General features: G+C 71.5%; 49 protein-coding genes, 1 tRNA gene and 2 pseudogenes (2 of these 52 cut by a window edge). 29 read left to right on the forward strand and 23 right to left on the reverse strand.

Annotated elements, in window-relative coordinates; all coding sequences use genetic code 11:
- From ACIOMQ_RS16025 to ACIOMQ_RS16045, 5 genes are all read right to left on the reverse strand, one after another.
- A protein-coding gene (locus ACIOMQ_RS16025; RefSeq protein WP_402189225.1) for an NPCBM/NEW2 domain-containing protein crosses the window boundary here: on the reverse strand, nt 1–2,266 show its 5' portion. The gene continues 782 nt to the left of window position 1, outside the view; only the first 2,266 of its 3,048 coding nucleotides appear in the window; it begins with the start codon at nt 2,264–2,266; its stop codon lies beyond the left edge, outside the window.
- 138 nt (nt 2,267–2,404) lie between these two features.
- A complete protein-coding gene (gene mshC / locus ACIOMQ_RS16030; RefSeq protein WP_401267435.1) occupies nt 2,405–3,634 on the reverse strand; it encodes a cysteine--1-D-myo-inosityl 2-amino-2-deoxy-alpha-D-glucopyranoside ligase in 1,230 nt (409 codons plus the stop codon).
- Between the two features lie 151 nt (nt 3,635–3,785).
- Nucleotides 3,786–4,640 (reverse strand): SCO1664 family protein, encoded by an 855-nt coding sequence (locus tag ACIOMQ_RS16035; protein ID WP_401267437.1) that lies wholly within the window; start codon nt 4,638–4,640, stop codon nt 3,786–3,788.
- Nucleotides 4,604–5,194, reverse strand: coding sequence for a DUF3090 domain-containing protein (locus ACIOMQ_RS16040; RefSeq protein ID WP_072484378.1), 591 nt, complete (start codon nt 5,192–5,194; stop codon nt 4,604–4,606). Before ACIOMQ_RS16040 ends, ACIOMQ_RS16035 begins: the two co-directional genes overlap by 37 nt.
- A 108-nt stretch (nt 5,195–5,302) precedes the next feature.
- Entirely contained in the window at nt 5,303–6,025 is a 723-nt protein-coding gene (locus ACIOMQ_RS16045; protein ID WP_362211553.1) for a histidine phosphatase family protein, read from the reverse strand.
- A gap of 119 nt (nt 6,026–6,144) precedes the next feature.
- Here ACIOMQ_RS16045 and corA point away from each other — a divergent pair, with 119 nt between their 5' ends.
- Nucleotides 6,145–7,140, forward strand: coding sequence for a magnesium/cobalt transporter CorA (gene corA, locus ACIOMQ_RS16050; RefSeq protein ID WP_362211550.1), 996 nt, complete (start codon nt 6,145–6,147; stop codon nt 7,138–7,140).
- Between the two features lie 32 nt (nt 7,141–7,172).
- Here the strand turns inward: corA and ACIOMQ_RS16055 are convergent.
- A pseudogene (locus ACIOMQ_RS16055) lies at nt 7,173–7,325 on the reverse strand (ferritin-like domain-containing protein); the annotation flags it as partial.
- Between the two features lie 197 nt (nt 7,326–7,522).
- The gene (locus tag ACIOMQ_RS16060) at nt 7,523–8,572 is read right to left on the reverse strand and encodes an LLM class F420-dependent oxidoreductase (protein ID WP_362211547.1); all 1,050 of its coding nucleotides are present in this window, start codon (nt 8,570–8,572) and stop codon (nt 7,523–7,525) included.
- 140 nt (nt 8,573–8,712) lie between these two features.
- On the opposite strand from ACIOMQ_RS16060, the gene ACIOMQ_RS16065 reads away from it, so the two are divergent.
- Together ACIOMQ_RS16065 and ACIOMQ_RS16070 are read left to right on the forward strand one after the other, a co-directional pair.
- Nucleotides 8,713–9,696 carry an aldo/keto reductase gene (locus ACIOMQ_RS16065; protein WP_362211544.1) on the forward strand — a complete coding sequence of 328 codons (984 nt, stop codon included), beginning with the start codon at nt 8,713–8,715 and terminating at the stop codon, nt 9,694–9,696.
- Nucleotides 9,693–12,122 (forward strand): helix-hairpin-helix domain-containing protein, encoded by a 2,430-nt coding sequence (locus ACIOMQ_RS16070; protein ID WP_402189227.1) that lies wholly within the window; start codon nt 9,693–9,695, stop codon nt 12,120–12,122. The genes ACIOMQ_RS16065 and ACIOMQ_RS16070 overlap by 4 nt, the downstream gene beginning before the upstream one ends.
- A 63-nt stretch (nt 12,123–12,185) precedes the next feature.
- Here ACIOMQ_RS16070 and ACIOMQ_RS16075 read toward each other — a convergent pair whose 3' ends face one another.
- Nucleotides 12,186–12,845, reverse strand: a complete 660-nt coding sequence (locus tag ACIOMQ_RS16075) for a hypothetical protein (protein WP_401267445.1) — start codon at nt 12,843–12,845, stop codon at nt 12,186–12,188.
- Between the two features lie 47 nt (nt 12,846–12,892).
- Here ACIOMQ_RS16075 and ACIOMQ_RS16080 point away from each other — a divergent pair, with 47 nt between their 5' ends.
- Nucleotides 12,893–13,081: a DUF5703 family protein gene (locus tag ACIOMQ_RS16080; RefSeq protein WP_030918345.1), complete on the forward strand. Its 189-nt coding sequence runs from the start codon at nt 12,893–12,895 to the stop codon at nt 13,079–13,081.
- 67 nt (nt 13,082–13,148) lie between these two features.
- Here the strand turns inward: ACIOMQ_RS16080 and ACIOMQ_RS16085 are convergent, their stop codons facing one another.
- From ACIOMQ_RS16085 to ACIOMQ_RS16095, 3 genes are all read right to left on the reverse strand, one after another.
- Nucleotides 13,149–13,898, reverse strand: coding sequence for a chaplin (locus ACIOMQ_RS16085; RefSeq protein WP_402127705.1), 750 nt, complete (start codon nt 13,896–13,898; stop codon nt 13,149–13,151).
- A gap of 137 nt (nt 13,899–14,035) precedes the next feature.
- Nucleotides 14,036–14,269, reverse strand: a complete 234-nt coding sequence (chpH, locus tag ACIOMQ_RS16090; protein ID WP_362206243.1) for a chaplin ChpH — start codon at nt 14,267–14,269, stop codon at nt 14,036–14,038.
- Between the two features lie 186 nt (nt 14,270–14,455).
- Nucleotides 14,456–15,781: a M20/M25/M40 family metallo-hydrolase gene (locus ACIOMQ_RS16095; protein ID WP_389800912.1), complete on the reverse strand. Its 1,326-nt coding sequence runs from the start codon at nt 15,779–15,781 to the stop codon at nt 14,456–14,458.
- 181 nt (nt 15,782–15,962) lie between these two features.
- Here ACIOMQ_RS16095 and ACIOMQ_RS16100 point away from each other — a divergent pair.
- From ACIOMQ_RS16100 to ACIOMQ_RS16120, 5 genes are all read left to right on the forward strand, one after another.
- A tRNA-Leu gene (locus ACIOMQ_RS16100) sits at nt 15,963–16,047 on the forward strand.
- 153 nt (nt 16,048–16,200) lie between these two features.
- The gene (locus ACIOMQ_RS16105) at nt 16,201–19,098 is read left to right on the forward strand and encodes a glycoside hydrolase family 2 TIM barrel-domain containing protein (RefSeq protein WP_402189230.1); all 2,898 of its coding nucleotides are present in this window, start codon (nt 16,201–16,203) and stop codon (nt 19,096–19,098) included.
- 92 nt (nt 19,099–19,190) lie between these two features.
- Nucleotides 19,191–20,258, forward strand: coding sequence for a hypothetical protein (locus tag ACIOMQ_RS16110; protein WP_362206246.1), 1,068 nt, complete (start codon nt 19,191–19,193; stop codon nt 20,256–20,258).
- Nucleotides 20,255–21,505: a hypothetical protein gene (locus ACIOMQ_RS16115; RefSeq protein WP_402189232.1), complete on the forward strand. Its 1,251-nt coding sequence runs from the start codon at nt 20,255–20,257 to the stop codon at nt 21,503–21,505. Before ACIOMQ_RS16110 ends, ACIOMQ_RS16115 begins: the two co-directional genes overlap by 4 nt.
- A gap of 113 nt (nt 21,506–21,618) precedes the next feature.
- Entirely contained in the window at nt 21,619–22,554 is a 936-nt protein-coding gene (locus ACIOMQ_RS16120) for a pseudouridine synthase (RefSeq protein WP_362206248.1), read from the forward strand.
- 13 nt (nt 22,555–22,567) lie between these two features.
- Here ACIOMQ_RS16120 and ACIOMQ_RS16125 read toward each other — a convergent pair whose 3' ends face one another.
- Together ACIOMQ_RS16125 and ACIOMQ_RS16130 are read right to left on the reverse strand one after the other, a co-directional pair.
- Nucleotides 22,568–23,197, reverse strand: coding sequence for an MBL fold metallo-hydrolase (locus tag ACIOMQ_RS16125; RefSeq protein WP_401938807.1), 630 nt, complete (start codon nt 23,195–23,197; stop codon nt 22,568–22,570).
- Nucleotides 23,197–24,282, reverse strand: a complete 1,086-nt coding sequence (locus ACIOMQ_RS16130) for an S-(hydroxymethyl)mycothiol dehydrogenase (protein ID WP_362206250.1) — start codon at nt 24,280–24,282, stop codon at nt 23,197–23,199. The genes ACIOMQ_RS16125 and ACIOMQ_RS16130 overlap by 1 nt, the downstream gene beginning before the upstream one ends.
- A gap of 247 nt (nt 24,283–24,529) precedes the next feature.
- Between ACIOMQ_RS16130 and phsA the strand changes: the two genes are divergently transcribed.
- Nucleotides 24,530–26,458: an O-aminophenol oxidase PhsA gene (phsA, locus tag ACIOMQ_RS16135; RefSeq protein WP_401267460.1), complete on the forward strand. Its 1,929-nt coding sequence runs from the start codon at nt 24,530–24,532 to the stop codon at nt 26,456–26,458.
- A 90-nt stretch (nt 26,459–26,548) separates the two neighbouring features.
- Here the strand turns inward: phsA and ACIOMQ_RS16140 are convergent, their stop codons facing one another.
- Together ACIOMQ_RS16140 and ACIOMQ_RS16145 are read right to left on the reverse strand one after the other, a co-directional pair.
- Complete coding sequence (locus ACIOMQ_RS16140) at nt 26,549–28,186, reverse strand: amidohydrolase (RefSeq protein ID WP_402189235.1); 1,638 nt, start codon at nt 28,184–28,186, stop codon at nt 26,549–26,551.
- A gap of 35 nt (nt 28,187–28,221) precedes the next feature.
- Nucleotides 28,222–29,745: an APC family permease gene (locus ACIOMQ_RS16145; protein WP_401267464.1), complete on the reverse strand. Its 1,524-nt coding sequence runs from the start codon at nt 29,743–29,745 to the stop codon at nt 28,222–28,224.
- 99 nt (nt 29,746–29,844) lie between these two features.
- Here ACIOMQ_RS16145 and ACIOMQ_RS16150 point away from each other — a divergent pair, with 99 nt between their 5' ends.
- On the forward strand, nt 29,845–30,567 hold the full coding sequence (locus tag ACIOMQ_RS16150; RefSeq protein ID WP_401987195.1) for a TetR/AcrR family transcriptional regulator: 723 nt from the start codon (nt 29,845–29,847) through the stop codon (nt 30,565–30,567).
- 53 nt (nt 30,568–30,620) lie between these two features.
- On the opposite strand, the gene ACIOMQ_RS16155 is transcribed toward ACIOMQ_RS16150, so the two are convergent.
- A complete protein-coding gene (locus tag ACIOMQ_RS16155; protein WP_362206254.1) occupies nt 30,621–31,322 on the reverse strand; it encodes an FCD domain-containing protein in 702 nt (233 codons plus the stop codon).
- A gap of 144 nt (nt 31,323–31,466) precedes the next feature.
- Here ACIOMQ_RS16155 and ACIOMQ_RS16160 point away from each other — a divergent pair, with 144 nt between their 5' ends.
- The 3 genes from ACIOMQ_RS16160 (at nt 31,467) to ACIOMQ_RS16170 (ending at nt 34,100) form a co-directional block, all read left to right on the forward strand.
- On the forward strand, nt 31,467–31,976 hold the full coding sequence (locus ACIOMQ_RS16160; RefSeq protein WP_362206255.1) for a gluconokinase: 510 nt from the start codon (nt 31,467–31,469) through the stop codon (nt 31,974–31,976).
- An 11-nt stretch (nt 31,977–31,987) separates the two neighbouring features.
- A complete protein-coding gene (locus ACIOMQ_RS16165; protein WP_362206256.1) occupies nt 31,988–33,385 on the forward strand; it encodes a gluconate:H+ symporter in 1,398 nt (465 codons plus the stop codon).
- A gap of 265 nt (nt 33,386–33,650) precedes the next feature.
- Nucleotides 33,651–34,100, forward strand: a complete 450-nt coding sequence (locus tag ACIOMQ_RS16170; protein ID WP_362206257.1) for an ASCH domain-containing protein — start codon at nt 33,651–33,653, stop codon at nt 34,098–34,100.
- Nucleotides 34,101–34,228: 128 nt separating this feature from the next.
- On the opposite strand, the gene ACIOMQ_RS16175 is transcribed toward ACIOMQ_RS16170, so the two are convergent.
- On the reverse strand, nt 34,229–35,497 hold the full coding sequence (locus ACIOMQ_RS16175; protein ID WP_402189237.1) for a carboxylesterase family protein: 1,269 nt from the start codon (nt 35,495–35,497) through the stop codon (nt 34,229–34,231).
- Nucleotides 35,494–36,843, reverse strand: a complete 1,350-nt coding sequence (locus ACIOMQ_RS16180) for an MFS transporter (RefSeq protein ID WP_389800940.1) — start codon at nt 36,841–36,843, stop codon at nt 35,494–35,496. Before ACIOMQ_RS16180 ends, ACIOMQ_RS16175 begins: the two co-directional genes overlap by 4 nt.
- A 269-nt stretch (nt 36,844–37,112) precedes the next feature.
- On the opposite strand from ACIOMQ_RS16180, the gene ACIOMQ_RS16185 reads away from it, so the two are divergent.
- The 8 genes from ACIOMQ_RS16185 (at nt 37,113) to ACIOMQ_RS16220 (ending at nt 44,152) form a co-directional block, all read left to right on the forward strand.
- Nucleotides 37,113–38,588: a 2-hydroxymuconic semialdehyde dehydrogenase gene (locus ACIOMQ_RS16185; protein WP_401267473.1), complete on the forward strand. Its 1,476-nt coding sequence runs from the start codon at nt 37,113–37,115 to the stop codon at nt 38,586–38,588.
- A complete protein-coding gene (locus ACIOMQ_RS16190) occupies nt 38,585–39,400 on the forward strand; it encodes a fumarylacetoacetate hydrolase family protein (protein ID WP_362206261.1) in 816 nt (271 codons plus the stop codon). Before ACIOMQ_RS16185 ends, ACIOMQ_RS16190 begins: the two co-directional genes overlap by 4 nt.
- 89 nt (nt 39,401–39,489) lie before the next feature.
- A complete protein-coding gene (locus tag ACIOMQ_RS16195; protein WP_401939014.1) occupies nt 39,490–40,377 on the forward strand; it encodes an acetaldehyde dehydrogenase (acetylating) in 888 nt (295 codons plus the stop codon).
- The gene (gene dmpG, locus ACIOMQ_RS16200) at nt 40,374–41,405 is read left to right on the forward strand and encodes a 4-hydroxy-2-oxovalerate aldolase (protein WP_362206263.1); all 1,032 of its coding nucleotides are present in this window, start codon (nt 40,374–40,376) and stop codon (nt 41,403–41,405) included. The genes ACIOMQ_RS16195 and dmpG overlap by 4 nt, the downstream gene beginning before the upstream one ends.
- Nucleotides 41,402–42,166, forward strand: a complete 765-nt coding sequence (locus ACIOMQ_RS16205) for a 2-keto-4-pentenoate hydratase (protein WP_402189240.1) — start codon at nt 41,402–41,404, stop codon at nt 42,164–42,166. The genes dmpG and ACIOMQ_RS16205 overlap by 4 nt, the downstream gene beginning before the upstream one ends.
- The gene (locus ACIOMQ_RS16210) at nt 42,166–42,621 is read left to right on the forward strand and encodes a RidA family protein (RefSeq protein ID WP_401938834.1); all 456 of its coding nucleotides are present in this window, start codon (nt 42,166–42,168) and stop codon (nt 42,619–42,621) included. The genes ACIOMQ_RS16205 and ACIOMQ_RS16210 overlap by 1 nt, the downstream gene beginning before the upstream one ends.
- Complete coding sequence (locus ACIOMQ_RS16215; protein WP_362206266.1) at nt 42,618–43,139, forward strand: 3-hydroxyanthranilate 3,4-dioxygenase; 522 nt, start codon at nt 42,618–42,620, stop codon at nt 43,137–43,139. The genes ACIOMQ_RS16210 and ACIOMQ_RS16215 overlap by 4 nt, the downstream gene beginning before the upstream one ends.
- 2 nt (nt 43,140–43,141) lie before the next feature.
- Nucleotides 43,142–44,152: an amidohydrolase family protein gene (locus ACIOMQ_RS16220; protein ID WP_362206267.1), complete on the forward strand. Its 1,011-nt coding sequence runs from the start codon at nt 43,142–43,144 to the stop codon at nt 44,150–44,152.
- 331 nt (nt 44,153–44,483) lie between these two features.
- Here ACIOMQ_RS16220 and ACIOMQ_RS16225 read toward each other — a convergent pair whose 3' ends face one another.
- From ACIOMQ_RS16225 to ACIOMQ_RS16235, 3 genes are all read right to left on the reverse strand, one after another.
- Nucleotides 44,484–46,304, reverse strand: coding sequence for an acyl-CoA dehydrogenase (locus tag ACIOMQ_RS16225; RefSeq protein WP_362206268.1), 1,821 nt, complete (start codon nt 46,302–46,304; stop codon nt 44,484–44,486).
- A 273-nt stretch (nt 46,305–46,577) separates the two neighbouring features.
- Entirely contained in the window at nt 46,578–47,534 is a 957-nt protein-coding gene (locus tag ACIOMQ_RS16230) for a LysR substrate-binding domain-containing protein (protein WP_362206269.1), read from the reverse strand.
- A 205-nt stretch (nt 47,535–47,739) separates the two neighbouring features.
- Nucleotides 47,740–49,395: an FAD-binding dehydrogenase gene (locus ACIOMQ_RS16235; protein WP_402189242.1), complete on the reverse strand. Its 1,656-nt coding sequence runs from the start codon at nt 49,393–49,395 to the stop codon at nt 47,740–47,742.
- A 263-nt stretch (nt 49,396–49,658) separates the two neighbouring features.
- Here ACIOMQ_RS16235 and ACIOMQ_RS16240 point away from each other — a divergent pair, with 263 nt between their 5' ends.
- From ACIOMQ_RS16240 to ACIOMQ_RS16260, 5 genes and pseudogenes are all read left to right on the forward strand, one after another.
- Nucleotides 49,659–50,552, forward strand: a complete 894-nt coding sequence (locus ACIOMQ_RS16240; protein ID WP_362206271.1) for a DMT family transporter — start codon at nt 49,659–49,661, stop codon at nt 50,550–50,552.
- 25 nt (nt 50,553–50,577) lie between these two features.
- Nucleotides 50,578–50,661 (forward strand): annotated as a pseudogene (locus ACIOMQ_RS16245) (3-alpha-hydroxysteroid dehydrogenase); the annotation flags it as partial.
- Nucleotides 50,662–50,709: 48 nt separating this feature from the next.
- Entirely contained in the window at nt 50,710–51,231 is a 522-nt protein-coding gene (locus ACIOMQ_RS16250; RefSeq protein ID WP_362206272.1) for an NUDIX domain-containing protein, read from the forward strand.
- A 153-nt stretch (nt 51,232–51,384) separates the two neighbouring features.
- The gene (locus ACIOMQ_RS16255; protein ID WP_362206273.1) at nt 51,385–51,780 is read left to right on the forward strand and encodes a DUF202 domain-containing protein; all 396 of its coding nucleotides are present in this window, start codon (nt 51,385–51,387) and stop codon (nt 51,778–51,780) included.
- Nucleotides 51,777–52,088, forward strand: coding sequence for a DUF202 domain-containing protein (locus ACIOMQ_RS16260; protein WP_362206274.1), 312 nt, complete (start codon nt 51,777–51,779; stop codon nt 52,086–52,088). The genes ACIOMQ_RS16255 and ACIOMQ_RS16260 overlap by 4 nt, the downstream gene beginning before the upstream one ends.
- Nucleotides 52,089–52,116: 28 nt before the next feature.
- On the opposite strand, the gene ACIOMQ_RS16265 is transcribed toward ACIOMQ_RS16260, so the two are convergent.
- Together ACIOMQ_RS16265 and ACIOMQ_RS16270 are read right to left on the reverse strand one after the other, a co-directional pair.
- Nucleotides 52,117–53,061 carry an NADP-dependent oxidoreductase gene (locus ACIOMQ_RS16265; RefSeq protein WP_362206275.1) on the reverse strand — a complete coding sequence of 315 codons (945 nt, stop codon included), beginning with the start codon at nt 53,059–53,061 and terminating at the stop codon, nt 52,117–52,119.
- A gap of 143 nt (nt 53,062–53,204) precedes the next feature.
- Nucleotides 53,205–54,494 (reverse strand): glucarate dehydratase family protein, encoded by a 1,290-nt coding sequence (locus ACIOMQ_RS16270; RefSeq protein WP_401267487.1) that lies wholly within the window; start codon nt 54,492–54,494, stop codon nt 53,205–53,207.
- Nucleotides 54,495–54,646: 152 nt separating this feature from the next.
- Between ACIOMQ_RS16270 and ACIOMQ_RS16275 the strand changes: the two genes are divergently transcribed.
- Both ACIOMQ_RS16275 and ACIOMQ_RS16280 read left to right on the forward strand, forming a co-directional pair.
- Complete coding sequence (locus tag ACIOMQ_RS16275) at nt 54,647–55,669, forward strand: phosphotransferase family protein (RefSeq protein ID WP_362206277.1); 1,023 nt, start codon at nt 54,647–54,649, stop codon at nt 55,667–55,669.
- A gap of 7 nt (nt 55,670–55,676) precedes the next feature.
- Nucleotides 55,677–56,658, forward strand: partial view of an acyl-CoA dehydrogenase family protein gene (locus tag ACIOMQ_RS16280; protein WP_401938850.1) — the 5' portion only. Its footprint extends 233 nt past the window's final position; only the first 982 of its 1,215 coding nucleotides appear in the window; the start codon lies at nt 55,677–55,679; the stop codon falls past the right edge of the window.

Here is a 56,658-nt window from a genome sequence, read left to right on the forward strand (position 1 = left end):
CGCCGACCGCGCTCGTCCGCTTCAGCTTCAGGGAGAACTTCTTGTCGGTGGGGAGCGGCGCGGTCTTGATCTTCACGACACCGCCGCGGTCGTCCTGGTCGTACCACCAGCCCTGCTTCGCGGCCTTGTACGCGGCCGCGGATGCCAGCCGGGGCAGCGTGCCGTCGAGCGCGACCGTGCTCGGTGCGGATCCGGTGTGCACGCTGAACTCGTACGGGCGCGTCCGCTGCTTGCCGGTGAACTCCCCCTTGCTCGCCCCGATCCGTACGGTGACGTCGCCCGCGCCCCGGGCCGGTGCGTCCACGTCGGCGGTCTGGGTGGCGTACTTGCCGCCGCGGTGCTGCCGGGTGACGCCGTCGTCCTCGTACAGCGTGAAGGACGACCTGCCCTGCGGGTAGATGTCCCAGGCGAGCGGGGAGGCGGCGGTCCGGTCCTGGTACGAGCGGATGCCGGGCCACATCGGCACGCTGGCACCGCCCTTCACGAACAGCGGCAGGGTGTCGAGCGGGGCGCTGTAGTGGTCGACGGTGGTCGGGCCCTCGTAGGTACGGCCGCTCCAGTAGTCGGTCCAGGTGCCCTTCGGCAGGTAGATGCCGTTGCGCTCCGCGGTGTCCTCGTACACGGGCGCGACGAGGAAGTCCTCGCCGGACATGAATTCGTACTTCGCGGCGTCCGTCGCCGCCTTCGGGTCGTCCGGGTATTCGAGGGCCAGGGGCCGGACCATGCCGACGCCGGTCTTCGTGGCCTCGTGCGCGTAGGAGTACTGGTAGGGCAGCAGCGACTCCTTGAGCTTGAGGTAGTCGCGGTTGATGGAGGTGTACGGCTCCCCGTACCGGTAGGGCTGCTTGTCGCTGGCCGCCCAGCCGTCCATGGTCATCGTGGTCCCCAGGAACATCTTCCACTGGAGGTCACGGGTGTACGTCTTGGCGCTGCCGCCGAAGATGCCGTCGACGTCGCCGGTCGTGTAGGCGAGACCGGACATCGTGGCGCCCGCGTAGGTCGGGATCTGCCAGCGTATGTAGTCCCAGGTGCCGTACTGGTCACCGGACCACTGGACGCCGCAGCGCTGGGCACCCGCCCAGCTCTCGGGGGCGTAGGTGAATCCGCGGGCGTCGCTGTTGTCCTCGATGCCCTTGTACGCGTCCTTGCAGCCGTCCAGGGCGAACTTGTAGCCGGCGCCGACCCAGGCGACGTCCAGCTTGGCGACCCGCTGGCCCGCCTTCACCTGGTCGGCGATCTTGTCGATGCCGTCCTCGGTCCACAGGCCGAGCTGCATGCCGCGGTCCTGGAGCCCCTTGGCGGCCTCCGCGAGGTTCTCGTGGCCGCAGCCGTAGCCGTCGTTGACGAGCATCCAGCCGTTCGGCATGTCGTGCTCGACGTACCCGTCGGCGACCTTCAGGGCGTCCAGGGTGTGCCGCTCACCGCGGTTGGCGTTGTGGAGGTAGCAGTCGGCGTCGCCGATCTCCATTCCGTACACGGGCGGCAGGAAGGGCTTGCCGGTGAGCTTCGTGTACTGGCCGATGACGTCCTTGGCGCTGTCGCCCGCGAAGTAGTAGGCGTCGAAGCGCTTCTCCTTCGCGCTGGTGGTCACCGGGTCGGTGAAGGCGTAGGTGTTCGGCGCATAGGTGTTGCGGAAGACGCCGTACCCCGCCGAGGAGAGGTAGAAGGGCACCGAGTTGGGGTGGCCGCCGTCGTCCCAGTTGTAGTCGACGCCGACCTCGACGGTCTTGCCGCGGTGCGAGGTGTTGCCGCGGCCGTTCTGCATTCCGGCGCCGTAGAACTGCTCGTCGGCGCCTCGGGCCAGCGTCTGGGTGGTCCGCTCGCCGTTCCAGCTCAGCCCTGCGGCCTCGGACCAGACCCTGGTTCCGTCCGCGCGGTACAGCGCGAAGCGCAGGGGCGACTTGTAGGCGCGCAGGGTGACGCTGCCGGTGGAGAGTTCGTAGCGGTCGCCCCGCTCCTTCCAGCGGGTGTGCGGCGGGGTGCCCTGCGGCAGGACCATGTCGCCGCCGGCCGGATCGGAGAACGTACCCTCCGGGGCGAGTTCGATACGGAAGGTCTCGGCGGAGACGAAGCTGACGCGGGCCGCGGCGGCGCCGGCCCTCAGCTGGTAGACGGGTCCGTGGGCGGAGAACCCGGTGACGTCGCCGACCGTGGTGGTGTCCGGTTCGGCGGCGTCGGCCTGACCGGCGCCGGGCCCCGCGAAGACGGCGACCAGCCCCAGCAAGGCTGCAACTGCCGCCGTTCTGATGCGCGTTGATGATTGCATAGAGCGCTTTTAGCGCAGGATCGAGCACTTGACCATGGACAAAACGGAACCGGCCCCGAACTTCGTCGAGAAGTCCAAGGCCGGTTCGGGGGAAGACGGTCAGGGGAGTCCCACCGCGCGCGGCAGGTGCGGGCGGCGCTACAGAGCGACACCCAGCAGCGCGTCGACGGTGCGCGAGACGAGGCCGGGTGCGCCCTCGTCCGTACCGCCCTCGGCGTTCTGACGCTCCGCCCAGCGGTCCACGGCGGCCAGCGCGGCCGGTGCGTCCAGGTCGTCGGCGAGGGCCTCGCGGACCTCCTCGACCAGGGCCTCGGCAGGCAGTCCGTCGGGGCGCGAGACGGCCGAACGCCAGCGTGCGAGCCGCTCGACCGCATCGGCGAGCACCTGGTCGGTCCACTCCCAGTCGGACCGGTAGTGGTGCGAGAGCAGGGCGAGGCGGATCGCCGCCGGGTCCACGCCGTCGTGGCGGAGCTTCGAGACGAAGACCAGGTTGCCCCTGGACTTGGACATCTTCTCGCCGTCCAGAGCGACCATTCCGGCGTGTACGTACGCCTGGGCGAACGGGTACTCGCCGGTCAGCACCTGAGCGTGCGAAGCGCCCATCTCGTGGTGCGGGAAGGCGAGATCGGACCCGCCTCCCTGGACGTCGAAGCCCATGCCGAGGTGGTCCAGCGCGATGGCGACGCACTCGATGTGCCAGCCCGGCCGACCGGGGCCGAGGGAGGCCCCGTCCCAGCTCGGCTCGCCCTCGCGGGCGGCCATCCAGAGCATCGGGTCGAGCGGGTTCTTCTTGCCGGGGCGCTCGGGGTCGCCGCCGCGCTCGGCGGAGAGCAGCCGCATCGCCTCGGCGTCGAGGTGGGAGACCCCGCCGAAGTGCGGGTCGGTCTCGACGGAGAAGTACACGTCCCCGTCGAGTTCGTAGGCGGCGCCGGCGTCCCGGAGCCGTTCGACGAGCGGGACGATGCCCGGTATCGCCTCGACGGCACCGATGTAGTGCTTCGGGGGAAGCATGCGCAGGGCAGTCATGTCCTCGCGGAACAGGGCCGTCTCGCGCTCGGCGAGTTCGGTCCAGTCCTGACCGTCGCGCACGGCCCGCTCCAGCAGCGGGTCGTCCACGTCGGTCACGTTCTGGACATAGTGAACCTGCCGCTTGGTGTCGAGCCACACGCGCTGAACGAGGTCGAACGCGTTGTAGGTCGCCGCATGACCCATGTGGGTCGCGTCGTACGGCGTGATGCCGCAGACGTAGATGCGGGCGACGGGACCGGGGTCAAGAGTGATCCGTCCGCCGGTCGCGGTGTCGTGGATCCGAAGGTCGCGGCCCTTGCCAGGCAGGGCGGGGACCTCAGAAGCGGGCCAGGCATGCATGCCACGAGCGTAACCGGATGCATGTTCCGGATACGAACCGGATACCGGATCCTGACCGAAGAGGCGGTCTTGCACGACGTGGGTTCATCTGCTTCGGCACGGCCCGCCCCGGGTGCCCCCGCCCCTCAGCTGCCGGAGTGGCTCGAATTCGTCACACCGGTGGCCAGGGGATCGACGGCCACTCGCCGCTCGGCTCCGGGTGCCGCCCCGAGGCCTTCAGCCCCGCCACGCGCCCCCGCAGCGCCTCGATCTCGGCCGCGGTGATCAGCTCGGCCAGCCGGGTGACGAGCGGGGTCCCCGGCGCCAGCTCCGTACCCAGCCGGTCCACGACCTCGACGGCCTCGGCCGTCAACGGCTCCCCCGCCCACCCCCACAGCAGGGTGCGCAGCTTGTCCTCGGCGTTGAAGGTCACACCGTGGTCGATGCCGTAGAGCCGGCCGCCGGGCGCGGGCAGCAGATGGCCGCCCTTGCGGTCACCGTTGTTGATCACGGCGTCGAGGACCGCCAGCCGCCGCAGCCGCGGATCGTCCGCGTGCACCAGCAGGGCCGTCCTGCCCTCCCCCACCTCGGCGAGGGCGACGGCCTTCCAGCCCTCCCCCGGCTCCTCGTCCTCGACGAGCGCGAGCAGCGGCGGCAGGCCGTCCGTGGAAGGCTCCTCGCTCTCCGGGGCCGCCTCGATCCACAGCTGGCACATGCCCTCGCCGTACGGCCCGTCCCGCAGCACGGTGGGCGGTATGAGCCCCCATCCGGTCGCCTCGGAGATCTCGTACGCGGCCACCTCGCGCCCGGCGAGCGTGCCGTCGGGGAAGTCCCACAGGGGCTGCTCCCCGGCCACGGGCTTGTAGACGCAGGTCACTTCGTCCCCGTCGTGGGCGACCGTGCAGTAGAGCACCGCGTTGGACGCCCCGCGGACCTGTCCGCGGACGGTGAGCCGGCCCCGGGTGAGCACGGTGACCAGCTCGGCGTCGGTCAGGCTCCGCGGCGGTACCCGTTCTGGCGCGGGCATACGTGTCCTTCCGGGTCGAGCGGCAGGCTGCACAGCGGGCACGGCGGGCGTCCGGCGTTCACGACGTCGAGGGCGCGCTTGGCGAAGGCCCTGGCCTGTGCGCCGCTGAGGCGGACACGGAGCATGGGCGGGCCGTTCTCCTCGTCCTGGAGCAGCCGCTCCTCGGCCTCCGCGAGATCCTCGTCGGAGTCCACGTCCAGCTCGACGAGCGCCTGCGCCTCGACGATCATGCGCTGTTCCTCGCCGTCCCAGGCGAGCGCCATCGTGCCGACCCGGAACTCCTCCTCGACGGGCACGTCGAGAGGGGCGGTGTCGGTGACGTCCATGGGCGCCACCGCGGGGACCGGGGAGTTCCCGCCGGTCCGCCGCACCACCTCGTCGAGCAGTTCGTCGATGCGTTCGGCGAGCGCGGCGACCTGAGTCTTCTCCAGGGCGACGCTGGTGACGCGTCCGCCTGAGGATGCCTGCAGGAAGAACGTACGACGTCCAGGCAACCCGACCGTACCGGCCACGAAGCGGTCCGGGGGGTCGTAGAGGAACACCTGACGGGACACGTCCTGTCTCCCTTGAAAATTGACGGCAGATGAGGGGCGGCCGGGCTCCGGGGGACTCCCCCGGTGGAAAGGGCGCCTACGGCGCGTCCACCCTACTGCGCGAAGCGATCACGGTGCCCCAGCGCCGCCGCCGACCGCGGCGTCGGCATCGGCGTCCGCCGCCGGGCGCCGGTCCGGGTCCGTTCCGGCAGGGTGCTCCCGCGGCGCCAGCGCGGCCAGGTCCCCCGTGTCTCCGAGCCGCAGCAGGAAGGGACGCAGCCTGGTGTAGCGGATCGCGGTGACCGAACAGGGGTCTGCCTGGATCCGCTGGAAGAGGTCGAGGTGCATGCCGAGCGCGTCGGCGACGAGGGCCTTGATGATGTCGCCGTGCGAGCACATCACGTAGGCGGCGTCGTCACCGTGCTCCGCCTCGATCCGCGCGTTCCAGTCGCGCACCGCGTCGACGGCGCGTGCCTGCATGGCGCGCATGGACTCCCCGCCGGGGAACGCCGCGGCCGACGGATGCTGCTGCACGACGCCCATCAGCGGCTCGTCGGTGAGTTCGGCGAGCTTGCGCCCCGACCAGTCGCCGTAGTCGCACTCGCTGATCCGCTCCTCGGTGTGCAGCACCAGCTCCGGCCGCGCGTCGAGCAGCGGTCGCAGGGTCTCCCGGCAGCGCTGCAGGGGGCTGCTGACGGCGGCGGCCAGCGGCAGCGCGGCCAGCCGTCCGGGCAGCGCCGCGGCCTGTGCGGCACCGCGCTCGTCGAGCGCGACACCGGGGGTGCGGCCCGCGAGCACCCCGGCCGTGTTGGCGGTGGAGCGTCCATGGCGTACGAGGATCAGGGTGGGCATACGGGCCAGCGTAAGGGCTGTCCCGTATTCCCCGGCGGGCGTGCGACGACGGCTACGGCACCTCGCCGCGTTGGGCCGCTGCCGCCGATGAGGTGCGCCGGGGACCGGAGCAGGGAAGAATGCGCGCCGTGATTGTGGACTGTGCGATCTACCGGGGCGGACGTCGTACCGAGGGCCCCGCCGACCTCTCCGATGCCCTCGCGGAGGCACGGGCCACCGGGGACGCGTTCCTCTGGATCGGGCTGTACGAGCCGACGGAGAGCGAGATCGAACGCGTCAGCAGCGAGTTCGGGCTCCATCCGCTGGCCGTGGAGGACGCCTTGAGAGCGCATCAGAGGCCCAAGCTGGAGGTGTACGACGACTCGCTCTTCGCGGTCATCAAGCCGGTGGTATACGAACACCTGAGCGACACGGTTTCCACCGACGAACTGATGGCCTTCATCGGCGATTCGTTCGTCGTGACGGTCCGGCACGGGGAGGGCGCGCCGCTCGCGGCGGTACGCCGCCGGCTGGAGGCGGAACCGGACGTTCTCAAGCACGGGCCGACCGCGGTGCTGTACGCGATCAGCGACGCGGTCGTCGACCACTACATAGAGGTGGCTGCCGAGCTCCAGGTCGACCTGGAGGAGCTGGAGACCGAGGTGTTCGCGCCGACCGGCGCCGTGGACACCAAGAACACCGCGTCCCGCATCTACATGTTCAAGCGGCAGCTCCTGGAGTTCCGCCGGGCCGCGGGCCCGCTGAGCGCCCCCATGGCCCGTCTGGCGAGCGCGGAGGTGCCGTTCGTCCACGAGCACTCGCAGCCGTTCTTCCGCGACGTGAGCGACCACCTGACGCGCGCCAACGAGTACGTGGAGGGGCTGGACCGGCTGCTCTCCGACATCCTCTCGGCGCATCTGGCCCAGGTGGGCGTGCGGCAGAACGACGACATGCGCAAGATCTCGGCCTGGGCGGCGATGGCCGCCGTCCCCACGATGGTGGCGGGGATCTACGGCATGAACTTCGAGCACATGCCGGAGCTCCGCTGGGTGTGGGCCTATCCGGCGGTGATCGTGCTGATGGGCTGCGTGGTCTTCGGCCTGTACCGGTTGTTCAAGCGGCGCGGCTGGCTCTGACGGGCGGCCGGCTCCGACGGGGTGCGGCGCACGGCCCGGATATCGGTGACCCTGCTGTGCGCGAGGCAGGTGACGATGTCGTGCTCGGAGAGCGGCTCCTGGCGCCTCAGCCGCTCGTGGGCGAGGCCGACGCCGTGCTTCTCCAGCGGCATTGTGTAGTCGGTCTCGTGCAAAACCTCGACCGGCCCGTCCGGCGTCCGAGGACGAAAACCCGGCCCGGTGGACCCGCGGCACCGGACCGTGCACCGTTCGGCGTAACCCCGCGCCCCCGAGCGCGTTGTTCCGTGCAACGGCCGTGGCGGGGAGACCCCGAGCCCCCACCACGGCCGTAGTGCTGCCCCGGAGCCCCCGACAGGAGGTCCGGAGGTCCGTGGCACCCGGGCTAGGCGAGCCCGGACCGCTCCAGCGCATCCGTGCCGGCCCGCAGAGCCGCGATCCGCTCGTCGAGCGTGAACCCGGCCGGGGCCAGCGTCAGCGTCGTGACACCCGCCGCGGCGTACGCCTGCATCCGGTCGGCGATCCGCTCGACCGGACCGAGCAACGCGGTCTGGTCGATCAGCTGGTGCGGCACCGCGGCAGCGGCGCCGCTCTTGTCGCCGGACAGGTACTTGTCCTGGATCTCGGCGGCCTCCTTCTCGTACCCCATGCGCTGCGCCAGCTGGTTGTAGAAGTTCTGCCCGCGGCTGCCCATGCCGCCCACGTACAGGGCGGTGTACGGACGGAACATGTCCGCGAGACCGTTGATGTCGTCGCCGAGGGCGAGCGGCAGCGTCGGGCAGACGTCGAAGCCCTCCATGGTCCTGCCGGCCTTCTCACGGCCCGCCCGCAGGAACTTCACGGCGGTGTCCTCAAGGTGCTCGGCCGAGGGGAAGATCAGCAGCGCGCCGTCGGCGATCTCGCCGGTCTGCTCCAGGTTCTTCGGGCCGATCGCGGCGATGTAGAGCGGAATGTGCTCGCGCTGCGGGTGGACGGTGAGCTTGATGGGCTTGCCCGGACCGTCCGGCAGCGGGAGCGTCCAGTGCTGCCCCTCGTACGACAGCCGCTCACGGGACATCGCCTTGCGGACGATCTCGACGTACTCCCGGGTGCGGGCCAGCGGCTTGTCGAACTTGACGCCGTACCAGCCCTCGGAGACCTGCGGCCCCGACACGCCGAGGCCGAGCCGGAACCGGCCGCCGGAGAGCGAGTCGAGGGTGGCCGCGGTCATCGCCGTCATCGCGGGCTGGCGGGCCGGGATCTGCATGATCGCGGAACCGACGTCGATGGACTCGGTCTGGGCGGCGACCCAGGAGAGCACCGTCGGCGCGTCGGAGCCGTACGCCTCGGCCGCCCAGCAGACGTCGTAACCGAGCCGGTCGGCCTCCTGGGCGACGGCGAGGTTGTCGCCGTCCATTCCCGCACCCCAGTAACCGAGATTGATGCCGAGCCGCATAGCCGCTCCCCTTACTGATCAGTAACGTCTCTGGGTTCCGGACTCTAGCGCGCGGCGGCGGGTTCCGGCAGGGGCGACTTGTTGCCGGGTTGTCCACAGGCTTCCGCCGGGTGGGGTTCTGGCCAGTAATCTCAGCGCCCATGGAGCAGAGGCATCTCGGCCGCACCGGCCTTCGAGTGTCCCGGATCGGGCTCGGCACCCTCACCTGGGGCCGGGACACCGATGAGCACGACGCTGCCGAACAGCTGAAAGCCTTCTGGGAGGCCGGCGGCACACTGGTCGACACGGCTGACGTGTACGGCGGCGGCGAGGCCGAGTACCTGCTCGGGCGGCTCACGGAGGGGCTGGTGCCGCGCCAGGAACTGGTCATCGCCACGAAGGCCGGCAGCGTGGCCGACCCGTACCGCAGATTCAACGGCTCGCGCGGGCATCTGCTGGCCGCGCTGGACGCCTCTCTGGAACGGCTCGGCACGGACTACGTGGATCTGTGGCAGATCCACGCCTTCGACCCGGTGACTCCGCTGGAGGAGACCCTTCAGGCGGTGGACCTGGCGGTCTCCACCGGCCGCGCCCGGTACGCGGGGGTGTCGAACTTCTGCGGCTGGCAGCTGGCCAAGGCGGCCACCTGGCAGCTCGCCTCGCCCGGGGTGCGCACCCGGCTGGCGAGCACCCAGATGGAGTACTCCCTGCTGCAGCGGGGCGTGGAACGCGAAGTGCTGCCGGCCGCGCACGATCTGGGCGTGGGGCTGCTGCCCTCCTCCCCGCTGGGCCGGGGGGTCCTGACCGGGAAGTACCGGGCGGGCACTCCGGCGGACTCGCGCGGCGCCTCGGAGCTGCTGGCCCCGTTCGTCGAGCCGTATCTCGACGACCCGGCGAGCCGCATCGTGGACGCGGTGTCGACCGCGGCCGACGGCCTGGCCACGACCCCGCTCCAGGTGGCTCTCGCCTGGGTGCGGGACCGGCCCGGGGTGGTGTCCCCGATCGTCGGTGCGCGCAATGCGCAGCAGCTCACGGAGGCGTTGTCAGTGGAGGCGCTTAGTCTTCCTGACGAGATCTGCCAGGCGCTCGACGATGTGTCGGCGCCCGTGCACCGCTATCCCGACCAGGACTGGAGCACGCTGTGACTGCGCTTCCCCGGGGGGAAACCCCCGGCTCCCCGGCCGCCGACGACACCGGCGTCGTCGCGGACCCCTCCACCGACGTGCCCGCCCCGTCCGCGCCGGCCGAGGGGCACGGGACGGACGGGGGATCGCCGGCGGCCGAGGACGCCGCCGACGCCGCGGAGACGGACGGCGACGGCTCCCGGGCCACCGGCGCGGACGGCGTGGAGCCACCCCCGGTGAACGACCAGGCAGCCGAAGCCGCCGCCGAGCCCGGTGACACGACCGGCACCGACGGCGCCATCGACACCGACGCCGGAAGCGACGCTGGAACCGATGCCGACCCGACAGGCACGGCCGACGGCACCGCGGACGGAGCGGCCGCCGACCCCGCTCCGCTCTCCGAGGCCGAGGCCGAACTGGCCGCGCAGCGTGAGCTGCGGGAGCGGATCGAGCAGCGCAAGGCCGAGAAGGAGGGCCCCATCGCCGCCGGTGCGAAGCTGAGCGGCCGGGCGGCCGATCTGCTGGCGGCCGTGCGTGCGGTGGAGAGCGGCGAGAAGCCCGCGACCTCGTTCTTCGATGCGCCCGCACCCGCCGCACCCCGCCGGACCGCTGCGGTCCCCGCGCCGGCACGCACGCGCGGGCCGGAACCGGCTCCGGCTCCGGCTCCACAGGGCCCTTCATCGGAGGCCGTGGGCGCGGTGGCGGCCGTGCTGGCCGAGGGCGGGGCTCCCGGCGCGCTGGCGGGGCCGGCGGCGGAGGTCCTCGGCGCCCAGGCGGCCGATGTGCTGCGCGAGGACCCCTGGCAGTTGCTGACCGTGCCGGGAGTCGGGCCGGAACAGGCCGACGGTTTCGCACGGGCCCTGCTGGGCGCCGGGTGCGGGCCGGACGACGAGCGGCGGACCGCCGCCCTGGTCGGCTGGCTGCTGGAGCGGGCCGCGCTCCAGGGCCATACGGCGCTGGACGGGACCGCGGTACGTGCGGCGCTCGCCGAGCGCTCGGTGAGCGACCCCGGAGCCGCCGTGGACCACGCCGTCGCCGAGGGCGTGGTCCTGGCCTTCCGGGACGACGAGGGCGACCAGGGCGCAGAGGGCGGCCACGACGAGGGCGACCAGGAGTCCGCAACGGTCGCGAAGCACGGCGAGGACGCGGGAGAGGGCGCGGAGGACGGAGCCGGGCAGCAGCCGGTGCAGGTGCTCCTGGGTCTCGACCGGTACGCGCTCGCCGAGGAGAGCCTCGCCGATGGTCTGGCCCGGCTGGTCAACGCCTGCGAGAAGGACGCCGACTGGACGGAGGCGGCCTCCGCCGCGGGCTCCCCGTCGGCGGCCGAGCTGATCCGTGCGGTCGCGGCCCACGGCCTGGTGGCGCACACCGGCGGCGAGGCGGCCAGGGCCGAACCCGCGGCTCTGATCGGCGCGGCCCGCGGCCTCGGACTGCGTGCCCTGGGTGCCGCGCACAGCGTGGACGGCAGGCACCGGCTGGCCGGGGCGACCGGTGATCCGTCGGCGGCCGTCACCCTCACCGGGCTGCTCTCCGGTACGGAGGGTCCGGGGCGGGACGAAGAGGGGGCGATCGCGGTCGACCTGCTCGTCGTGCTGGACGCCCCGCAGCTGGACGTCGAGACCGCCGCGATCCTCGTGGAGTCCCTGGCCGACGGCACCCGGCTGGTGCTCAGCGGCGACCCGGGCGTGCTGGGCTCGGCCGGCGCGGGACAGGTGTTCGCGGATGTGCTCGCGGCCCGCGCCTGCCCGCAGATCGTGTCCCGTACACCCGATCCGGGGCCGATCGGCGAACTGGTCTCCGGCATCGGCATCGGCGAGCTGAACCAGGTCGCGGCGCCCGGCAAGGAGGTGGTGATCGTCCCCGTACGCGACGCGGGCGAGGCGGTGCACCGCACCGTGCAGCTGGTCGCCGACTCGGTGCCGCGCGCCATCGGGGTACCGTCGGCCGACACCCAGGTGATCACCGTCGGCCACGGCGGCTCGGCGGGCACCCGGGCGCTGAACGCGGCGCTCAAGCAGCGGCTCAACCCCGGTCCGGGGCGGTTCGGCGGCTTCGACCCGGGCGACCGCGTCGTCCATGTCCCGACGCCCGGCAGGACCCTGCCCGGGGTGGTCGTCTCGGCCGACGCCGAGGGCCTGCACCTGGACTGCGCGGGCACGGAGCTCGTCGTGGCTCAGGCGCGGGTGGCGTCGTCCGTACGGCACGGCTGGGCGCTCAGCGCCCATCAGGCGGCCGGAATGCGGTGGCCCGCCGTGGTCGTCGTGCTGCCCGGCGACGCCGCGCAGGGGCTGACCCGCCCCTGGGTGTACACCGCGTTCAGCCGCGGCGAGCGGCATCTGTCCGTCGTGCACGGGGTGGATCAGGCGCTCCCGCGCGCGGTCGCCCAGTCCCCGGCCGAGAACCGCACGACGCGACTGCGCACCCTGCTGGAGGCACAGGCCCGGTGACCGGGCCGCGCCCTCTCCCTGGCCGTCGGACGGGCTCCGTTCCGAGCCCGTCCGACGGACGGGTCAGGAGCTGTCCACCACCAGGCCGGCCGGCTCCTCGTCCGTCCCGTCCTCGTCGAAGACGGCGCTGACGTCGAAGCGGCAGACCACCAGTTGCGGGTCCGCTTCGTCGAACGGGGCGCCGAGCCACTCCCCCGCCTCGGGAAGCTCCTCGGCCGCCGTGACCCAGAGCGTGGAGTCGCCCTCCTCCAGGCCGAACTCCCTGTGGCGGGAAGCGATCTCGTCCGGTTCGTACTCGCCGAAGAGCACTCCGAGTGCCGCGTGGACGCTGGAGCCGACGACTGCGGCGCTCCCGCCGCCGCGGTCGTCCGGATCGAGGTCGGCGATCCGCTGGGCCTGGGCCAGCAACCGGGGCGGCTCCACCACCGCGTAGTCGCGCCGGATGAGGACGCTGAGCGCGTTCGGTTCCTCGGGGCCGGTGTACGGCGGCAGGGAGTCCTCCGCACCCGGGATCTCGAAGGGAGTGACCTCGTCGTAGCGGTCGTAGAGAAGTTCGTCGTAGAACTCGGCGGCAGCGGCCAGTGCGTTGAACGCGTCGTAGACGGCGGGATCGTCGTCCCCCGTCCGGCGTTCGACCGCCTCGAGGTGATGGTCGAGCGCGGCTTTGATCGCTTCGGCGGCGGCGCGTACCTCGGCAGCGGTGGGCTGCGCAGCATCAGACATAGTGCAGACGCTATCCGTACACGGGCTCTGCCCGCACAATAGATGCGATGCCGGAATACGAATTTGTCGATGTGTACGTGCCGCGCGGGGTGTCCCGGAAGGAGACGGCCCGTCTGCTGACCGACCATGCCGAGTACGGGCACTGGGAGTTGGACCGGCTGACGCTGCGCCGTGACGGCAGCCGCAGGGTGCGTCTGCGCCGACGGATCATCCGCCAGCTGCGGGCCACCTGGTGACAAGGAGCGGGCCCCGCAGCCGCGGGGCCCGCTCACTTCGCCGTGTTCGCGTCGTCGCCTCGGTCCGCTATGCGGACATCCGGGCGCGGCGGAACAGCACCGCTCCCGCACCCGCCAGCAGCAGGCCCGCGCTCGCCGGAACCAGCAGGTCGAGCCCGCCCGCTCCGGTGTGTGCAAGCTCGGCGACGTTCTGTGTCACGGGCTCGTTGGGCACGGTTCGCGGCCCGGGTGCCGGGGGCTTGTGCTCGGTGACCGGGGTGACCGGGGTGACCGGGGTGCCGATCGGTGGCGTGACGGCCTCCGGACCGTTTCCGCACTCGTTGCCGAAGGCCGGGTTGAGCAGTCCGCCGATGGTGATGCTGTTCCCGCAGGCGTTCACGGGGATGTCGATGGGCACCGCGATGTTGTTGCCCGAGAGCACGCCGGGCGAGCCCTTCGCGATCCCCTCGGCCGTCGCCCCGCTCCCGGTGTCGCCGGTGAGGGCCCGGTGCTTGCCGTTCCCCGTCCGGGTCGCCTGGGTCAGATCGCCGGACACCTGGCTGCCCGAGGCGTGCCTGCCCGAAGCAGCGCTCTGAGAACCGTTTCCGCAGGTGTTTCCTGTGACTGGGTTGAGCAGTCCCACGACACTCACGGAGTTGCCGCAGATGTTCACCGGTACGTCTACCGGGATCTGGACCGAATTCCCTGAAAGCACCCCCGGGGAATCCGTTGCGCCGCCGGTCGCTCCCGCGTCCGCGTGCGCGTAACCGCCGCTCAACGCGAGCACTCCGCCCGCGGCCGCCACGGTGATCAGGCCTTTACGCGTGACCTGTCGCATAGGTTGTTTCCTGCCTTCTACCTTCCGGAAAACCCCCGGACTTGACCGTGCGGGGGCGGATTATCCAGCGGCCCCGGAGTGCATGGCGTGCACCCGGGGCCGACCGGATTCAAACCCTTACGGGTTGACCCACAACGTCAGGCGTTGACGCAGGTGTTGCCGAAGGTGGGGTTCAGCAGCCCGATCACGGAGATCGTGTTGCCACACACGTTGACCGGCACGTGCACGGGCACCTGAATGACGTTGCCCGAGATCACGCCGGGGCTGCCGAGAGCGGCGCCCTGGGCACCGGAGTCCGCGACGGCCATGCCCGCGCCGGCGAGCACCAGCCCACCAGTGACAGCCGCAGCAGCGACGACCTTCTTGATCATTATTCCTCCTAGTTGGCAATGCGGTCCCAGCCGCGGACCGCATCACTTGTAACGAGGAAGAGGTAATCGGGCTACGAGCGTATGGTTCCTTTCACTCGTTCCGGTCACATACGCACACACTGGCGATTGCCGACGCGGAGAATCGACGGAAAACCAGCGGATCCCCGGCAGGAGAGGGCCGGAGGCTCAGCAGTTGTCGATGAAACGGTCGAGCACCCGCACGCCGAACTGCAGCCCGTCCACCGGCACTCGCTCGTCCACACCGTGGAACATGCCTGCGAAGTCGAGCTCCGGCGGCAGCTTCAGCGGGGCGAACCCGAAGCAGCGGATGCCGAGATCGTCGAAGGACTTGGCGTCGGTCCCGCCGGAGAGCATGTAGGGGACCGCACGCGCGATCGGGTCCTCCGCCTTCAGGGCGATCTGCATCGCATCGACGAGCGAGCCGTCGAAACTGGTCTCCAGCGCCTTGTCCCCGTGCACGTCCTCGCGCTTCACCCGCGGGCCGAGGATCCGGTCCAGGTCGGCCAGGAACTCGTCCTCGAAGCCGGGCAGGAAACGCCCGTCGACATGGGCGGTGGCCTGGCCGGGGATCACGTTCACCTTGTAGCCGGCGCCCAGCATGGTGGGAGCGGCGGAGTTGCGGAGCGTGGCGCCGATCATCTTGGCGATGCCGCCCAGCTTGGCGAGCGTGGCGTCCATGTCCTCCGGGTCGAGCGGGGTGCCGAGCGCGTCGGACAGCTCGTCGAGGAAGGACCGCACGGTCTTGGTCACCCGGACCGGCCACTTGTGCCGTCCGAGCCGTCCGACCGCCTCGCAGAGCTCGGTGATCGCGTTGTCGCCGTTGGTCATCGAGCCGTGGCCCGCGGTGCCGTCCACGGTGAGCCGCATCCAGTGCATGCCCTTCTCGGCGGTCTCGACGAGGTAGAGCCGCAGCTTCTCGTTCACCGTGAAGGAGAAGCCGCCGACCTCGCCGATCGCCTCGGTGACGCCCTCGAAGAGGCCGGGGTGCTTGTCGACGAGATACCGCGCGCCGTACGTACCGCCCGCCTCCTCGTCGGCGAGGAAGGCCAGCACGATGTCGCGCGGGGGCTTGCGGCCGCTGCGCATCCGGTCGCGGACGACCGCGAGGGTCATCGCGTCCATGTCCTTCATGTCGACCGCGCCACGGCCCCACACGCAGCCGTCCGCGACCTCGCCCGAGAACGGGTGGTGCGTCCAGTCGTGCGCATTGGCCGGAACCACATCGGTGTGGCCGTGGATCAGCAGCGCGGGCCTGGACGGGTCCTCGCCCTCGATCCGCGCCACGGTGGAGGCCCGGCCCTTGTGGGACTCGAAGATCTGCGGCTCCAGCCCGACCTCGGCGAGCTTCTCCGCGACGTACTCGGCGGCGCGCCGCTCCCCCGGCCCCGAGTGGTCCCCGTAGTTGCTGGTGTCGATCCGGATCAGCTCACGACAGAGGTCCACGACCTCGTCCTCGCCCGAGACGGTCCGGGCCGTGTTGGTCTCGCTCACACTGCTTCCTTCCACTGTCGCTGTGGTGCTCCCCCTCATCCTCCCGCGCCGGGTCCGCGCGCCCAAGGCCGCCCACCCCTCGTCATGCGCCCTTCACATCCCCCGGCGTGATCGAGCACCTCCGGATGTTTGCTATTGTTTTCCACGTCGGAACGGGCAAGGCCCGCGAGACAGACACCCTGTCCGGGTGGCGGAATGGCAGACGCGCTAGCTTGAGGTGCTAGTGCCCTTTATCGGGCGTGGGGGTTCAAGTCCCCCCTCGGACACAGAGCAGATGCCGATCAGGAGCGATCCTGATCGGCATTTTGCGTTGCGCCCACACGGTCACGCCCGCACATGGCCGGGGAGACTCTTGTTGAATCGGTTCAATACTCGCTAACGTCCGGCGGCACGGAGGGCATTGCCGAGCGAGGAGTCCCATGAACCGCACACACACGCCCGTCCTGCCCTGGTACGAGGACATGGTTCCCGGATCGGGTGGGCTGGAGCCGCGAGCCTGGTACGCGGGGTCGGATGCCGGGCGGCTGTCGTTGAACGGGGAGTGGCACTTCCGGCTGTCACCGGGCGCCGCCGCGCAGGACGAGTCGTTCGCGCGGCCCGGATTCGACGCTTCGGGCTGGGGAACGGTCGCGGTTCCCGGGCACTGGGTGCTGCAGGGGGCCGGTGGGGCACCCGCGTACACGAATGTGGCGTACCCCTTCCCCGTCGATCCGCCGCGGGTGCCGACCGAGAATCCGACCGGGGACCATCTGCGGATCTTCGACCGGCCCGCCGGGTGGGCCGGGGACAGCGAGGTCGTGCTCCGTTTCGACGGGGTGGAGTCCTGCGCCCGGGTCTGGCTCAACGGCCGGGAGCTGGGCGACTTCAAGGGGTCGCGGCTGCCGCACGAGTTCGCGGTGGGCGGGCTGTTGCGGGCCGAGGGCAATGTGCTGGCGGTACGGGTGCACCAGTGGTCGTCGGGGAGCTATCTGGAGGATCAGGACCAGTGGTGGCTGCCCGGGATCTTCCGGGACGTGACGCTGCTGGAGCGGCCGCCGGGCGCGCCCCGGGACTTCTTCGTGCATGCCGGGTACGACCATCGCGACGGGTCGGGGACGCTGCGGGTGGAGTGCGACGGGGCCGAGGGGCGGGTCGTCCTGCCCGAACTGGGCGTCGATGCCGCGACGGGCGGGACCGTGACCGTGGCGGTCGAGCCGTGGACGGCCGAGACGCCCCGGCTGTACGACGGGGAGCTGTGGACGGCCGGGGAACGGATTCCGTTGCGGGTGGGGTTCCGTACCGTCGCCGTCGAGGACGGCGTCATCAGGGTCAACGGGCGGCGGGTGCTCTTCCGCGGCGTGAACCGGCACGAGTTCCATCCGGAGACCGGCCGGACCGTGGACGCGGCGACCATGCGGCGCGATCTGGTGCTGATGAAGCAGCACAACATCAACGCCGTACGGACCAGCCACTATCCCCCGCATCCGGCCTTCCTCGATCTCTGCGACGAGCTGGGGCTCTGGGTAGTCGACGAATGCGATCTGGAGACTCATGGCTTTGTCGACCTGGAGAGGCGCGACAATCCGGTGGACGACGAGCGGTGGACACCGGCGCTGCTCGACCGGGCCGCGCGGATGGTGGAGCGCGACAAGAACCACGCGTCGGTGATCATCTGGTCGCTCGGCAACGAGTGCGGGTCGGGGCGCGGGCTGACCGCGATGGCCCGGTGGATCCGGGGCCGGGATCCGGAGCGGCTGGTGCACTACGAGGGCGATCCGTCCTGCCGGGACGTCGACCTGTATTCACGGATGTACCCGGACCACGCCGAGGTCGAGTCGATCGGCAGGCGGGCCGAACCGCCGTGGGGTGACGCGGAGTCGGACGCGCGGCGGCGCGCGATGCCGTTCGTCATGTGCGAGTACGGCCACGCGATGGGCAACGGTCCGGGCGGACTCGGGGAGTACCAGCGGCTGTTCGAGCGGTACGAGCGCTGCCAGGGCGGCTTCGTCTGGGAGTGGATCGATCACGGGCTCGCCCATCCGGAGCACGGTTTCGCCTACGGCGGGGACTTCGGCGAGGAACTGCACGACTCCAACTTCGTCTGCGACGGGCTGCTCTTCCCCGACCGCACTCCCTCCCCCGGGCTGATCGAGTACAAGAAGGTCGTCGAGCCCGTACGGATCGAGCCGGTGGCCGGGTCCGCCGCCGGTCCGGGCGTGGTCAGGATCTCCAACGGGTACGACTTCGCGGGGCTGGAGCACCTGGACTTCGAGTGGTCGTACGAGGTGGACGGCGTACCCGCCGGATCGGGGACGCTCGATGTGCCGGAGCTCGCGCCCGGTGCGTCGGCCGAGGTGGGGCTGGAGCTGCGCGGGGAGGGGGTGTGGACCGTGCGGGCGGTGCTGGCCCGGCCCACCGCCTGGGGTGAGCGCGGCCATGTGGTGGCGTGGGGTCAGGCGGAGGCGGGTGCGGCCGTCGCCCCCGCCGCCGCGGCGGGCGAGCGGCCGGAGCGCAACGGCCGGGTGATCACCCTCGGGGCCGGGGTCTTCGACGCGGCCACCGGGGCGCTGGTGAGGCTGGGGGCGGTGCCGGTGGAGGGGCTGCGGCTGGATGTGTGGCGTGCGCCGACCGACAACGACAACGGCGCGCCGTGGCAGCCGGACGAGCGGTACGGGCTGCGGTGGCGGGAGTCGGGGCTGCACCGGATGCGGCACCGGATCGACGCGGTCGAGGTGGGCGCGGACGCGTTGGTCGTACGGACCCGGGTGGCGCCCGCCGGAGTCGGCCCGGGACTGCGTACCGCGTACCGGTGGACGGCCGACGGGGCGCGGCTGGGGCTGACCGTTTCCGTGGTGCCGGAGGGCGAGTGGCGGGTGCCGCTGCCCCGGCTGGGCATCCGGTTCGGACTGCCCGCCGCGTACGGCGGGGCGTGTTGGTTCGGCGGCGGACCCGGTGAGGCGTATCCGGACACCCGGGCCGCGTCGGCGCTCGGGTGGTGGCGGATGTCCGTGGACGCGATGCAGACTCCGTACGTCCGGCCGCAGGAGAACGGCGCACGGGCCGGCGTCCGGTGGGCGGAACTGACGGACGGCAGCGGCGCGGGGGTACGGGCCGAGGGCGGCGAACCGTTCTGGTTCACCGCGCGGCGGTGGACGAGCGAGCAGCTCGATGCGGCGGAGCACGTACCGGAGTTGCGGGCCGGGGAGACCGTCTGGGTCAATCTGGACCACGCGGTGCAGGGCATCGGTTCGCAGTCGTGCGGACCGGGGGTGCTGCCGGAGTACCGGCTCGACGCGAAGGACGCGGAATTCTCGTTCGTGTTCTCGGCGCCGGCCTGAACCGCGGCGGCCTGCACCCGGATCCGCCCCGCGAAGCGGACGACGTAGCATCGGGCCTTTGCGCGATCTTCGTACTTCGCAAGGGGGAAGTGATGGGCGGCAGTCGCAGACGGCGGGGCGCGCTCCTCGCCGGGGCGGTCGCCGGGGCGGTGCTCGTGTCCGGCATCGGGCTGTGGGCGACGGACAGTTGGCCGTTCCGGGACAGCTACTGCTGGGGGGCGTGGGAGCAGAACAGCGGTGCGGCCTTCCTCGGTGAGGGCGGTGTCGCCAAGTCCGGCTCCGAGCGGCACGCCACCGAGTCCGCACCGCCCTCGGCCGATCGCCATCACGCCAGGTGCACGGTCGCGGTGACCTCGACGGTCCCGGACGACGACTCGGACGAGCCGCTCACGTTCAAGGAGCAGGTGACGGTCGAGTACGGTCCGCTTCCCACCGGGGTCGAGGAGCACCGTGCCTGGATCGCGCGGTACTTCCACGGGTCGGCCTCCCCGCTGCCCGACGGGCTCCACGGGCTGGTCGCCGGGGACCGCGCCATGCTGGTCCTGCCCGACGCCTGCGACGTGGACGGCAGGCCGTCCGCGGTGACGATCCGGAGCGGGAGTTCCGGCGACGGCCATCTGGGCAGGGTGAACATGCCGTTCACGATCGGCAGCCGGTCCGATGTCGCCCGGATGCTGCTGGATGCCGCCAACACCGTTATGCGCAAGGCCGGTTGCGCGCCGGACGAGCCCCTGCGGGCGACGTCGCCCTTCGTGACGGTCGCCGAGGGCGACGAGGCCGCCCGGAGCCCGCTGTGCCGGATACCCGGGGTGACCCTCGAATTCGGCCGGGGCTCCCGGTACCGGGAGCAGGTGGGGGTGGTCGGCGAGCGGCTCCAGACGTGTTCGGTGGTGTGGCGCGCGCTGCGGATGCCCGACGAGCCGGCGGCACAGTACGTGATGGCGGGCGAGCCGCGGCTGGCCGCGCTGTTCAAGGGCCTTCCAGAGGGCGTCGGCGAGGGGCTCGTGCGCGCCGAGTGCCACGGGCGGCAGACGGTGTTCTACGGGAACGTCCAGTCCGGGCTGAAGGGTGCGGGGCGGCCCGACGACCGGAAGGTGTTCACGCGCTTCACCGAGTCGGTGAGCAAGCGCATCGGGTGCGGGGCCGGTGGGGCCGCGTGAACGGCGAGGAGGGCGAAGAGAGCAGGCCGGCGGCAGTGGACGGCGAGCAGGCCCCGGTTCCGCGGCAGGAGGACGAGCGGGCCCCGGAACAGACACCGGTGCAGGAGCAGCCGCCTCGGCCGGGTCCGTCGGCGGAACAGCGGTCCGCCCCCGCGAGCGTCTCCGTTCCGCGTCGCCTGTTCCGCAGCCGCACCGCTCGCGCCGTCACCGCCGCCGGTCTGGCCGGTGCCCTTCTCGGCGCCGGTGCGGTGGCCTGGCGGACGGACACGCTTCCGCTGCTCGGCCCCGCCCCCTGCTGGGACTCGATCGGCGGCACGACCATGTCGGACCTCTTCGGCGACCGCAGGACCGAAGTCGAGGAGCAGTCCCTGCACGCCAGTCCGCGCGACCTGGAACCGTCCTACGGTCAGTGCCGCATCACCAGTTACAAGGACGGCAGTCCGCGCCGCCAGGTGACCCTGCGGGTGCACCAGCTGGACGGTCTGCGGGGCACCGACGCGCACGAGTGGCCGCGGGAGTTCCTCGCCGCCGGAACGGTGTCGCTCGGCGACGGGCTGCCGGGGATGACCTCGCCTTCGCGCGCCTGGCTGGCACTCCCGCAGAGCTGCACCGGCCGGGACCAGTTCACCGGTCCCACCGTGGTGGACATCGGCATGGGACAGGCGGGACTCGACACCGGGTCGGAGTACGACCGGACGGATCGCGCCGCGCTGACCCGCGCGGTGGTGGAGGCGGCCAATGGCGTCATCCGTGAATTCGGCTGTTCCGGCACCTATCGGATACCCCGCGCCCTGCCCGCCCTCGTGGAACGGCAGGACACGGAATCCGGGGCGTTCTGCGGCGTCGAGGGCCTGACCGTCCCCGCGGCGTACCGCAAGGCTCTGGGGCGGACGCGCGTCGGCGGCGAGGGCGGGCCCGCCCGGGTCTGCGAGGCGGGTGACTCGTACTCCCCCGTCGTACGGACGACCACGGTGACGGACCCGGCGCTGGCCGAGATCTTCTCCGGGAACACGCGCAAGGCCGGTCTGCCCGTCAAGGGCTCCAAGGGGATCGGCAGGCTCGACGGATCCCGGGCCGTCTACCGGGCGAGCTGCCAGACCGGGCCCGTGATCTTCATGGTGGAGCAGCTGGATCAGCCGTCGGGCGTGGGCTTCGACCTCACGCGTGAGCTGCTGCCGGGCTATGTCGCCGCCGAGGCCGAGCGCATCGGGTGCGGCCCGGAGAAGGTGACGCTGCCGGACGACTGAGTGCGGGGGCAGGGCCCCGGTGGGCGGGCGGAACGGGCGATACTGTGCGGACACCCCGGCAGAAGACACGAGGAGCCGCACATGCGCACCGCTGTACCGGTCGGCGCACCCCGGTGAGGGGGCGCGCGAAGCCCCCGCCGGCGCCGCTGCCGCAGCGGGACGGGATCGATCCGGTCCGGCTGCGGCTCCCCGAGGATCCGGACGGCCGGTGGACGACGGTCCGCGACCATCTGCTGGCGCGGTTCGCCGGTGCGATCGGGGCGGCGCGGGTGGACGCCATGCTGGCCGGGGGGCGGTTCGTCTCCGTGCGGGGCCCGGTCTGCGCCGACGAGCCGTACACCGCGGGCCGGTACCTCTGGTTCCACCGGGATTTCGCGCCGGAGGAACCGGTGCCGTTCCCGGTCGGTGTCGTCCACCGCGACGAGCATCTCGTCGTCGCCGACAAGCCGCACTTCCTCGCGACGACGCCGCGCGGCCGGCACGTCACCGAGACGGCCGTGGCCCGGCTGCGCCGCACGCTGGACCTGCCCGGACTGCAGCCCGCGCACCGGCTGGACCGGCTGACCGCGGGTCTCGTCCTCTTCGTCGTACGGCCCGAGGAGCGGGGCGCGTACCAGACGCTGTTCCGGGACCGGTTGGTGCGCAAGGAGTACGAGGCGGTGGCACCGTACGCCCCGGGCCTCGCCCTTCCGCGGACCGTCCGCAGCCGCATCGTGAAGGAGCGCGGGGTCATCGCCGCCCGCGAGGAGCCGGGCGAGCCGAACAGCGAGAGCCGGATCGAGCTCCTGGAGCACCGGGAGGGGCTCGGCCGCTACCGGCTGCTGCCTGCCACCGGGCGCACCCATCAGCTGCGGGTCCACATGAACAGCCTGGGGTTGCCGCTCGTCCACGATCCGGTCTACCCGGTGGTCCGGGCGGAGGGTGCCGTCGACGACTGGTCGCACCCGCTCCAGCTCCTGGCCCGGGTGCTGGAGTTCACCGATCCGGTCACGGGCGAACCGCGCCGCTTCGAGAGCGGGCTGCGGCTGTCCGCGTGGCCGGACCGGTGAGCAGCGGCGGTCCTCAGTGACCGCGGGCGATCCATTCGTCCAGATGCGGGGCCTCCGCGCCGATGGTCGTGGAGTCGCCGTGCCCGGTGCGGACCGTGGTCTCCGGCGCCAGGGTGAGCAGCCGGTCCCTGATCGACGCGACGATCGTCGGGAAGTGGGAGAAGGACCGCCCGGTGGCGCCGGGGCCGCCCTGGAAGAGCGTGTCGCCGGTGAAGACGGTGGCCAGCCCCGGGACGTAGAGGCAGACGGCGCCGGGGGCGTGGCCGGGGGTGTGCAGGACCTGGAGCGTCGTCCCGGCGATCTCCAGTTCCTGGCCGTCGGCCAGTTCGCCGTCCGGGGCACGGTCCGGGTGGGTCTGCTTCCACAGCGGCAGGTCGTCGGGGTGCAGCAGGATCGGCGCACCGGTGGCGGCGGCGAGGGCCGGGGCCGCGTCGATGTGGTCGTTGTGCGCGTGTGTGCAGACGATGGCGCGCAGCGTGCGGCCGTTCAGCGCGGCCTCGATGGCGGCGGCGTCATGGGCGGCGTCGATGACGATCGCCTCGGTGTCGTCGCCCACGATCCAGACGTTGTTGTCGACGTCCCACTCCCCGCCGTCGAGGGCGAAGGTGCCGGACGTGACGAGGTGGTCGATGCGGGCGGCCATCAGAGGATCACCACCGAGCGCAGCACGTCGCCGTCGTGCATCCGGGCGAACGCCTGCTCGACGTCGCCGAGTCCGATGGTCTCGGTGACGAACGCGCCGAGGTCGATCCGGCCCTGCTGGTGCAGGTCGATGAGCATCGGGAAGTCGCGCGAGGGCAGGCAGTCGCCGTACCAGGAGGACTTGAGCGAGCCGCCGCGGCCGAAGACGTCGAGGAGCGGGAGCTCCAGTCGCATCTCCGGGGTGGGGACGCCGACCAGGACCACGGTGCCCGCGAGGTCGCGGGCGTAGAAGGCCTGCTCGTACGTCTCCGGGCGGCCGACCGCGTCGATGACGACGTCCGCCCCGTTGCCGCCGGTCAGGGCGCGGATCGCCTCGACCGGGTCGGTGGAGCGGGAGTTGACGGTGTGCGTGGCGCCCATCGTCTTCGCCGTCTCCAGCTTGCGGTCGTCGATGTCCACGGCGATGATCTTCGCCGCGCCGGCCAGCCGGGCGCCCGCGATCGCCGCGTCACCGACGCCGCCGCAGCCGATCACGGCGACCGAGTCGCCGCGGCCGACCTGCCCGGTGTTGATGGCGGCACCGATGCCCGCCATCACACCGCAGCCGAGCAGCCCCGCGACGGCCGGGGAGACCTCGGGGTCGACCTTGGTGCACTGGCCGGCGGCGACCAGGGTCTTCTCGGCGAACGCGCCGATGCCGAGCGCCGGCGACAGCTCCGTGCCGTCCAGCAGCGTCATCCGCTGCTTCGCGTTGTGGGTGTTGAAGCAGTACCAGGGGCGTCCTCGCAGACACGCGCGGCACTGCCCGCACACGGCGCGCCAGTTGAGGACGACGAAGTCGCCGGGTGCGACGTCCGTGACGCCCTCGCCCACGGACTCCACCACGCCCGCGGCCTCATGGCCGAGCAGGAACGGGAACTCGTCGTTGATGCCGCCCTGCTTGTAGTGCAGATCGGTGTGGCAGACACCGCACGCCTGGATCTTCACCACGGCCTCGCCGGGGCCCGGGTCCGGGATGACGATCGTCTCGACCCGTACCGGCTCGTTCTTCCCCGGTGCGATGACCCCTTGCACCTGCTGCGACATACCGTGGTCTCCCTGTTTCCGTCATGTGTGAAGATCGAACGCGAACAACCGTACGCCCCGCGAGGGTGTCACGGCGGCGCGCCGCGTTGGCGGGAAACGACTGCCGCCCACCCAGTGGGATGTACCGGTTTCGGTCAGATGGTACGGACCGCTGAACTCCACCGGGCCCCGGCGGGTCCTTTGATGCAGAGGGACCACGGAGCCGATACCTGCGGGGGCAGGGGTTCCATGGTCCACCGGCAGAGGAATGACGGATCACGGGGGAAGTACCTTGATCGAGATTGCCGAGATCACGGAGAAGATCAGCGAGCGGACCGGCGGACCGGGGCCGGTTCCCGCAGAGGCGGCGCTCGGGGCGCCGGTCGGCGGACTCGTGCCGTACACCGACGCGCTGCCCGTCCCGCCGGTGCTGCGCCCGCAGAGCGGTGAGGTGCTCCGCGAGACCGAGATCGCCGTGTCGCCCACCTGGGTGCGGCTGCACGCGCAGCTGCCGCCGACCCTGATGTGGGGGTACAACGGCACGGTCCCCGGGCCGACCATCGAGGTGCGGCGCGGGGAGCGGATCAGGATCGCCTGGACCAACCGCGTCCCCAGGGGGAGCGAGTACCCGGTCACCGCCGTGGAGGTCGGTCCGGTGAAGCAGGGCGAACCGGCCCCGCACAACCGGCCCGGACGCGACGGCGTCGAACCGAACCCGGACGTCGCCGCGCTGCCCGCCTGGACGGTGACCCATCTGCACGGTGCGCAGACCGGCGGCGGGAACGACGGCTGGGCGGACAACGCCGTCGGCTTCGGCGACGCGCAGTTGTCGGAGTATCCGAACGACCACCAGGCCGCCCAGTGGTGGTACCACGACCACGCCATGAACATCACCCGGTGGAATGTGTACGCGGGGCTCGTGGGCACCTATCTGATCAGGGACGACGAGGAGGACGCGCTCGGTCTGCCGTCCGGCGACCGGGAGCTGCCGCTGATCCTCGCCGACCGCAACCTGGACACCGACGAGGACGGCCGGCTCAACGGGCGGCTGCTGCACAAGACGACGGTGGTCGCCGAGGCGGACCCGGAGACCGGGAAGCCGGTGTCCATCCCGTTCCTCGGCCCGTACACGACGGTCAACGGCCGCATCTGGCCGCACCTCGACGTGGACGACGCGTGGTACCGCTTCCGGCTCGTCAATGCCTCCAACGCCCGGATCTACGATCTGGTGCTGGTCGACGACGGGAACAACCCGGTCCCGGGCGTGATCCGGCAGATCGGCAGCGACGGCGGGCTGCTGCCGCGCCCGGTGCCGGTCGACTTCGACGAGGCGCTGCCCCAGCTGACGATCGCCCCGGCCGAGCGGATGGATCTGCTGATCGACTTCTCGGCGCTGGCCGGCCGCCGGGTCCGCCTGGTCAACCGGGGCGGGCTCGCCCCCGGGACGCCCGATCCGGCGGCGAACGTGCCGTTCCCGCAGGTGATGGAGTTCCGGGTCCGGGAGACGGGGCGGCGGGACGCCTTCGAACTGCCCGAGGTGCTGTCCGGTTCCTTCCGGCGGTACGAGCACGGCCGGGTGGACCACGGGCACCGGCTCGTCGTGCTGACGAAGCCGGGCACCGTCGGAGGCGGCGGTCACCCGGAGATCTGGGAGATGGCGGAGGTCGAGGACGCCACCGGTGTCCAGGTGCCGACGGACGGTGTCATCCAGGTGCGGGGCGAGGACGGCACGGTGCGCACGTACCGCAGGATCGCCCGGACCTTCAACGACGGGCTCGGCTTCACGGTCGGCGAGGGCACGTACGAGCAGTGGTCGTTCCTCAATCTGGGCGGCCCGACCCATCCGATGCACATCCATCTGACGGACTTCCAGGTGATGGGCCGGGAGGCGTACACGCTCGACGGCTTCGATCCGGCGGCCGGCGGCACCCGCTCCCCCGTGGCGTTCGACCACGGCACCAAGATCCCGGCGGCGCCGAACGAGCAGGGCTGGAAGGACGTCTTCCGGGTGCCGCAGGGGCAGTTGGTGAAGGTGCTCGGGAAGTTCGACGGGGCGTACGGGCGGTTCATGTACCACTGCCACCTGCTGGAGCACGAGGACATGGGCATGATGCGGCCGTTCGTCGTGATGCCCGCCGAGGCGATGAAGTTCGACCACGGCGCCGGGCACGGCGGCCACCACGGGCACAGCGGCTGACCCGGACCGGGCCGGCCGCCGGCCGGCCCGGTTCATCGGCTCAGTCGGCGGCCTCGGCGGGATCGTTCCGCGGAGGCCGCCTCGTGTCCCTCACGCCTCGTGGACCCGCCTGCCCTCCACGTACGTCTGGAGGACGCGGGTCCCGCCGATCTCCTCCGGCTGACCCGCGTACGGATCGCGGTCCAGGACCACCAGGTCGGCGAGGGCCCCGGGGCGGATGCTTCCGGTGTCGTCCAGATGGTTGACGTAGGCGGAGCCCGCCGTGTACGCGGCGATGGCGGCGGTCAGGGAGATCCGCTGCTCCGGGAGGAAGGCCGGCCCCGCGCCCCCCGGGGTGATGCGGTTGACCGCGGTGTGGATGCCGTGCAGCGGATCGGCGCTGCTGACCGGCCAGTCGCTGCCCGCCGCGACGGTCGCGCCGGAGCGCAGCAGCGCGCCGAACGGGTACTGCAGTGCGGCGCGTTCGTCGCCGAGGAAGGGAATGGTCAGCTCGTCCATCTGCGGTTCGTGGGCGGCCCAGAGCGGCTGGATGTTGGCCGTGGCACCGAGCTCGCGGAACCGGGGGATGTCGTCGGGGTGGACGATCTGGAGGTGGGCGAGGTGGGGCCGGGTGTCGGTGCGGCCGTTGGCGGCGCGGGCGGCCTCGACGGCGTCGAGCGCCTCGCGCACCGCCCGGTCGCCGAGCGCGTGGAAGTGGGGCTGAAAGCCGAGGGCGTCCAGTTCGGTGACGTGACGGCGCAGCTCGACGGGGTCGACGAAGCTGGTGCCGCGGTTGGCGGTGGCGCAGCCGCAGCCGTCGAGGTAGGGGGCGAGCAGGGCGGCGGTGCCGGTTTCGGCGACGCCGTCCTGCATGATCTTCACCGAACCGGCCCGGAAGCGTCCGACGTTCAACTCCTTTCGCCTGGCGACGAGTTCGGGGATCTGCTCGGCGCCGCGCTCGCGGTCCCACCACAGGGCGCCGACGACCCGCGCGGTCAGCGAGCCGTCCCGGGCGGCGCTCAGATAGGCGTCGGCCGGGTCGTCCATGGAGCCGAAGCCGCCGACGATGGCGTCCTGCCAGGCGGTGATCCCGTGGGCGTGCAGCAGCCGTTGGGCGCGGAGCAGGGCGGCCAGCCGGTCGGCCCGGGTGGAGCGCGGGGTGTGACGGGCGACCAGGTCCATGGCGCCCTCCTGGAGGAGGCCGGTGGGCTCGCCCCGGTCGTCGCGTTCGATGCGGCCGTCGGCCGGGTCGGGGGTGTCCCGGGTGATGCCGGCGAGCGTCAGGGCACGGGTGTTGACCCAGGCGCCGTGGTGGTCGCGGTTGACCAGGTAGACGGGGCGGTCGGGGACGACGGTGTCGAGCCGGTCCCTGGTGGGGGCGCCGCCCTCGAAGGCGTCCATGGACCAGCCGCCGCCCGTGATCCACTCCTGGTCGGGGTGCGTGTCGGCGTAGGCGCGGACGGCGGCGACGGTCTCCGTCGCGGTGTGGGTGCCGGTGAGGTCGCACTGGGCGAGTTCCAGGCCGGCGGTGACCGGGTGGACGTGGGCGTCCTGGAAGCCGGGGAGGAGGAGCCGGCCCGCGAGGTCGACGACCTCGGTCCTCGGCCCGGTCAGTTCGCGTACCTCGTCGTGGCCGACCGCGGTGATGCGGCCGTCGGTGACGGCGACGGTGGTGGCGCGGCTGCGGGCCGCGTCCATCGTGAGGACGGGGCCGCCGGTGAGGACGAGATCGGCGGGGGTGCGGTGCATGGGTGGTTCCGTTTCCTTGAGGGTGCGGTGTGCGGTCAGGCCGGGTCGGGCGCGGTCTCGCGTACGGCTCCGTCGGTGAGGTCCGGGGCGGTGGAGATCCCCGTGACGAAGTAAGGGGACTTCCTCGCCCACTTGGCCCAGGCCGCCGCCCCGACTCCGGACAGCAGCATGACGGCCGGACAGAAGAGCATGAACCAGCCGTTGTCGGGGTTGACCTCGAAGTGGTCGGCGGAGGTGTAGAAGGTCCAGCAGAGATAGCCGCCGAGGCCCAGCAGGACGACGGCGCTCACCACGGGGAGCACCACGGCGCGCAGGGCCTCGGACGGGCTCTCGCGCAGTGTGCCGCGGAAGCGGGCGGCGGCGGCCAGCGCGGTGAGCGCGTAGTAGATCGCGACGACGACACCGATCGCGTTGACGGAGGCCAGGATGAGGTCGCCGACCTTCGGGATGACGAGGGAGACGACGGCGATGGCGGCGGCGACACAGCCGACCGCGACGGTTCCGGCCGCCGGTGTCCCGTAGCGCGGGCTGACCCTGGTCCAGAACGGGCCGAGCGTGCGGTCGCGGCCCATCGCGAACATGCCGCGCACGGTGGGGATCACGCCGGACTGGAGGGAGGCGACGGCGGAAAGGGTGAGGGCGATCAGCGGGAGTGCGGCGAGCGGCTGGTCCGCGAGCCGGTCGCCGAGGTAGGTGAGCCCCTGGGCGCCGTGGCCGGTCAACTCATCGAGAGAGAGCACGCGTTGGAAGGCGAAGGAGCCGAGCAGGAAGAGACCGAGCATGGTGAACAGGGTGATGAGACCGGCGCGGGAGGCGTCCTCGGGGTCGCGGATCTCCTCGGTGACGCTGAACGTGGATTCGAACCCCCAGTAGCAGAAGACCGAGAGCAGCAGCCCCTGGGCGAGCTGCTGCCCGGACGGGATGGTGAAGGGGTTGATCCAGTCGAGGCTGAAGGGGTGCGGACCCACGAACAGCCCGTAGCCGCAGAAGCCGAGCAGGACGGCGTACTCGAAGACCAGGAGGTACTTCTGCAGAGTGGCGGCGGACCGGAGGCCGGTGATCGCCGTGAAGGTGACGGCGATCAGGACGACGATGCCGAGCGCGGTCGACTGGGCGGTGGAGTCCGCGTCGAGCCGGAGCCCGGCGAGTGTGTGCAGGCCCGTCTGGTCCACGAGTTGGAGCAGGGCGGAGCCGGTGACGGTCGTGGTGTAGGAGAGGAAGACGATCGTGGAGACGATGCCGATCCAGCCGACGAGGAAGCCGAGCCAGGGGCTGAGGGAGCGGCCCACCCAGACATAGCCGCTGCCCATGTTCGGTTCGACCCGGTTGAGCCGGGAGTAGGCGCCCGCGATGCCCAGGATGGGCAGGAACCCGAGCAGCATGATGATCGGCAGATGCAGACCGACCGCGCCGGCGGTGACGCCGAGCCCGATTCCGATGCTGCTGGTGGCGGCGGTGGACGAGGCCGCGATGGCGAATCCGTCGATGACGCCGAGGCTCTTCGTCAGGGCCGCGGGCGCCGGTGGATCACTGCCGTAGGGGGTACGTGGGGCCGTCACGGGCTCTCCTTCGCCGAGGGGCGCTCTTCGGCCCCGATGGCGGCACATCGAACTCTCCGACGGGTTCACACGTCAACGCCGTTGTCATAAGGTGCGGCCATGAGCGCGAGCGAGCGGGTGGTGCCGGAGGGCGCGCGGCAGCGCAGGCGCCCCACCAAGCGGGGCACGGTGCTGACCGAGCAGCTGATCGTGGAGACGGCGCTGCGGCTGATCGGTGAGCACGGGGCGGCGGCGCTCACCGTGCGCCGGCTCGGCGCGGCCCTCGGCTGCGATCCGAGCGCGCTCTACCGGTACTTCCGGGACACGGACGAGCTGCTGCTCGCGGTGGCCGACGAGTTGATCGGCCGTACGCTGCGCACCTGGCGGCCGACGGGTGACTGGCGGGCCGATCTGCGCGCCCTCGGCCTGCGGATGCACGCGGACTATCTGGCACACCCTCAGGCGGCGACGCTGGCCTGTACGCGGGTGACCGGCCGCACGCATGAGATCCGGTCGGTGGAGGCGATCCTCGGGGTGTTGCGCGGCGCGGGCTTCCCGGACGCCGAGGCGGTGCGGATCTACCACGTCTTCGTCGACCAGACGCTGTCCTTCGCGGCGCTGGACGCGTCCACGCTGGTGCTGTCGGAGCACGCCCGCGCGCAGGAGGTGCGGACCTGGCCTCAGACGTACGCCCGGCTTCCCGCCGAGACCCATCCGAACATCGCGGCGACCGCGGAAATACTGGTCGCGGAGATGGACCGCAGCGGGTACCCGGCGGCTCTGGAGATGATGCTGGCCGCGGCCGCGGCGCGGCTCCAGCACCTCCGCGCGCCGATGCCGTAGCGACGGACCTCCGGGCGTGGTCACGTACGCCCGGCGGCGCCGGGGTGCGGGCCTCAGGGCGCGAGCACGTCCAGCTCGTGCAGGGCGCCCACCGCGATCTCCTTCGTCAGCCGTTCCGCCGCCACCGCGTCGCCCTCGCGCACCGCTTCGGCGAGCCGCACGTGGAGGGTGACCGCGGCCGGGTCCGGGTCCTCGAACATGACCTGGTGGTGGGTGCGGCCGGCCAGGACCTCGGCGACCACATCGCCGAGCCGGGCGAACATCTCGTTGCCGGAGGCGTTGAGCACGATCCGGTGGAACGCGATGTCGTGCTCCAGATAGCCCTCCAGCTGCTGGCCGCGCGAGGTGGCGACCATGCCGAGCGCGCACTCGGTGAGGGCCGCGCACTGCTCCGGGGTGGCGTTGCGGGCGGCCAGACCGGCCGCGACCGGCTCGATCGCCGAGCGCAGCACGGTCAGGGAGCGCAGCTGGCGCGGGCGGTCGGCACCGGCCAGCCGCCACCGGATGACCTGCGGATCGTAGACATTCCACGCCTCGGTCGGCCGCACGGTCACGCCGACCCTGCGGCGGGACTCGACCAGGTGCATGGATTCGAGGACGCGGACCACTTCGCGTACGACCGTGCGCGAGACGTCGAAGCGCTGGGCCAGCTCGTCGGTGCGCAGCACGTGTCCGGGCCGGTGCTCCCCCGCGGCGATCTCCAGACCCAGGGTGTCCAGCACATGTGTATGCAGCCCGGGGCCCTGTGTGGTCATGAGCACAGCCTACGGGGCAGCCCCGGGGAACAAAAAGTACGACGTTTATGTCACAGCATCTTGAATAAGTCGTACGTATGGGTTTCAGTAGCGCGACGGACCGATGTCGAGGAAGACATCGAAGTAGACAGCGAGGCACCACCAATGAGCACCCCCCACGTCGTCGTGGTGATGGGCGTCGCAGGGACCGGCAAGACCACGATCGGCCCCCTGCTCGCCGCCGCCCTCGGCGTTCCGTACGCCGAGGGCGATGACTTCCATCCCGCGGCGAACATCGCCAAGATGTCGGCCGGCGTCCCGCTGGACGACTCCGACCGGTGGCCCTGGCTCGATGCGATCGGCCAGTGGGCGCACGGCCGGGCGGGGCTCGGCGGGGTGGTGAGCAGCTCTGCTCTCAAGCGCGTCTACCGGGACCGGCTGCGGGCCGAGGCCCCCGGCGCGGTCTTCCTCCACCTGACCGGCGACCGGAGCCTGATCGAGCAGCGCATGGCGGAGCGCAAGGGCCATTTCATGCCCACCGCCCTGCTCGACTCGCAGTTCGCCACCCTGCAGCCGCTGCAGGAGGACGAGGCCGGCGTCTCGGTCGATGTGTCCGGCACCCCTGAAGAAATCACCCAGCGAGCCGTCGCCGCGTTGCGCCGGCTCGACATCTAAGGATCACCACCGTGACCAGTCTCAGCGTCGAGATGCTGGCAGCGGACGCCGCCGAACCGATCACTTCGGCAGGCAACGCGCAGTTGGGCATCGCCGTACTGGCGGGCATCGCCGTCATCGTTCTGCTCATCACCAAGTTCAAGATGCACGCGTTCCTCGCGCTGACCATCGGCTCGCTGGCGCTGGGCTCGTTCGCCGGTGCCGCGCCGGCCAAGACCATCGCCAGTTTCACCGCGGGCCTCGGCTCGACCGTCGCGGGGGTCGGTGTCCTCATCGCGCTCGGCGCCATTCTCGGCAAGCTGCTCGCCGACTCCGGCGGCGCGGACCAGATCGTCGACACCATCCTGGCGAAGGCGAGCGGCCGGGCCATGCCGTGGGCGATGGTCCTGATCGCCTCGATCATCGGCCTGCCGCTCTTCTTCGAGGTCGGGATCGTGCTGCTGATCCCGGTGGTGCTGCTCGTCGCCAAGCGCGGCAACTACTCCCTGATGCGGATCGGTGTCCCGGCACTGGCCGGTCTCTCCGTGATGCACGGGCTGATTCCGCCGCACCCCGGCCCGCTGGTGGCGATCGACGCCCTCGGTGCCAACCTCGGCGTCACGCTCGGGCTGGGGGTGCTGGTCGCGATCCCGACCGTGATCATCGCCGGGCCGGTCTTCTCCCGCTACGCCGCCCGCTGGGTGGACATCAAGGCTCCGGAGAAGATGATCCCGCAGCGCCCCTCGGAGGAGCTGGAACGCCGTCCCGGCTTCGGCGCCACCCTGGCGACGATTCTGCTGCCCGTCGTGCTCATGCTGGTCAAGGCCCTGGTCGACATCGTCGTGGACGACCCGGAGCAGAGCGTTCAGAAGGTCACCGATGTGATCGGCTCGCCGCTGATCGCGCTCCTCGCGGCCGTCATAGTCGGCATGTTCACGCTGGGCCGGGCGGCCGGTTTCTCCAAGGGCCGGCTCTCCACCACCGTGGAGAAGTCCCTTGCCCCGATCGCGGGTGTGCTGCTGATCGTGGGTGCGGGCGGCGGTTTCAAGCAGACCCTCATCGACGCCGGTGTGGGCCAGATGATCCTGGACTTCTCCAAGGACTGGTCGATCCCGGCGCTGCTGCTGGGCTGGCTGATCGCCGTCGCGATCCGGCTCGCGACCGGCTCGGCGACCGTGGCCACCATCTCGGCGGCCGGCCTGGTCGCCCCGCTGGCCGCCGACATGTCGACGTCCCACGCCGCCCTGCTGGTCCTCGCCGTCGGCGCGGGCTCGCTCTTCTTCAGCCATGTCAATGACGCCGGGTTCTGGCTGGTGAAGGAGTACTTCGGAATGAACGTCGGTCAGACGATCAAGACCTGGTCGGTGATGGAGACCATCATCTCCGTGGTCTCGCTGGCCTTCATCCTGCTGCTGTCGCTGATCCTCTAGCGAGCGGCTCCCCACGCACGGTCCTCCCCCCTCGGCGCGAGCCGGGACCGTGCCCGACGGCGCCCGCCGACCCGCGCATGCCACGGCATGCCTCCGGGCCGGCGGGCGCCGTCGCGCTGTGCGGCGGACGCCCTGCCCGCCCGCCCCCGCCGGCAACCCCGGCCGGTCACCGAACAGTTGACGCCGCCCCCGCGCCTGCCGGACGCGGCGGCGGGCGGGTGCCGGACCCGGTTCCGGGTCCGCGGCACATGTCAGACTTGGCGCCATGGCGAACCGTGAACCTCTCAAGCCCTTCCTGCTCACCTTCCCCGGCCCGCTGCGCGATCGCCTGGTGGCGGCGGTGCTCGCCGGTGCCAAGGTATCGACGACCGGGCTGCTCGCGGAGTACGAGGCGGAGAACGAGGAGCTGCCTCCGGTGGGCGAGCGGTCCGCGCTGATCGACTCGGACGGCCGGGAGATCGCGGTACTGGAGGTGACGGAGGTACGGGTACTGCGCCTCGGCGACGTCGATCTCCAGCACGCGATCGACGAGGGCGAGGGGGACACATCGGTGGCCGAGTGGCGTGCGGGACACGAGAAGTTCTGGCACAGCAAGGAGATGCGGGAAGCACTCGGCGACCCGGAGTTCACGGTAGACGACGACACCATGGTCGTCGCCGAGCGGTTCCGGGTCGTCGAGCTGCTGGATCCCGTCGTGGGCGCGACGGAGCGGTAGGCGGGGCGGACGGCCGGGGCCTACGGCGGGGGGCGGACGGCCGGGGGCCCAGGGTCGCGGGGAAGACGGCCGGGGCGGACGACCGGTGGTCTCCGGCCGCGGGCCGGACGGCCGGAGACGGCCGGTGCCTACGGCCGCGGGGAGGGAATCTCGCGGCAGGTCAGGGGCGGGGCGACGGTGCCGGGACGGCCGGTGCGGGCGAAGCCGGTCCAGGTGGCGCGCATCGCCCTGCCCAGGCCGTCCACCTCGTCCCAAGGGGTGTGCCCCAGCATCGGGGAGCGTCGCCAGGCGGCACGGGAGCCCAGGAGCAGCGGCAGTTCCACGCAGTGCGTGGCGCCGAAGTCCGATGCTGCCGGGCGCCAGTCCAGCCGGTAGGCGTGGACCCGGGCGCCGGCCCGTACCAGCCGTCGGCCCAGGGCGTCGAGCGGTTCGGCGTAGATCCGCCGGGTCGGACCGGCCGGGTCGCCGTTCTCACCCGTCTCACCCGTCTCACCCAGCTCGCTCTTCTCGCCCGTCTCTCCCGTCTCGCCAGGGAAGGCGGACATGTCGTCCGCGTTCCAGCCGTACATGACATCCATCCCCCGTACGTGCGCGTCGAGGGCGTCATCGGCCGTCGCGACCGGTCCGAACGGCGGTTCCAGGATGGAGCCGGAGCGTTCCCGGTGGGCGAGCGCGGTGTCCCGTTGGGCCGCGAGCAGGGCCTCCGGGGCGGCGGTCCGCGGGTTGTCGCCGGGGGCGTGGACCGCGAGCCGTTCGGCGAAGATCCGGCCGAGCACGGCCGCGTCGGCCCGCGACCGGGTCGCGATCGCCAGCGGTGCGCTCTGCAGGATCGCGCGGTGGAACAGCCCGCGGGCTTCGGGCAGTCCCATCAGCAGCCGGATGGAGAGCGCGCCTGCGGACTGCCCGAAGACGGTCACATCGGCCGGGTCACCTCCGTACCCGGCGATGTGCGTGTTCACCCAGCGAAGCGCTTCGAGCTGGTCGTACAGGCCGAGGTTGCCCTCGGCGACACCGTCGAGGCAGAGGTATCCGAGCGCGCCCAGGCGGTAGTTGACGGCCACGACGACGACATCGCCCTCGGCGGCGAGTGCGCCTCCGTCGTACCAGTCCAGGAGGCCCGCGCCGCTGCTGAATCCACCGCCGTGGAACCAGACCAGCACCGGGCGCGCCGCGGTGTCGCGGGCGGGTGTGGTGACCGTCAGGTTCAGGCAGTCCTCGCCCTGCGGGTGCCGGTCGAGCGGCGGTCCCATCACGGCGTCGAGCCTGGACGGCAGTTGCGGACAGATCTCCCCGCTCGACGGGCGGGTGTCCTGACCGCGCACCGGGCGGGGCCGCGCGAAGCGTTCGGCCTCGGCGTAGCGGATCGGGCCGGACCGGACCACGGCGGGGCCGGTCACGCGGTGCCTCCGGAGAGCGATTCCATCGGCGCCGGAACCGGCTCGGGCGCGCCCTCGGGCACCAGGCGGAACAGGGCGACGGCGCCGGCCAGGCTGACGCCGCAGATCCCGACGAGGTACCACGTCACCCCGGTCGACGACCCGCCGGAGTTGAGCAGCGCCGTGGAGATCATGGGTGCCAGACCACCGCCGAGGATGGCGCCGCCCTGCAGGATCACCGAGGAGCCCGAGTAGCGGACGTTGACGGGGAAGGTGTCGACGATGATGCTGCCCTGCACGCAGTGGGTGACCGGGATGATGAGTCCCATGCCGAGCAGCGCGACGACCGCGAGGGCGGAGTTGCCGGTGTTGAGCAGCGGGAAGAAGGCGACGCACCAGAGAAGGATGGCGGCGGATCCGGCGATGAACATGGTGCGTCGGCCGTGCCGGTCGGCGATCTTCGTCCACACCGGAATCGTCGCGAACCACAGGGCCGCCGCGACGGTGACGCTCACGATGAGGAACTGCTTGTCGTAGCCGAGGTGCTGGGAGCCGTAGGACAGCGTGAAGACCATGAACACATAGGCGACGGCCGAATTCGCCACGACGGCGAGCAGGGTCAGCGCGAGCCTGGGGAAGCCGACCTTGAGGGACTCGGCCAGCGGGAACCTGACCACTTCGTCCTGGGCGCGGACGCGGTCGAAGGACGGCGACTCGGTCACCCGCAGCCGGATCACCAGCCCCACGGCGACCAGTACGAAGCTGAGCAGGAACGGGATGCGCCAGCCCCACGAGGTGAACGCGTGGTCGCCCAGAGCCGCGTTGGTGGTGAGGAAGACGACGTTGGCCAGGACCAGGCCGCCGGGTGTACCCATCTGCGGGAAGCCCGCGTACAGGTTCTTCTTGCCCGGCGGCGCGTGCTCCATCGACATCAGGGTGGCTCCGGCGCCCTCGCCGCCGAGTCCGATGCCCTGGATGATGCGCAGGGCGACCAGGAGGACGGGTGCCCAGAATCCGATGGAGTCGTAACTCGGAATGGCGCCGATGAGGGTGGAGCCGATCCCCATCAGGACGAGGGAGACCACCAGCGTCGCCTTGCGGCCGATGCGGTCTCCGTAGTGGCCGAAGACCAGGCCGCCGAGCGGACGGGCGATGAACCCGACGGCGAAGGTGCTGAACGCGGCGAGGGTACCCGCGGCCGGGCTGAGCGAGGGGAAGAACTGCTCGTTGAAGACGAGTGCCGCGGCCGTGCCGTAGAGAAAGAAGTCGTACCACTCCAGCGTGGTGCCTGCGAGCGTGGCGAGGGCGGTTCTGCCGGCAGCGGCTCGGGCTCCGCCCGAGCGTGCTTCCTGAGGTGAAGTGTTCACGGGGTGACCTATCACTTGGATGGCGGGCTGTGGGCGGTGCGCTCCGGACAGCCGCTACGACGGCCGGGCTTCACCCGTCGTTAACCGTGGATCCTGATGCCCTGAGACATGACACACAAATGCCGAATCGGGGACCAGTCATACCCGTTCGGGTATAGCGGAGACCCTGATCTCCGCGATGTCCAGGCGCCTGGGTATGCCAGTTCAGTTATGTCTCCGCACAAGAATCGCATTTGTCCGGCATGGCTGTGCCGATCACAGTGGGACGCATGACGGCAGAGACAGGGCGGTGGATCCGCAACTTCGTGGCCGGGCAGTTCGTGGAGCCCGACGAGAACCGCAGCTTCGACAAGACCGACCCCGCCACCGGCCAGGTGTTCGCCCGGGTGCACGAGGCGGACAGAGAGCTGGTGGACCGCGCCGTGGCAGCGGCCCGGCGGGCCCTGCACGACGGCTGGGCGGCGACCCCGGTACGGGAGCGCGCGGCGCTGCTGCGGCGTGCCGCGGACCGGATCGAGGAGCGCTTCGAGGAGTTCGTCGCCGCGGAGATCGCGGACACCGGGAAGCCGGTCACCCAGGCCCGGGAGCTCGATGTCGCCCGTGCTCTGGCGAACTTCCGCACCTTCGCGGACGTGGTGGCCGCCGCCGGACAGGAGTCCTTCCTCACCGACCTCGCGGGGGGTCGCCAGGCGCTCAACTACGCGGTGCGCAAGCCGCTCGGCGTCGTCGCGGTGGTCGTCCCGTGGAACCTGCCCCTCCTGCTGCTGACCTGGAAGGTCGCCCCGGCCCTGGCGTGCGGCAACGCCCTGGTCGTCAAGCCCAGCGAGGAGACCCCCGCCACCGCCACGCTGCTGGCCGAGGTGCTCGCCGAGGTCGGGCTCCCCGCCGGCGTCTACAACGTCGTCCACGGCTTCGGCGGCGGCTCCGCGGGTGAGTACGTGACCTCCCACCCGGGGATCGACGGCGTGACCTTCACGGGTTCGTCCGCGACCGGCTCGCACGTCATGAAGACCGTCGCGCCCCGGGTCCGCCCGGTGTCGTTCGAACTCGGCGGGAAGAACGCCGCCGTCGTCTTCGACGACGTCGACGTGGACGAGGCGCTGACCGGGCTGACCAAGTCGGTCTTCACCAACACCGGTCAGGTCTGCCTGTGCACCGAGCGGGTCTACGTACAGCGTTCGGTCTTCGCCGACATCGCCGAAGGGCTCGCCGAGCGCGCCCGGGGGCTGCGGCTCGGCCGGCCGGCGGACGAGCGGACCACCACCGGACCGCTGATCTCCCAGACCCACCGCGACAAGGTGCTGGGCTACTTCGAGCTGGCCGAGCAGGCCGGGGCGAAGGTGCTCACCGGCGGTGGCATACCGCAGCTCGGCCCCGGACTGGCCGGCGGATCCTGGATCGAGCCGACGCTGTGGACGGGGCTGACCAACGCGGACCGCGCGGTGCGCGAGGAGATCTTCGGCCCGGTGGCCGCCCTGATCCCCTTCGACACCGAAGCGGAGGCGATCGCCCTGGCCAACGACACCGAGTACGGCCTCGCGGCCTCGGTGTGGACCAACGACCTGCGCCGCGGTCACCGGGTGGCCCAGGCGATGAACGTCGGGATGGCCTGGGTCAACACCTGGTTCCTGCGCGATCTGCGCTCCCCGTTCGGCGGTGTCGGGCTCTCCGGCATCGGCCGCGAGGGAGGCGCGTCCTCCCTGCACTTCTACACCGAGCCGACGAATGTGTGCGTACAGCTGTGACCGATCACGACAACCCCGGCCTCTGCCCGCGGATCGACGCGGCCGTGGCACGCCTGACGGCCGCTGCCGCCACCGGCACTCCGTGCGCTCCCGTCCGGGAGTTCCTGGGCCGCGACGACATCGATGCCGCCTACGAGGTCCAACGGCGTCTCGCCGCCGCCAGAAGCGCGGCCGGAGCCCGGGTGGTGGGCGCCAAGATCGGCCTCACCGCCCCTGCCGTGCAGCAGCAGTTCGACGTGTTCCGGCCGGACTTCGGGGTGCTCTTCGACGACATGATGTACGCGCACGCCGAGCCGCTGCCGCTGCGCCGGTTCCTCCAGCCGCGTGCGGAGGGCGAGATCGCCTTCGTCCTCGGCCGGGACATCGACCGGCCCGGCGCGGGCGTCGCCGATGTGCTGCGGGCCACCGAGTTCGTACTGCCCGCCATCGAGATCGTCGATTCGCGGATCAGCGGCTGGGACCTGGCCATCACCGACACCGTCGCCGACAACGCCTCCAGCGGCGCGGTCGTGCTCGGCACCACTCCGTATCCGCTGAGCGGGCTCGACCTCTCCCGCGTCGGCATGGTGCTCCAACGGGACGGCGAGCCGGTCTCCTTCGGCGCCGGTCACGCCTGCCTCGGCTCGCCGGTCGTGGCCGTGGCCTGGCTGGCGCGCGAACTGGCCGCGCGGGAGCAGCCGTTGCGGGCCGGGGACGTGGTCATGTCCGGGGCGCTCGGCCCGATGGTGCCGATCGAGGGCCCCGGCCGGTACCGGCTGGCGCTGGACGGGCTCGGCGAGGTCGAGGCAGTCATCGAGGAGGAGACCAAGTGAATTCCCACGCAGGCGGCACAGCGGCCGGCCATGCTTCCGGCACCGTTCCGGTGGCCGTCATCGGGTCCGGCAACATCGGAACCGACCTCATGATCAAGGTGCTGCGGCTCTCCAGGACGCTGCGCATGGGCGCGATGGCGGGCATCGACCCGGACTCCGACGGGCTGGCCCGCGCCGCCCGGCTGGGGGTCGCCACCACCCACCGCGGTGTCGAGGGGCTCCTCGCACTGCCCGGGTTCGCCGAGATCGAGGTGCTCTTCGACGCGACCTCGGCCAAGGCCCATGTGCGCAACGCGCAACTCGCCGCGGAGCACGGGAAGCTGATGATCGATCTCACCCCGGCGGCGCTCGGGCCGTTCGTGGTGCCGTCGGTCAATCTGGACGAGCATCTGGACGCGCCGGACGTCAACATGGTGACCTGCGGCGGCCAGGCCACCATTCCGGTCGTGGCCGCGGTCTCCCGGATCGTGCCGGTCGCCTACGCGGAGATCGTCGCCTCCATCGCGTCGAAGTCGGCCGGTCCCGGTACCCGGGCCAACATCGACGAGTTCACCGAGACCACGAGTGAGGCGATCCGGCTGGTCGGCGGCGCCGAGGTCGGCAAGGCCATCATCGTGCTCAACCCGGCGGAGCCCCCGCTCGCCATGCGCGACACGGTCTTCTGCCTCGTCGAGGGCGAGCTGTCCGGCGCCGACCGGGACCGGATCGCGGCCTCCGTCCAGCAGATGGCCCGGTCCGTGCGGGAGTACGTGCCCGGCTACCGGCTCAAGCAGGACGTGCAGTTCGACCCCGTCGAGGACACCGTCGTACCGGCCCTCGGGCGGCGGGTCACCGGGGTGCGGATCTCCGTGTTCCTGGAGGTGCTCGGCGCCGGCCACTACCTGCCCGACTACGCGGGCAATCTCGACATCATGACCTCCGCCGCGGTGCGCACCGCGGAGAAGGTCGCCGCACTCCGAGGATGGGTGACCTCATGAAGCTGTACGTCCAGGACGTGACCCTGCGGGACGGCATGCACGCGATGGGGCACATGTACACCGTCGACCAGGTGCGCCGGATCGTCGCCGCCCTCGACCGGTCCGGGGTCGCGGCCGTCGAGGTCGCGCACGGCGACGGCCTCGGCGGTTCGAGCGCGAACTACGGGTTCGGCGCGCACAGCGACGAGGAGTGGATCGAAGCCGCGGCGGACGTCCTCGAACACGCGAAGCTGACCACCCTGCTGCTGCCCGGCATCGGCACCATCGACCATCTGCGCCGGGCCCACGCCCTCGGAGTGCGCAGTGTGCGCGTCGCGACGCACTGCACCGAGGCCGACGTCGGCGCGCAGCACATCTCCTGGGCCCGGGAGAACGGGATGGACGTGTCCGGGTTCCTGATGATGAGCCACCTCAACTCCCCCGAGGGACTGGCGCGTCAGGCCGCGCTGATGGAGTCGTACGGGGCGCACTGCGTCTATGTCACCGACTCCGGCGGCCGTCTGACGATGCGTGATGTCGCCGCCCGGGTCGACGCGTACCGGGAGGTGCTGGACGAGTCGACCGAGATCGGCATCCACGCCCACGAGAACCTCTCCCTGTCGGTCGCCAACAGTGTGACCGCCGTGGAGCACGGCGCGTACCGCGTCGATGTGGCGCTGGCGGGCCAGGGCGCCGGGGCCGGGAACTGCCCCGCCGAACCGTTCGTCGCCGTCGCCGACCTGCTGGGCTGGGAGCACGGCTGCGACCTGTTCGCGCTCCAGGACGCCGCCGACGACATCGTCCGGCCGCTGCGCAACCGGCCGGTCCAGGTGGACCGGGAGACCCTGACCCTCGGCTACGCCGGTGTCTACTCCAGCTTCCTGCTCCATGCCGAGCGCGCGGCACGGCGCTACGGGGTCGACACCCGGCAGATCCTGCTGGAGGTCGGCCGACGGCAGATGGTGGGCGGCCAGGAGGACCTCATCGTGGACATCGCACTGGACCTGGCCGCGCGACGCGAGGCCCTGACGGAAGGGAGCGGCAAGTGATTCCGGCGGAACTGACCGGCATATTGGCTCAGCGGCTCGACACGGCGCAGACGTCCCGCAAGGACACCCCGAGCCTCGCCGACAGCCATGAGTTCGACATCGACGACGCGTACGCCGTGCAGGCGGCCCTGCTGGCGCTGCGGGTGGCGCGCGGCGAACGGATCGTGGGAGTGAAGCTGGGGTTCACCAGCAAGGCGAAGATGGCCCAGATGGGTGTCTCCGACGTGATCGTGGGCCGGCTCACCGACGCGATGAGGACCGCGGACGGCGACGAGGTCGACCTGTCGCGCTTCATCCACCCGAAGGCGGAGCCGGAGGTCGCCTACCGGCTCTGCCGGGACGTGGACCTGGACGATCCGCTGACGGGCATCGAATCCTGTGTGGACGCGGTGGCCCCGGCCATCGAGATCATCGACTCGCGCTACCGGGACTTCCGGTTCACGTACACCGACGTCGTCGCGGACAACACCTCCGCGGCCGGTTACGCGATCGGCCCGTGGCGGCCCCTGGAGAGCGTCGCCAACCGGGCGGTCCGGCTGCGTACCGCGACGGCGGACGTGGTCGGTTCGACCGCCGCGATCCTCGGCGACCCGGTGCGCGCGCTCCACGCGCTGCTGGACATGTGCCGACGCCGCCGCATTCCGCTGAAGGCCGGTCAGGTGGTACTCGCGGGGGCGGCCACGGCGGCCGTGCCGCTGGTGCCCGGCGTCACCGAGTGCGAGGTGGCGGGGCTGGGATCCGTCGCCGTGAAGGGGTGCTGATGAGCGGCTCACGGGTGATCGAGGGCAAGGCCACTCCGCGCGGGCGGTTCCCGCATGTGAAGGTCGCCGGGGACCTGGTGTTCGTCTCCGGCACCAGTTCGCGCAGACCCGACAACACGTTCGTGGGGGTCGAGGCCGATGAGTTCGGCACCACACGGCTGGACATCCGGGCCCAGACCCGGGCGGTGATCGGGAACATCCGGGACATCCTCGCCGAGGTGGGCGCCGAGCTCTGCGACATCGCCCAGATCACCACCTATCTGGTGTCCATGAACGACTTCGGCGGATACAACGAGGTCTACGGCGAGTTCTTCGACGAGCGCGGACCGACCCGGACGACCGTCGCGGTGCACCAGCTGCCGCACCCCCATCTGCTGATCGAGATCCAGGCCGTCGCCCATCTGCCGCGGCCCCGCCCGTCACACACAGAACACAGCACGGAGGTGCCGTCATGACCGCCATCCCCCCGGTCATCGATTTCCAGGGCTGGATCACCGAGCACGAGCACCTGCTCAAGCCGCCGGTGAACAACCGCACCATGTCCCTGGGCCAGGACTTCATCGTCCAGGTCGTCGGCGGTCCCAACCAGCGGACCGACTTCCACCTCGACCCGTACGAGGAGTGGTTCTACCAGGTCAAGGGTGACATGCACGTCGACATCATCACCGACGACGGGCCGCGGACCGTGCACATCCGGCAGGGCGAGGCCTGGCTGCTGCCCGGCCATGTGCCGCACTCCCCGCAGCGGCCCGACGCCGGTTCGATCGGGCTGGTCATCGAGCGGGTCCGGGAGGAGGGCACCTTGGAGAAGTTCCAGTGGTACTGCCCCGAGTGCGCCGCGAAGATCCACGAGGTCGAGCTCCAGGTGCGGGACATCGTCGCGGATCTGCCGCCGGTCTTCGCCGAGTTCTACGGGGACGAGAAGGCGCGTACGTGTCCGGACTGCGGTGCGCTGCACCCCGGGAAGGGCTGAGCGTGGACCGCACGATCGACATCCATACGCATTACGTTCCGCGGGGCTGGCCGGATCTGACGGCCGAGGCCGGTCCTCAGGCCCCCTGGCTGCGGGTGGAGTCCGAGTCCGACGCCGTGATCATGATGGGCTCCCGGGAGTTCCGGCGGATCCGGGCCGACGCCTGGGACGCCGAAACGCGGCTGCGGGACATGGACGCGGACGGTGTGCACCGCCAAGTGGTCTCCCCCACCCCGGCGTTCTTCACGTACGGGAGCGGCGGGGCGGAGGCGGCGAAGGTCTCGCGCGTCTTCAACGATCTCGCGCTGGAGATCGTCGCCCCGGCACCGGACCGGCTGATCCCGTTCTGCCAGGTGCCGTTGCAGGATCCCGACGCGGCCTGCCGCGAGCTGGAGCGGAGCATCGCCAACGGGCACCGGGGGGTGGAGATCGGCAACCACGTCGGTGATCGCGACCTGGACAGCGAGGGCGTCGTGACCTTCCTCCAGCACTGCGCCTCGCTCGATGTGCCGGTGTTCGTGCACCCCTGGGACATGGCGAGTTCGCCCCGGCTGGACCGGTGGATGGCACAGTGGCTCACGGCCATGCCCGCCGAGACCCATCTGTCGATCCTCGCGCTGATCCTGGGCGGGGTCTTCGACCGGATCGACGACCGGCTGAAGATCTGCTTCGCGCACGGCGGCGGGTCCTTCGCCTTCTGGCTCGGCCGGATGGAGAACGCCTGGCACGGCAGGAACGACGTCATCGGCACCTCGGAGCGCCCGCCCTCGCACTACCTGGGCCGGTTCTACGTCGATTCGGTCGTCTTCGACGACCGGGCCCTGCGGCTCCTGGTCGACACGGTCGGCGCGGACCGGGTGATGGTGGGCAGCGACTACCCGTACCCGCTGGGGGAACGGCCGGCCGGCCAGGTGGTCCGCAAGAGCGCCTTCCTCGACGACCGCAGCCGGGAGCTGATCACGCACGGCAACGCGGAACGCTTCCTGGGGCTGACGGGGGCGGACACGCCCTGAGGGCTGTTCCGAGCCGGGAATCGTGTTCATGCGGCCGACGCGGCGTTCGAGGTGCAGGCGGCGGTTCTCGTCCGCGGTTCTCGTGCGCGGTTCCCGTCCGATGCGCCGTGCCCATATCCACGGCGTGGAGCGGGCCGCACCCGTCCCCCGGGTGCGGCCCGTTCCTCGTCCGACGGTGTCACTCCGCTTTCGGCCCCGTCCGTGCCGATGAACAAGCCTGCGTCCCGGCAGAGCTCCCGGTCCGCAGTCCGAGAGCCGTCGACGCGGAACGCCTGCGGTACGGGCCTGCGGTCACGCGCTGGGGACGGTCTTCCGCCCCGGCCGGAGGCTCTCACCCGGGCAGCAGGGCGCCTTCGAAGCCCTCAGGGTGGTTGATGGGATGGTCGAGGAGAACCTCGTCCGCGATGGCGAATCCGTTCGTGAGGGTCATGGCGTGGGGTGCGAGGTCCGCGACGGCGCTCTCGGCCGCGTCGGGAAGCTCCCTCACCTGATCACTGGTCAGGTACCCCTCCGCGAGCAGGTCTCCGCTGTGCGCCGCGACGCGACGCAGGGCGAACAGGCGGTGCAGCAGAAGCAACTGGCGCCGCGCCTCGGGGTCCGGGGCCTGGGCGGCCGCGTCCAGAAGAGCTTGGGCGGCCCGGCCGTGGGCGTAGGCGTCGACCAGTTCCAGAGCGGGTGTGACGGTGGCGTTCCATCGGTTGAGGGGATCGCCGGCCTTTCCGCTGCGCAGGCGGGTACGCGCGCGTTGGTGCCAGATGCGCTCGATGCCCGCCAACAGGTCCTGGAGGAAGTCCGGATCGCCGAGGCCGCGGTCCTCGGGCGCCGCCTCGTGTCGCTCCTTCGGGGTGAAGTGTCCGAGGAGCATCTCGCCGGCGGCCTTGACCCAGATGACAAGGTTGTCGCCTTCCGCCGTGATGGTTCCCTCGTTGGCTGCCAGCTGGCCGGCGATTCCGTTGGCGAGGAAGAGCCCCTGCGCGCCGCAGCGTTCGCGGCACTCGGTCATGACGGCGCGGGCCCGCCAGGTGATCCAGCCCTTGGCTATGGCCGCGAACCGCTCGCCGTTCTCCCGCTCCGACTCCGTTGCCTGCGCCCACTTCCGTACCGCGGCCCGGTGCAGGAGGGTCGCGGCGTAGCTGGTGGCGAGGGCGTCGACGAGCGGGGCGTGGTGGCTGCGGTGGGCGAACAGCGGGACGCTGCCGCGGGCCGACACACCGGAGGTCTGCCGCGTATGGGCATGCCGTACGGCCACGGCGAGCGCGTGGCGCATGACACCGAGGCTGTAGCCGCTCATGCAGAGCTTGCCGGCGGTGACGCGGCCGATGGAGTGCAGGAAGCGCTTGCGGGGGCTGCCGATCGAGCTGGTGAAGTCGCCTTCCGGCGTGAGGCGCCCGTGGTCGGACTGGAGAAGCGCGTCGTGCGGCAGCCGGACGTGGTCGAAGGAGGTGACGGAGTGGTCGACGGGGGCGGTGGCCGTCTGCGGCAGCCTGCGTATCCCGACTCCCGGCATGGGGAGCCCGGCGTCGTCGCTGAGCCGGGTGAGAAACAGGAAGACGCCCCGGTCCTCGCCGTCCGTGATCAGTCGGGCGGCGACGACAGCGGATTTGGGACCGCCGGTGGAGCTGGTGTTCGGCATGAACTTGGCCGCGGCCGCATGGGGAGTGTGCAGTACGAACTCGCCCGTGGTGCGGTCGTACGTGGCGGTGGTCTCCAGTTGCGAGGCGCTGTTGCCGTGCCCGGCCTCCGTGCACAGGAACGTTCCTGTACGCCGCAGACGGGCGAACTCCCCCAGATCGCGCTTCGGACCCGATGCGTGGTCGACGAGGCTGCCGAGGAAGAGGTTGTAGTGGATGCTCGCCACTGTCCCCAGTCCCGCGTCCACCGGGCCGACCCATTCGTGGAGTGCCGCGAGTCGTTCCACGTCGGCCACGAAGTCCTCTGGTCTTTCGAGCGCTTCGTTGATCAGGTGTAAACGCTCGTAGGACAGCGCGGCGCGTTCATCGGGTGACAGCCCTTCCCGGAAGCGGAACGGCTCGGTGCTGAACAGCTTGCGCCAGGGCTCGTGGAACTGCTCCAGTTGTTCGCCGAAGAGCGCCCGCGTCAGCGCGGCAACGGTTGAAGTCGCCTGGTCAGAGGGGAGAGAGGTGTTGATCACGCTTCGGAACGCTAGCTCATACGTTCGGTGAGCACGGCGTGATGATCAACACGATTGAGATCATGGAAAGGGCGGTACCTGCCCGCTCCGGGGTGCGGCCAACCCTGCTCGGGCCGGGGAATGTGCGGGGAGCCGCAGCGGCGGCTGTCCGCCCGGGTCGGCCCCTCGCGGGCGGAGCGCAGATCCTCCGCTCCGCCCGGCGGCAGAGGGACCCGGACCCGCCCGCGGCACTCCGGATGCCGCCCCTCCGGAACGGAGCGGCCGCCCCGCCCGTCAGCGCTGGAGGGAGTCGTCGCCGTCCGTGCCCTGCGGGGCCATTCCGGCGGCGATGTCCTCCAGGCTCCGGATCAGCGCCTGCGCGGAGGGGCCCAGCGCGCGGGCGGCCGACAGGGTCAGCCCGACGCTGTGGCCGATCGGGTCCAGCGGCACCGCCAGCCTGACGATCCGGGTGTCGTCCCGGGTGATCAGGCTGGGCAGCGCCGCGACGACATCGGTCTCCAACAGAAGTTGACGGACCGTCAGGAACGAGGTCGTCTCGACCCGGTTCATCGGCAGCGGCATTCCGTGCCGCGCGAAGAACTCCTCGATCTCCCGCCGCAGCGCGGTCTCCGCCCCCGGCAGGATCCACGGGTAGTCCGCCAGGTCCGCGAGCTCCACCGCGGACTGCCCGGCGAGCGTGTGCGAGGCCCGGACCACGAGCTCGACCGACTCGTCGTAGAGCTTGCGGCGCACGGTCCGCTCGTCGGAGGGGACGGTGAGCCGGCCGACGACGAAGTCGATGCGGCCCGCCTCCAGTTCCAGGAGCAGCGCTTCCGGCGACGCCTCCCGGACGATCACCGTCAGGTAGGGGCGCTCCTTCTTGATCTCGGCGATGGCCCGTGGGAGGAGCACATTGGACCCGGCCAGATGGGTGCCGACGATGACCGTTCCGCGGTCGGCGTCGGCCAGCTCCACCACATGGCGGCCCGCCTGCGCCAGCTGGGCCAGCACGGCCCGCGCGTGCTCGGTGAAGGCCGCGCCGAAGACGGTCGCGGTGACGCCCCGGGGTCCGCGTTCGTACAGCGGGACACCGAGGATGTCCTCCAGCTCGTGCAGGCTGCGGGTGGCCGCCGGCTGGGTGACATGGAGCTCCGCGGCGGCGCCGACGACACTTCCCTGCCGGGAGAGCGCGTCGACGAGGACCAGGTGGCGCAACTTCAGCCGGCCGTCGAGGAGACGCGGGATCTTCACCCCGCCGACTCTATCCGCGCCGGCTCCGGCCGCCCGGGACAGGGCCGGTCCGGGAGGCCGCCGCGCGTACGCTCCGGGACGGGGCCGCCCGAACCGCCCGAGCCGGGTGCTGCGGCTGCCGTCGCTGCGGTGGCTGCGGTGGTGCGGTGGCTGCGGGAAGTCGCCCACCCGGGTCCTGGCCCGGCCGCCCGGGGCCGGGCAGCCCTTAGCCGACGGCCTTCGCCGCCGCCCTGCCCGCCGCCCTGCCGGAGAAGATGCAGCCGCCGAGGAAGGTTCCTTCCAGCGAGCGGTAGCCGTGCACCCCGCCGCCGCCGAAACCGGCCGCCTCCCCCGCCGCGTACACACCGGGCAGGGGTGTCCCGTCCTCGGTGAGGACCCGGGAGGCCAGGTCTGTCTCCAGTCCGCCGAGCGACTTGCGGGTCAGGATGTTCAGCCGTACGGCGATCAGCGGGCCGGCCTTGGGGTCGAGGATGCGGTGCGGCGCCGCCGTCCGGATCAGCTTGTCCCCCAGATAGGTGCGGGCGCCGCGGATCGCGGTGATCTGGAGGTCCTTGGTGAAGGGATTGGCGATCTCGCGGTCGCGTGCGGTGATCTCACGGCGCAGTCCGGCCTCGTCGATCAGCGGTTCGGCGGTGAGCGCGTTCATCCCGCGGACCAGTGCCGCGAGGTCCTTCTCGACGACGAAGTCCGCTCCGTTGTCCATGAACGCCTTCACCGGTACCGGGACGTCCGCCCGCGCCCGGCCGATCACGTCGCGGATCGACTTTCCGGTCAGGTCGGGGTTCTGCTCGGAGCCGGAGAGCGCGAACTCCTTGCCGATGATCTTCCGGTCGAGAACGAACCAGGTGTAGTCGTATCCGGACTTCATGATGTGTTCGAGGGTGCCGAGGGTGTCGAAGCCCGGGAAGAGGGGGACCGGCAGCCGCTTGCCGCGGGCGTCCAGCCAGAGCGAGGACGGTCCCGGCAGGATGCGGATGCCGTGCCGGGCCCAGATGGGGTTCCAGTTCTCGATGCCCTCGGTGTAGTGCCACATCCGGTCGCGGTTGATGTGGTGGGCGCCGGCCTCCTCGGTGATGCCGAGCATCAGTCCGTCGACGTGGGCGGGCACCCCGGAGAGCATCTTCGCGGGCGGCGTGCCGAGCCGCCGGGGCCACTGCTTGCGTACGAGGTCGTGGTTGCCGCCGATGCCGCCGGAGGTGACGATCACCGCCTGGGCCCGCAGCTCGAACGTGCCGGCCGTCACGCGGCTGCTCGCGGTGCCGCGGGCGGCCCCGCTCGGCTCCAGTATCTCGCCGGTCACCGTGTCGACGGTGCCCGCGGTGCGGCCGAGGCCGGTGACCCGGTGGCGGAACCCGAACCGCACGAGGCCCTTCGCGACACCCGCGCGGACCCGGCGCTCGAAGGGGGCGACGATGCCGGGGCCGGTGCCCCAGGTGATGTGGAAACGGGGTACGGAGTTGCCGTGGCCGTTCGCGTCGTAGCCGCCGCGCTCCGCCCAGCCGACGACGGGGAAGAGCCGGAGCCCCTGGGCGTGCAGCCAGGAGCGCTTCTCGCCGGCCGCGAAGTCGACGTACGCCTCGGCCCACTTCTGCGGCCAGTGGTCCTCCTCGCGGTCGAAGCCCGCCGTGCCGAGCCAGTCCTGGAGGGCCAGCTCATGGCTGTCCTTGATCCGCATCCGGCGCTGCTCGGGCGAGTCGACGAGGAAGAGACCGCCGAAGGACCAGTGCGCCTGGCCGCCGATGGACTGTTCGGGCTCCTGGTCGAGCAGGATCACCGAACGGCCCGCGTCGACCAGCTCGGCGGTGGCCACCAGACCCGCGAGCCCTGCCCCGATAACGATCACATCAGCGTCGTACGCCATGGGTTCCATCCTTGTCGGGGTTCGGGCGGTCCGGTCACGGCCGTGGCCGGGGTCAGGTCCCGGGCCAGGGCCAGGGCCAGGGCCAGGGCCAGGGCACAGTGAGGCTCCGGCGCGAACGCCGGAGGTTACTCGTGCGTCAGATCCTCTGCACCGGCCGCTGCGACGTCAACCGCCCGGTCGGCGGCGTCCCGGCCGCACCCACGGGGCTCAGGCGCTATCGTCGGAACGAATCACCCACTTCTGGCCTGACTTGAGGTAGAAGCGTGTCGGTGCTGGTTCTCGTGCTCGCCGTGAGTGCCGCCTGCTGTCTGGGGTTCGGCTTCGTCCTCCAGCAGGCCGCCGCTTCGCACGCGCCGCGGAGCGACTACCTCTCCTTCCGGCTGCTGCTGGACCTGATGCGGGTGCCGAGCTGGCTGGCCGGGATCGGATTGATGGTCTGCGGCATGGTGCTGGGCGCCCTGGCCCTGGGCAAGGGCGAACTGTCCATCGTCGAGCCCCTGCTCGCGACCAATCTGCTCTTCGCGATGGCCCTGTCGCGCCATCGCACCGGTCAGCGGCTCGGCCGGCAGGGCTGGGCCGGGCTCTGGATGCTGGCCGGCGGAGTCGCCGCCTTCCTCCTGGGGGGCCGGCCGCAGGGCGGTGAGGCGGTGACCGATCCGCTGCGGCACTGGCTGGTGATCGGCGTGGTCGTGGGCGCGGCCCTGCTGCTCACCACCATCGCCAAGCGCTTGCAGTTCGGGGCCGCCCCGGCGCTGCTCGCGGTGGCGGCGGGTCTGCTGTACGGACTCCAGGACGCCCTCACCCGGGTCACCGGCCAGCGGCTGTCCGACGACGGTCTGACGGCGCTCGTGACGGCATGGCAGCCGTATGCGGTCGTGGTGCTGGGGGTGACCGGCCTGCTCCTGGTGCAGAGCGCGTTCGAGACGGGCCCGCTGCGGGTCTCGCTGCCCCCGCTGACGGCGGCCCAGCCGCTGGCCGGGATCGCCTGCGGGGTCGGCTTCCTCGGCGACCAGTTGCGTACCGACGCCGGGGCGCTGGCCTGGCAGACGGCCGGTCTCGCGGCGATCGTCGGCGGAATCGTGCTGCTGGGCCTGCATCCGGCGATGCCGGAGGGGCCGGTGGGCGGGCGCCGGGAGAAGAGCCTGCTGCCGAGCTGAGCGGCGTCCTTCCGGCCCGCCGATGACCTCGTACGTCACCGGCGCCGAACTCGCCGTGGTCGGCGGCTGGACCACGGGCCCGACGGTCACGTACGTCATAAGGCAGTGAGCGCTGCCGGCGGTCTGATGCTGGATGATCTGATGTTGGATGAGGAGCATGACTCCTTCTGACGAGATCCTGGACATCGTCGACGAGAACGACGTGGTCGTGGGGCAGGCCCCGCGCGGTGAGGCGACCGCGCGGGGCCTGCGCCATCGCTGCGTCTTCATCGAGGCCCGGGATGCCGGGGGCCGGCTCTTCGTGCACCGCAGGACCCCCACCAAGCTGGTCTTCCCGTCCCACTACGACATGTTCGTCGGCGGGGTGGTCGGGGCCGGCGAGTCATACGACGAGGCGGCGCTGCGGGAGGCCGAGGAGGAGCTGGGGGTCTCCGGTCTCCCCCGCCCCGAGCCGCTGTTCACCTTCCTCTACGAGAGCGCGGAGCACTCCTGGTGGAGCCGCGTCTACCAGGTACGGTGCGAGCTGCCGGTGCGCCCGCAGGCGGAGGAGGTCGCCTGGCACACCTTCCTCACCGATGCGGAGCTGGAGCAGCGGCTCGGCGACTGGGAATGGGTGCCGGACGGCCTGGAGACGTACCACCGGCTGCGCGCCTTCCGGGCGGGCGGAGCAGTCTCCTGAGCCCGGCCTCCCCTCGTCGACCGTTCCAGGGTTCCGTCGGCCGTTCCAAGGTCCGTCGGCCTTTCCAGGGTTCGTCGGCCGTTCCAGGGTCCGTCGGCCGTTCCAGGGTCCGTCGGCCCTTCCAGGATCCGTCGGCCGTTCTAAGGTTCACGCGTGAACGAATTCGTACGGAGTCTGCGGCTGTGGTTCGCGCCGCAGCGGATCCGTGAAGAGGGCGACACCCCCGACTACCGGTTCTCGCTCGCCAATGAGCGCACCTTCCTCGCCTGGATCCGGACGGCCCTCGCGCTGATCGGCGGTGGTTTCGCGGTCGACCAGTTCCTCCCGGAGCTGTCGTGGGGCATCCGCGCGGGGCTGGCACTGGCGCTGCTGGCGGCCGGTGTGCTGTGCGCGCTGCGGGCGATCAACCACTGGGTGCGGTGCGAGCGGGCGATGCGGCGCGGGGAGGATCTGCCGGTCTCCCGTTTCCCGACGCTGCTCGGTCTCGCCGTCGCCGTCGTCGCCGTGGCGATGGTGGTGGTGGTCGTCTTCGGCTGGGAGGGCCGGTGACGGCCGACGGGCGCGACCCCGGGCTGCAGCCCGAGCGGACCAGGCTGGCGTGGCGGCGGACGACGCTTTCCTGCACAGTGGCCGCGCTGCTGGCGGTCAAGCAGGCGCTGCATGGCGGGGCGGGTCCGGCCGCGCTCGTCGCCGTGTCGCTGAGCGCGCTGGCCTGGCTGGGTTTCCTGCTCGTGGCGCACCGGCGGGTCCTCGGGATGGAGACCGCCCGTCCGCAGCCGCTGTCGGCACGCGGGGCGCTGACCGCGGCGGCGTGCACGATCGCGCTCGCGGTGTTCGCCGCGGCCATGCTGTTCTGAGGCCCGGCACCGGACTGCGCCCGGCCGGTCAGACGTCGGGCGTCTCCCAGGGGACGGTGACGACGATCTTTCCGCGGGTACGTCCCTGCTCGTTCAGCCGGTACGCGTCCGCCGCCCGTTCCAGCGGGAAGACCCGGTCCACATGGACCGTGACGATGCCCTGCTCGGCCAGTTCGGCCAGGTGGGCGAGGTCCTTGGCGTCCGGGCGCACGAAGGCGTAGCGGCCGCCGTACGAGAAGACCTCGCCGTCCGCGATGGAGGCCAGTCGGCCCCCCGGCTTCAGCACGTCGGCGGAGACACGGAGCGCCTCACCGCCGACGGTGTCGAACGCGGCGTCGACACCGTCCGGGGCCAGCGCCCGCAGCCGGTCGGCGAGGCCGTCCCCGTAGGCCACGGGCTCGCCGCCGAGCTGCCGCACATGGTCGTGGTTGCGTTCGCTCGCGGTGCCGATGACGCGGGCGCCCGCGTGGCGGGCGAGCTGGACGGCGAGCGAGCCCACGCCGCCCGCCGCCGCGTGGACGAGGACCGTCTCGCCGTCCTGGATCCGCAGCGTGCGGTGGAGCACCTGGTACGCGGTGAGACCGGCCAGCGGCAGGCCGGCGGCCTCCTCGAAGCTCAGGCTCAGCGGCTTGCGGGCGAGGGTGCGCACGGGCGCGGCGACGTATTCGGCGAACGTGCCGCGGCAGAGGAAGTCCTCCCGCACATAGCCGATGACCTCGTCACCGACCGTGAATTCGTCGACGGCGACGCCGGGCTGTACCACGACGCCGGACACGTCCCAGCCTGGGATCACCGGGAACACGGCTTCCAGACCGGAGTCGAGGTGGCCCTCGCGGGCCTTCCAGTCGACCGGGTTGACCGCTGCGGCCCGTACCTTCACCAGGACGGTGTCGGGGCCGACCTTGGGATCGGGCCGTTCGCCGTACTCCAGGAGGTCGGCCCCGCCGTACGCGCTGTAGCTGATCGCCTTCATGTACCGACCCTCGGCGCGGTCCGGGGCCCGCGCAACTCAGGCCGTGGGGGCCCTGCGCGCCGGGTGCCGAGGGACCGCGGATGAACCGCCGGCCCCCGCCCGGCCCCCGCTCTGCGCCCGTCCGGCCCCCGCCCGCGCGGGCTTCACCAGCGCGGGATCGACGGTGTCCGCCAGCCCGGCTCGGCCTTGCGCATCGCGGCCGCGTCGTCGCGCTCGCGCATCGTGCCGTCGTCGTCGAGCCAGCGCCGGTGCAGTGCGGCCAGGCGCGCGCGGTCGAGCTCGACGCCGAGTCCGGGTGCGTCGGAGACGGTGAGCCGGCCGTCCCGGAAGACATGGCGGGTGGTGATGACGTCCTCGGTCTGCCAGGGGTAGTGGCTGTCGCAGGCGTAGTCGAGGTTGGGGACGGTGGCCGCGACGTGCGTCATCGCGGCGAGGCTGATGCCGAGGTGGGTGTTGGAGTGCATGGAGAGCCCGACGCCGAAGGTGCGGCAGATCCCGGCCAGTTCGCGGGTGCGGTGCAGCCCGCCCCAGTAGTGGTGGTCGGAGAGGACCACCTGGACGGCGCCGCGGGCGAAGGCCTCCGGGACCTCGGCGAGGGTCGTCACGCACATGTTGGTGGCGAGCGGTACGTCGGTGGCGGCGGCCACCTCGGCCATCAGGTCCGTACCGCTCGCCGGGTCCTCCAGGTATTCGAGTACGCCTTTCAGCTGCTCGGCGACGTACAGCGAGGTCTGAACCGACCAGGCGCCGTTGGGGTCGAGGCGCAGCGGCCGGCCGGGGAACTCCTCGGCCAGGGCGCGGATCGCGGCGATCTCCCGGTCGGGTTCGAAGACGCCGCCCTTGAGCTTGAAGGAGGAGAAGCCGTGCTCACGCGCGAAGCGCCGGGCCTGGGCCACGACGCCGGCCGGATCGACGGCGGCGCCCCAGTCGTCCTGTTCGCCGCCGTCGGGGTGGGCGGCCCAGCGGTAGAAGAGGTACGCGCTGTACTCGACGCTGTCGCGGACCTTGCCGCCGAGCAGGGCGTGCACGGGCAGGCCCAGGGACTTGCCCAGGGCGTCCAGGCAGGCGACCTCGAAGCCGGAGACGACGGAGAGCCGGAGCTTGTCGGCGGTCTGGGCGCCGCGCAGCCCACCGGCGTCGACCCGCTCGTCGGCCGCACGTGAATCACCGCACACCTCGTCGGCCAGGGCGAACAGGCCGTTCAGATCGCTGACCGGGCGCCCGGCGAGCGCGGCGGCGAGCGGCCGGGCGAGTTCGAGGTACTTGCCGTCCCCGTACGTCTCCCCGACACCGGTCACTCCCCCGTCCGTGACGACTTCCACGATGAGCCTCGGGGTGTACGGCTGGTGGACGCCCTGGGTGTTGAGCAGGGGCGGGTCGGCTATCAGGATCGGGGTCAGCCGGACTTCGTCGATCAGCAATTCTGGTCTCATACGTGAACCCTATTCAGGGATGCGACTGAGCACCAGACTCCGGACCAAGTCCGCACGACGTCCGCGCACCCGATTCCGGGAGTCCACTGGACGACATACCGACTGGTCGGCATCATGAACACCGACCGTCTCTCACCCTGGAGGTGCGCACGATGAGCCCAGTCCATCCGCCAGGTCTCGACCTCGACCGGCTGCGCGGACATCTCGACCGCGAGCGGCCGGGTCTGGTGAACGGACCGCTCGAAGCCCTGCTCATCGAGGGCGGCCGGTCGAACCTGACGTACGTCGTCGCGGACGGCACCGGCCGCTGGGTCGTGCGCAGGCCCCCGCTGGGCCATGTACTGGCCACGGCACACGACATGAGGCGCGAGCACCGGGTGATCAGCGCGCTGCACCCGACGGCCGTTCCGGTACCCGGACCGGTGCTGCTCTGCGAGGACGACTCGGTGATCGGTTCGTCCTTCTACGTGATGGAGTACGTCGAGGGCACGCCGTACCGCACGGCGGAGCAGCTCGCCCCGCTGGGCGCCGAGCGCACCCGGGAGGCCGTCCTCGGCCTCGTCGACACCCTCGTCGAACTGCACGCCGTGGACCCGGTGTCGGTCGGGCTAGGCGGCTTCGGGCGCCCCGAGGGCTTCCTCGACCGGCAGCTGCGCCGCTGGGGCAAGCAGCTGGACGCCTCCCGCAACCGCGAGCTGCCCGGCATCGACGAACTGCACGCCGCACTCGGCCGGGAGCTGCCCGTCTCCCCCGCGCCCACCGTCGTGCACGGCGACTACCGCCTGGACAACGTCCTGATCGGCTCGGACGACCGGATCAAGGCCGTCCTCGACTGGGAGATGTCGACGCTCGGCGACCCGCTGACCGACCTCGGCCTGCTGGTGATGTACAGCTCCGACCTCGGCCTGGCGAACTCCCCGGTCTCCACCACCAGCGGCGCGGCCGGCCACCCCACCCCCGCCGAACTGATCGAGCGCTATGCCGCACGCTCCGGCCGGGACACCGCCGCCCTCTCCTGGTACACGGCGTTCGCCTGGTTCAAACTCGCCGTGATCCTGGAGGGCATCCACTACCGCTACACCCTGGGCCAGACCGTCGGCGCCGGCTTCGACCGTATCGGCGACCTCGTCCCCGTCTTCATCGAGCACGGCCTCACCACCCTCCAGGAAGGCTGATCATCCCGTGGACTTCGCATTCGACGCCCGTACCGAAGAGCTGCGCACCAGGCTTCTCGCCTTCATGGACGAGCATGTCCACCCCGCCGAGAAGATCGCGGACGAGCAGCGCGCGCACCTGGCCTCCCCGTGGGACACCCCGCAGATCGTCGAGGACCTGAAGGCCGAGGCGCGGCGGCAGGGTCTGTGGAACCTCTTCCTCCCCGACGCAGAGTACGGGGCCGGGCTGACCAATCTCCAGTACGCGCCGCTCGCCGAAATCACCGGGCGCTCACCGCAGTTGGCGCCGACCGCACTCAACTGCGCGGCCCCGGACACCGGGAACATGGAGGTGCTCTTCCAGTTCGCCACGGACGAGCAGAAGAAGCAGTGGCTGGAGCCGCTGCTCGCCGGGGAGATCCGCTCGGCGTTCGCGATGACGGAGCCCGAGGTGGCCTCGTCGGACGCGACGAACATCGAGACCCGGATCGTGCGCGACGGTGACGACTACGTCATCAACGGCCGCAAGTGGTACATCTCCGGGGCGATGAACCCCGACTGCCGCATTCTCATCGTGATGGGCAAGACCGACCCCGAGGGCGCCGACATCCGCCGCCAGCAGTCGATGATCCTGGTCCCGCGCGACACCCCCGGTCTCGAAGTGCGGCGCGCCATGCAGGTGTACGGCTACGAGGACCACTCCCACGGCGGCCACGCCGAGGTCGTCCTCACGGACGTACGGGTGCCCGCCGCGAACCTGATCGGCGAGGAGGGCGGTGGTTTCGCCATCGCCCAGGCGCGGTTGGGGCCGGGCCGCATCCACCACTGCATGCGGCTGATCGGCATGGCCGAGCGGGCGATCGAGCTGATGTGCAGGCGGGCGGTGTCCCGTACGGCCTTCGGCAAGCCGCTCGCCCAGCAGGGCGTCGTGCAGAACTGGATCGCGGACGCGCGGGTCACGGTGGAGCAGCTGCGGCTGCTGGTGCTGAAGACGGCATGGCTGATGGACA

This window comes from Streptomyces sp. NPDC087845 (genome assembly GCF_044742755.1).
Taxonomy (GTDB): domain Bacteria; phylum Actinomycetota; class Actinomycetes; order Streptomycetales; family Streptomycetaceae; genus Streptomyces.

Excerpts from the sequence above, each read along its gene's own strand:
- mshC (WP_401267435.1), bottom strand. The coding sequence starts at position 3,634 with ATGCATGCCTGGCCCGCTTCTGAGGTCCCCGCCCTGCCTGGCAAGGGC.
- ACIOMQ_RS16035 (WP_401267437.1), bottom strand. The coding sequence starts at position 4,640 with ATGCCCGCGCCAGAACGGGTACCGCCGCGGAGCCTGACCGACGCCGAG.
- ACIOMQ_RS16045 (WP_362211553.1), bottom strand. The coding sequence starts at position 6,025 with ATGCCCACCCTGATCCTCGTACGCCATGGACGCTCCACCGCCAACACG.
- corA (WP_362211550.1), top strand. The coding sequence starts at position 6,145 with ATGCGCGCCGTGATTGTGGACTGTGCGATCTACCGGGGCGGACGTCGT.
- ACIOMQ_RS16060 (WP_362211547.1), bottom strand. The coding sequence starts at position 8,572 with ATGCGGCTCGGCATCAATCTCGGTTACTGGGGTGCGGGAATGGACGGC.
- ACIOMQ_RS16065 (WP_362211544.1), top strand. The coding sequence starts at position 8,713 with ATGGAGCAGAGGCATCTCGGCCGCACCGGCCTTCGAGTGTCCCGGATC.
- ACIOMQ_RS16075 (WP_401267445.1), bottom strand. The coding sequence starts at position 12,845 with ATGTCTGATGCTGCGCAGCCCACCGCTGCCGAGGTACGCGCCGCCGCC.
- ACIOMQ_RS16080 (WP_030918345.1), top strand. The coding sequence starts at position 12,893 with ATGCCGGAATACGAATTTGTCGATGTGTACGTGCCGCGCGGGGTGTCC.
- ACIOMQ_RS16085 (WP_402127705.1), bottom strand. The coding sequence starts at position 13,898 with ATGCGACAGGTCACGCGTAAAGGCCTGATCACCGTGGCGGCCGCGGGC.
- chpH (WP_362206243.1), bottom strand. The coding sequence starts at position 14,269 with ATGATCAAGAAGGTCGTCGCTGCTGCGGCTGTCACTGGTGGGCTGGTG.
- ACIOMQ_RS16105 (WP_402189230.1), top strand. The coding sequence starts at position 16,201 with ATGAACCGCACACACACGCCCGTCCTGCCCTGGTACGAGGACATGGTT.
- ACIOMQ_RS16110 (WP_362206246.1), top strand. The coding sequence starts at position 19,191 with ATGGGCGGCAGTCGCAGACGGCGGGGCGCGCTCCTCGCCGGGGCGGTC.
- ACIOMQ_RS16125 (WP_401938807.1), bottom strand. The coding sequence starts at position 23,197 with ATGGCCGCCCGCATCGACCACCTCGTCACGTCCGGCACCTTCGCCCTC.
- ACIOMQ_RS16130 (WP_362206250.1), bottom strand. The coding sequence starts at position 24,282 with ATGTCGCAGCAGGTGCAAGGGGTCATCGCACCGGGGAAGAACGAGCCG.
- phsA (WP_401267460.1), top strand. The coding sequence starts at position 24,530 with ATGACGGATCACGGGGGAAGTACCTTGATCGAGATTGCCGAGATCACG.
- ACIOMQ_RS16140 (WP_402189235.1), bottom strand. The coding sequence starts at position 28,186 with ATGCACCGCACCCCCGCCGATCTCGTCCTCACCGGCGGCCCCGTCCTC.
- ACIOMQ_RS16150 (WP_401987195.1), top strand. The coding sequence starts at position 29,845 with ATGAGCGCGAGCGAGCGGGTGGTGCCGGAGGGCGCGCGGCAGCGCAGG.
- ACIOMQ_RS16155 (WP_362206254.1), bottom strand. The coding sequence starts at position 31,322 with ATGACCACACAGGGCCCCGGGCTGCATACACATGTGCTGGACACCCTG.
- ACIOMQ_RS16160 (WP_362206255.1), top strand. The coding sequence starts at position 31,467 with ATGAGCACCCCCCACGTCGTCGTGGTGATGGGCGTCGCAGGGACCGGC.
- ACIOMQ_RS16170 (WP_362206257.1), top strand. The coding sequence starts at position 33,651 with ATGGCGAACCGTGAACCTCTCAAGCCCTTCCTGCTCACCTTCCCCGGC.
- ACIOMQ_RS16185 (WP_401267473.1), top strand. The coding sequence starts at position 37,113 with ATGACGGCAGAGACAGGGCGGTGGATCCGCAACTTCGTGGCCGGGCAG.
- ACIOMQ_RS16195 (WP_401939014.1), top strand. The coding sequence starts at position 39,490 with ATGATCAAGGTGCTGCGGCTCTCCAGGACGCTGCGCATGGGCGCGATG.
- dmpG (WP_362206263.1), top strand. The coding sequence starts at position 40,374 with ATGAAGCTGTACGTCCAGGACGTGACCCTGCGGGACGGCATGCACGCG.
- ACIOMQ_RS16210 (WP_401938834.1), top strand. The coding sequence starts at position 42,166 with ATGAGCGGCTCACGGGTGATCGAGGGCAAGGCCACTCCGCGCGGGCGG.
- ACIOMQ_RS16215 (WP_362206266.1), top strand. The coding sequence starts at position 42,618 with ATGACCGCCATCCCCCCGGTCATCGATTTCCAGGGCTGGATCACCGAG.
- ACIOMQ_RS16235 (WP_402189242.1), bottom strand. The coding sequence starts at position 49,395 with ATGGCGTACGACGCTGATGTGATCGTTATCGGGGCAGGGCTCGCGGGT.
- ACIOMQ_RS16250 (WP_362206272.1), top strand. The coding sequence starts at position 50,710 with ATGACTCCTTCTGACGAGATCCTGGACATCGTCGACGAGAACGACGTG.
- ACIOMQ_RS16265 (WP_362206275.1), bottom strand. The coding sequence starts at position 53,061 with ATGAAGGCGATCAGCTACAGCGCGTACGGCGGGGCCGACCTCCTGGAG.
- ACIOMQ_RS16270 (WP_401267487.1), bottom strand. The coding sequence starts at position 54,494 with ATGAGACCAGAATTGCTGATCGACGAAGTCCGGCTGACCCCGATCCTG.
- ACIOMQ_RS16275 (WP_362206277.1), top strand. The coding sequence starts at position 54,647 with ATGAGCCCAGTCCATCCGCCAGGTCTCGACCTCGACCGGCTGCGCGGA.